This is a genomic window from uncultured Roseibium sp. (genome assembly GCF_947494555.1).
In the GTDB taxonomy this organism is placed as follows: domain Bacteria; phylum Pseudomonadota; class Alphaproteobacteria; order Rhizobiales; family Stappiaceae; genus Roseibium.
Window position 1 is genome coordinate 1 of record NZ_CANLVF010000001.1, and the last position, 57,543, is coordinate 57,543.

Here is a 57,543-nt window from a genome sequence, read left to right on the forward strand (position 1 = left end):
GCATGGCTCACAAGAACAAAACGTTCCCCTTCAGCCAAAACTGGCCCAGACAAACCCGTAAACGCAATGGCAGCTGCCGCCATCGCAAATAACGTCCTCTTCATTCGTTCCTCCCAATTTTCAGGCACGTGCTTGCGTTTCCTTCAAAAAGAAACGTGCCTTATCTCAAACAACCACACTCTCGATAATTTTGCAACCGGTTGCAAAAAAATTGACGGGGTGAAGCTTTTGTGTAGTTTCAATGAGAGCGATGGCTGAAACAGGCAGGCAAGGGATTTGGCGGTAACACTGAAGGAAGTTGCGGAATTGGCAGGCGTTTCCCGCTCGGCGGTTTCGCGGACCTTTACAGACGGTGCCAGTGTCTCCGCACGAACCCGGGAGAAAGTCGAAAAGGCGGCAAAGGCTCTCGGATACAGACCGTCTCTGATTGCCAGGAGCCTTGCGACAAACCGGACGAAACTGATCGGTCTCGTCGCCAACAATTTTCAGAACCCGGCCTTTCTGGACGTCTTCGACCTGTTCACCAGTGAATTGCAGAAGCGGGAACTGCGGCCGCTTCTAGTCAATCTTTCCGGCGAAACGTCACCGAAGAAAATCGTCGAACTGCTGCGCCAATACAGTGTCGACGGTGTCATTGTCGCCACGTCCACGCTGCCCACGAGTTTTGCGACCGCCTTCCAGACCGCAGGTATTCCCGTCATACATACCTTTGGAAAGTTTCAGGCGAACGCCAATGTTCATGTGGTCGGGATCGACAATGAATTCTGCGGTGCCATGGCGGCGCGAACTTTCTCGGACCGTTCCTACAAAACCGTCGCATTGCTCGGCGGCCCCGAAACGGCAACGTCCACGCAGGACCGGTCCGCCGGCTTCCGGCGAGCTGCAAAGGAACTGGGGCTACGCGTTGCGAAAGTGTGTTACGCGGAGAATTATACTTACCAGGCCGGGCGCGACGCGATGCGCGATGTCCTGGAGGATGACGCTGTCGAGGCGGTCTTCTGCGGCGACGACCTGATCTGCATGGGGGCGATGGACGCAGCGCGTGATGCTGGAAAGGCGATCCCGGAAGATATCGGTTTTCTGGGCTTTAATGATATCGGGATGGCAAGCTGGGATGCCTATTCCCTGACGACCATCCGTCAGCCGATACGCGACATCATCATGAGCTCCGTGGAGCTGGTTGTCGGCATGGTGGAAAATCCGGGCCGAAGCCCGGAAATTCGTCTCTTTCCCTGTTCAGTCATAGAACGCGGTTCGTTGAGGCCGGTCACGGAACTCTAGGTGCTTGAAGAGGACAGGCCGTCCTTGTCTGCTTCAAAGATCGACCCATTCTCCACGGGACTTTGCGGACCGTGCTGCGGCCTCGATCGCCCGCATGGACCACAGACCGTCCATTGCCGTTGGGAAGTCCTGTGCAAGCGGATCGGCGGCAAGGCCGTCGCGTTCCGCTTTCAGAACATCAGCCAGATCATGATAGATATTGGCAAAGGCAACCGGCATGCCTTCCGCGTGTCCGATCGGAATTCTGGATGCACGAACAGCCTGAGGCGAGAGCGCTGCGTCACCGCGTTCAAGAACCTGGGTCCTGCCGTTGAGCGGTGTCCAGTGCAGTTGCTCGGGATGCTGCTGCTGCCAGGAAAGCCCGCCTTTTTCACCGAAAACCTGCAGGGTCAGGCCGTGCATGCGGCCGACGGCGATGGCGCTGGTCCAGAGCCTGCAAAGGGCGCCGTCCGACAGCCGGATGTTGATCATGGCATCATCTTCAAGCTGGCGATCTCCAACCATGGATGCAAAATCGGCGGATAGTTCAGCCGGTGTCTGTCCGGAAACGAAGCAGGCCATGTGAAAGGCGTGAATGCCCGCATCGGCAAAGACGGCGGACGTACCGGCCTGATCGGGGTCATACCTCCAGCGGATCCTCGGATTGTCCGCTTCCTCGGCATCGGCATGGAACCCATGCGCGAATTCCGCCTTGATCAGACGGACTTTTCCGAGCTCTCCACCGGCCACCATGGCCCGCATCTGACGCACGAGCGGATATCCGCTATAGCCATAATTGACCGCACAAATCCTGCCGGTTTCTTCGGCGAGCGCAACGATATGCTCGGCTTCTTCGGCAGTCATCGTCAGCGGTTTTTCGCACAGAACATGAAAACCTGCTTCCAGGAAAGCGCGGGAAATCTCGTAGTGCGTGGCGTTCGGCGTGGCGACTGTCACCAGGTCCAGCCGATCGTCCCGCGTACGCTCTCCCTCAAGCATTTCCTTCCAGTTGCCATAGGCGCGGTCCTCGGCAATGCCAAGCCGCATAGCATAGTCCTTGCCCTTGGCCGGATCGATATCGAGCGCGCCGGCTGTCAGATGAAAATGTCCGTCCAGAGACGCGCTGATGCGATGTGCCGGCCCGATCTGCGACCCTTCGCCGCCGCCGATCATGCCCCATTTGAGTTTGGTCATGCTGCAACCTCAAAACCGATGGAGTGCAAGAAGGTGCGGTTCTCGCGGGCGTCGTCCAGCGGTGACTGCGCTTTTGAAGGGTCGCAGTCCTGCTCCACCGTGCACCAACCGGTGAAGCCGGAGCTTTCCAGTTTGGCCTTTACGGCGGGAAAGTCGACAGATCCCTTGCCGAGATTGCAAAAAATGCCATCGCCGCACGCGTCATAGAAATCGGCGCGATTTGCTACGGTCCGGCTGCGGACCTCCGGATCTATATCCTTGAAATGCATATAGGAAATCCGATCCATGTGACGATCCATGAAAGCGACCGGGTCAAAATCCGCATAGTGGCTGTGACCGGTATCCAGGCAGATCTTCAAGAGGCTGTCATCGATTTCCTCAAGCAGGCGTTCGACCTCGTTTTCGAAGTCCATGAAGCCACCGGCATGCGGATGGATTGCGGTTATCAGGCCGTATTCTTCCGTCCCCATCTTGGCGATGTCCCGGATTTTGTCCCGGTAGGCGGACCATTCGGATGCTGACATCTGCTCTGCCTCGCCCGGCCGCCCGGCGGTCGGGGCGCGGCGCGGAGAGATGGAATCGATCAGAACCAGATGGCGGGCGCCATGCGCTTTCAAGGCCTCACAAGTACGCACCGAACCGTCCTTGACATCGTCCCATTTTGCCGCGTCGTGGAACGGGCGGAACACGACGCCGCCGATCAGTTCCAGATCCCGTTCGGCGAGCGCGTCGCCCAGTTCTGACGGGTCTTCGGGCATGAAGCCGACGGGACCGAGTTCAATGCCGCGATATCCGGCGTCGCGGCATTGATCAAGGACCGTCTGCCAGGAAGGATTGCGCGGGTCATCCGCGAATTCAACACCCCAGGAACAGGGTGCATTTCCGATCTTGATTGTCATTTGATTCATCCAAAAATGACGGTCAGGGAGCGCTTTCGCCTAGACCGCGTCGAGATTGATCCAGCTCTTGGATTCGTGCGATTGCCAGGCCGCCTCGATGACCTGGTTTACGTAAAGGCCGTCCTCGAATGACGGCCAGATGTTCTGTCCTGTCTCGATTGCCGTCAGGAAATCCTTGGCCTCGATAATGATCTGGTCCTGATATCCCGTGCCATGACCGGCGCCAAGGCAGAAATTCACGTAGTCAGGGTGGTGCGGGCCGGTCAGTATTTTCCGGAAACCCTCCCGCGACGGGTTCTGACCCCCTTCGTAAAGCCAGAGGGCGTTCTGATCTTCCTGGTCGAAACGGATTGTTCCGTTGGTTCCGAAGATCTCATAGGCATAGCCCATCTTGCGGCCCCACGCCGTACGGCTGATGTAGAGTGCGCCCAGAGCGCCTGAAGAGAACCGGCACATGATTTGCGCCTGATCGTCATTGGTAACGGGCACCATGCCGTTGTCGGAGGGACGTTCCTTCACCACAGTGTCTATTTCGGCAAGTACGCGATCAATCGGGCCGGCCAGGGCCTGTGTCCCGTTGATGATATGGGGTGCCAGATCTCCCATGTTGCCGTTGGAGCGGCCCTGTGCGCGCCAGGTTCCGGGGAGGTTGGGATCTGCAAAAAAGTCTTCGGTATGTTCGCCGCGCAGATAGGTGATCTCGCCGATCTCGCCTGCTTCGATGATTTCGCGTGCGAGCTGCGAGGCAGGCGTGCGGATATAGTTGAAGCCGACCATGTTGATACAGCCGGACACCTTGGCAGCCGCCGTCATGTCCCGGCTCTGTCTGAGATCCTGTCCGAGCGGTTTTTCGCAGAAGACCGGCTTTCCAAGCTCGAATGCCGCGGTCGCGATTTCAAGGTGGGTTTTTTGCGGTGACGCGATCACGATCGCCTCGACTTTGGGATCGTTGACCAGTTCCCGCCAATCCGCCGTCGAGCGCTTGAACCCAAGCTCGCGTGCCTTGCGGGCCGCGCCTTCCGCTGTCGTTGTGCAGACCATTTCCAGAACTGGCCGCAACGTCGTGTCAAAGACCGCCCCGACTGAATGCATGGCAACAGCATGGGCCTTCCCCATATAGCCACCACCGATTATGCCGATGCCAATCTCGCGCGTTTCCATCTATTTTTGATCCATTTTTGCAACCGCTTGCAAAACAGCTAAACACCCATTAGCTTTCACAGTCAAGGGTCCCTGGGACCACACAAGAAATTTCCATTCCGGGAGGTGTTGAGGCCTATGGTCCAGAAGACGGTACGCCTGACGATGGCGCAAGCGCTTGTGCGCTATCTAGCTGCGCAGTTTGTTGAAATCGACGGTCAACGCGTGCGGTTCTGCGCCGGCGGGTTCGGTATTTTCGGGCATGGAAACGTGACCTGCCTGGGTGAAGCCCTCTTTGAACACAAGGATGAGCTACCGCTCTGGCGCGGTCAGAACGAACAATCGATGGCAATGGCAGCAGTCGGATACGCAAAGCAACAGCTTCGCCAACGCTTCATGTTTGCAACCTCTTCGGCGGGGCCGGGCACGACCAACCTGTTAACGTCTGCCGGGATTGCGCACACCAACCGATTGCCGCTTTTGATGCTTGCCGGGGATGCTTTCGTAACACGCCTGCCGGATCCGGTCCTGCAGCAGGTCGAGCATCCCGGCAATCCGAGCCTTTCGGTAAACGATGCCTTCAAGAGCGTGACGCGGTACTGGGATCGCATCACACATCCGGCGCAACTGCTGCAGTCACTTCCCGCAGCCATCAACACGCTGATCGACCCGGCCGATAGCGGACCGGTTTTCCTCGGACTGCCACAGGATGTGCAGGGCTGGGCCTATGACTACCCTGAAAAATTCTTCGAACCGAAAACGCATTATCTCAGACGGCAGATGCCGGACGTTCGGGAACTTGAAACGGCAGCGCAGATCCTCAAGACAGCGGAACGACCGTTGATCATCACCGGAGGCGGTGTCCAGTATTCGCTGGCGACGGCGGAAATGCGCGACTTTGCGCACAAGCACCAGATCCCGGTGGTCGAGACCATTGCAGGACGCGCCAATCTCATCTTCTCCGATGAGTTGAATTGCGGGCCACTTGGTGTCACCGGTTCGAATTCAGCCAACAATCTTGCAAAGGAGGCCGACGTCATTCTGGCTGTCGGGACGCGGCTGCAGGACTTTACGACAGGTTCCTGGACAGCTTTTGCCGCAGACGCGCAGATCGTGACGATCAATGTAGGGCGCCACGATGCCGCGAAGCATATGTCTGTCCCGGTTGTCGGCGATGCCAAGCTGACGCTTCCGGCGTTGTCGAAGGCGATGGGCTCATTCAGCGCAGCAGGCGGTTGGCTGGAGCGCTCCGCGAAAGAGCGGGCGGACTGGTCAGCCTATCTCGACGAAAACACCTCGCCGACGGGCAAGGACGGCAGCAATCGGCCAATGTCCTACGCGCAGGTGATCGGTGCGATCAACGAGGTCTGCGACGCGGAAGACCGCGTGGTCGCAGCGGCAGGTGGACTGCCTGCGGAGGTCACCGCGAACTGGCGCACGAAATCCATCGGCAGCGTCGACGTTGAGTTCGGCTTTTCCTGTATGGGTTATGAAATTTCCGGCGGCTGGGGCGCGCGTCTCGGCCACATGGAAAAGCATCCGGACAAGGAAACCATCATCTTTGTTGGCGACGGGTCTTACCTGCTTCTCAATTCGGACATCTATTCCTCGGTTCTTTCCGGAGCGAAGATGATTGTCGTCGTTTGCGACAACGGCGGATTTGCGGTCATCAACAAGTTGCAGAACAACACGGGCAACGAGTCGTACAACAATCTGATTTCCGACTGTAAATTAGCTGTCGAACCTTTTTCCGTCGACTTCGAGGCACATGCCCGGTCAATGGGAGCAAATGCCGAAACGATTCATTCCATCGAAGAACTGAAAGCGGCATTTGAGCGGGCAAAACAGTCCGAGCGAACCTATGTCATCTCGATGAAGGTTGATGCGTTCGAAGGCTGGACGCAGGAAGGGCACACCTGGTGGGAAGTCGGAACGCCGGAGGTTTCGAACAGCGAGCGCGTGCGCAAGGCGCATGAAGACTGGGAAGCCGGTCGCGCTCCGCAAAGAAAAGGCGTCTGACCTTGCCTGCGTATCTGACCCCAAAGTCGAAATTTCTGGTTCTCGGCCGTGCCGGGATGGATTTTTATGCTGATCCTCCCGGAGCCGAAGCGGAACATGCCACAAGGTTCACCACCGCTCTCGGCGGATCGTCCGGCAATATCGCGGCCGGACTTGCGCGGCATGGTCTTTCGGTCAGTCTTTTGACATGTGTCTCCGATGACTCCGTTGGCCGTTTCGTGCTGAATCAGCTCAAGGCATACGGCGTTGCAACCGACCATGTGCGTGTGCTCAGCGGAGAATCGCGGACATCGCTCGCGGTTACGGAAACCCGGATCGAAAACACCCAGAACACGCTCTACCGGAACAATGCGTCTGATCTCCTGATGAGCGAAGACCAGGTGCTCGCCGTTCCCTATGCTGACTTTGAAGCGTTGATCGTGACGGGAACTGCTCTGGCGGCCAACCCCTCACGGGAAGCAGCACTAAGGGCGATGGAACACGCGCGCCGCGTTGGCGCCCTTGTCGTGATCGACCTTGACTACAGACCCTATTCCTGGCCAAGCGCACACGAAGCAGCCGAGGTTTACCGCGCGGCCATTGAAAGTTCCGATTTTGTCGTCGGCAATGATGACGAGTTCGCAGTCGTTGCCAATGGCGCGCACGAAGACGGGCGGAACCTGGCCGCTTCGCTCGGGTCTTCCGAGAAAACGATAATCTACAAGCTCGGGGAGCGCGGCTCGGTCGTGTTCTCCGGTGACGAACCGTTCGAGACCGGCATTTTCAAGGTCGAGGCCATAAAGCCCATGGGCGCGGGTGATGCCTTCATGGCGTCACTCATGGCGTCACTTGCCGCGGAATTCTCGTTAAAAGAGGCGGTTCTTAGAGGCTCGGCGGCTGCCGCAATGGTGGTTTCGAAATTCGGATGCGCGCCTGCGATGCCGACGCCAGCCGAGCTGGACGCCTTTCTTTCCAATCACTCAGCCCCCCAGTCCTGAGGAGACACACAAGATGCACTTTCCTCCCTATGACAATGCGAACAAGGCGATTATCGATGTCGAGGACAGCAGGGTTCCGCTGAACTACTTCAATATCGTCAAGCTGACCCGCGGCCAGGCGTTTGAATACGCGGTGCCGGGTTATGAAACCGCGATTGTTCCGGCGACCGGCACCGTCGATGTCGACGTTGAAGGTGTTGCCTTCTCGGCCCTTGGCAACCGGGGCGAAGATGTCTGGGACGGGGAACCAGAAGGAGCCTATGTTCCAAGCGGCGCAAAAGCGCAGCTCGTCTGTGTTAGCGACACAGCTGAAGTCTTCATTGCCGGCGCAAAATACGACAAGGTGCTGGAGCCCTTTGACGTGCGGACTGCGGATATTGATCTTGTCCAGTACGGATCGGACGACACCAAGACCCACCGCAAGATCAAGCATATTTTGGGCACCAAATATCACGACAAAGTCGGTCGCCTGCTTGTCTCCGAGCTCTTCACGGTCGGGCAGGGCGGATGGTCCGGCTTTCCGCCCCACAAACACGACACGGACCGGATTCCGGAAGAGAGCCGGCACGACGAGACCTACAATTTCCGCTTCCGCCCGAAAAAGGGGTTTGGGATGCAGCTTGTGCAGCGCGAGGACGGAGAAGTCGGCGATGCTTATCACATTGTCGACGGCTCGACGATCGTGCTCGACAAGGGATATCACCCCTGCGTTGTCGCTCCAGGCTACGAGATGTACTACTTCACGATCCTTGGCGGCCTGTCGCAGCGTTCGCTGGTGCAGTTCTTCCAACCGGATCACGCCTGGCAGATTGAAACCATCCCCGGCATCAAGGACATGATCGCGAAGTTCAAATGACCGCTGCGACGCTTGCTGAGGTCCTCGAACCTGCGCTCAGCGAAAACTATGCGCTTGCCGGGCTCGTTGTGCTCGGATGGGAAGACGCGGTCGCGTTTGTGGAGGCTGCCGAAGAGGCCGGGTGTCCGGTCATTCTTCAGGCGGGGCCCGGATGCCGGGCGCACACCCCGGTTTCGGTGATCGGCAAGATGATGCGTCATCTGGCGGACCAGGCCAGCGTGCCGGTGGTCTGCCATCTCGATCATGGCTACACGGTTGACGAATGCCGGGCCGGGATCGATCACGGCTTTACGTCGGTCATGTTTGACGGCTCCAAGCTCCCGGTGTCCGAAAATATCGATCTGACGGCGGGGCTCGCCGAAGAGGCCCATGCTGCCAATGTCTCCGTCGAAGGGGAAGTCGGTTATGTCGGCTACGCCGAAGGTGCCGCCTCTGCCTTCACCGATCCGGGAGAAGCGGAGCGTTTCGACAAGGAAAGCGGGGCGGATGCAATCGCGATTTCGGTCGGAAACGTCCATTTGCAGACGGAAAAGACGGATGGCATCGACTTCGAGGCGTTGTTGGCGATCGAGCGCGTCACGTCGAAGCCTCTCGTCCTTCATGGGGGCAGCGGCATTCCGCCTGCCGTGCGCAGGCGTCTCGCGAAGGATACCAAAGTGTGCAAATTCAATCTGGGCACCGAGCTGCGTCAGACCTTTGGAGCGTCCCTGCGGCAGACGCTTGAAGACAACCCGCAAATGTTCGACCGTCTTTCCATTTTGAAATCGACGATGCCGGCGATGCGCCAAAGCGTTTCGGATATCCTGAAGACGATTACTCTGGTCTAGCTGGTGAGGCCAGCTTTCAATCGAGTTGAGCGGTCGCCTCGATTTCGATCAGGGCTTCGTCCTCAATCAATCCAGCAACAACGACAACAGACATCGCCGGAAAGTGCCGGCCAAAAACGCGCCTGTAGGCCTGGCCGACCTCCTTCTGACGGGCGAGGTATTCGCGTTTGTCGGTGATGAACCATGTAAGGCGGACGATGTCGGAGACTTCGCCGCCGGCCTCCCGAACGATTTCCGCGATATTTGTCAGCGTTTGCTCCATCTGGCCGACAAAGTCGTGAGTCTCGAAAACCTGGTCCTTGGTCCAGCCGATCTGCCCGCCGACATGCAGGGTCTGACCTTTTGTCAGCATCCCGTTCGCATATCCCTTTGCTGGTGCCCAACCGTCGGGTTGAATGTGTTTCGATGGCATGGCTTCAGACTTTCCTTGGATGTTTCAAACGCCGATATATGTTGTTGTGATGTCGTCGGTGAGGTCTGCGATTTTTCCCGTCCAGACCGTTCTGCCGCGCTCCAGAATGGTTGCGCTGTCGCACACGTCCCGGAGTTCCTTGATCGACTTGTCGATCACAAGGATGGCGAGCCCTGTCTCGGCCTTGAGCGAGCGGATGACAGACCAGATCTCCTGGCGAATGATCGGGGCAAGGCCTTCGGTTGCCTCGTCCAGAATGAGCAGTTTCGGGTTGGTCATCAGGGCTCGTCCGATGGCGAGCATCTGCTGTTCCCCGCCTGAAAGCGATGAGGCGTTCTGATTGCGCCGCTCGCCCAGTCTTGGGAACATGTCGACAACGCGCTCAAAGGTCCAGTCACCGCTGCGCGCTGCCGCGATCAGGTTTTCATGAACCGTCAGATTGCCGAAGCAGCGGCGGCCTTCCGGGACGAGGCCCAGTCCAAGTCTTGCTGCGCGATGGCTCGGAAGCCTGCTAAGATCACTGCCGTCAAAGGTCAGTGTGCCACCCGATGGAAGCATGCGACAGATGCATTTTACCGTCGTGCTCTTGCCCATGCCATTGCGCCCCATGAGAGCGAGAACTTCACCCGCACCGATGGACAGATCGACGCCGAAGAGGGCCTGGCTGGCGCCATAGGCGGCGGTGATGTTCGAGGCCGTCAGAAGCGTCATGCATCTTCTCCGAGGTAAGCTTCGCGCACGGCGGCATCGGAGCGGATTTCATCGACGGTTCCGGTGGCAATGACTTCGCCGTAAACGAGCACGCTGATCCTGTCCGCGAGTGCAAAAACCGCATCCATGTCATGTTCGACCAACAGGATCGGCGCTTGCTCACGCAGTTCGTCGAGGAACTCCGTCAGACGCTTGGACCCTTCCGATCCCATTCCAGCCATCGGTTCGTCCATGACAAAGGCCTTGGGTTCTTTTGTGAGCGCAACGGCCACTTCAAGCTGCCTTCGCTGGCCGTGGCTGAGTTCCGCGGTTCGCGACAGTGCGTGATCCTGCAACCCGACACGGTGGAGCGCTTCTTCGGCCTTCGTCCGTAGATCCGTGTCTTTCAGAACGTCTTTCCAGAACCGCCATGGATTTGCAGTTGCGCCAAGCGCGCCGAGCACAGCGTTCTGAAGAACGGTGTCTTCCATGGCGAGCGAAGAAATCTGAAACGTGCGGCCGAGGCCACGTTGAGCACGGTCTCTGGTGGCAAGGCCCGTCACGTCCTGGCCCAGAAGACGGACAGAGCCTGAATCCGGCTTGAGCGTTCCGCAGATCTGGCCAATAAGCGTCGTCTTGCCAGCCCCGTTCGGACCGATGATGGCGTGGATTTCGCCCGCATTCAGGTCAAGCGAAATGTTCCTGCTGGCGCGTAAGGCACCGAAGCTCTTGCAGACATCGCGCGTTTCGAGAACCGGATCAGTCATGAACGGCCGCCTTTCCGGATGCGAGGCCTATCAGACCGCCCCGGCCGAAGAGCACGATGAGCAGAAGCAGGATGCCGAGATAAATATGCCAGTAGTCGCTGAGGCCGCCGAGCCAGTGTTCCAGCGCGACAAAGGCAAGAGCTCCGACGACCGGCCCGTAGAGACGACCGACACCGCCCAGGATCAGGAAGATCATGATTTCGCCGCTGGTCTGCCAGCTGAACATGGTCGGGCTCACGAAGCGGTTGAGATCGGCGAACAAGGCTCCGGCAAGTCCAGTGATGGCGCCGGAAATCACAAAGGCGACGAGCTTCAGACGGGTCGGATCGAGACCGACCGTCTCGACGCGGACAGGCGCCTGCCGTGCGGCATTGAGGGCTAATCCGAAGGAGGATTTCGACAGTCGCCAGGTGAACAGCAGGACAAGGCACAGAATGACGAAGCAAAGGCCATAGAACTGGATGGGGGCGAGCGTGTTCAAGCCCGGGAAACCGTTGCGCACGTAGATCGACAATCCGTCTTCGCCGCCATATTCGGCCCAGGAAATGGTGAAGAAGAAGAACATCTGCCCGAAGGCCAGCGTGATCATGATGAAGTAGACACCGGTGGTCCTGAGGGAGAGTGTCCCGATCACGAATGCCGCGAGTGCGGATACCACGACGGCAACGAGCCAGATAAGAGGCATCGACTTGGTGCCGTCGATCAGGAATGGCCATTCCGCCAGGGGTGTGTAGGTTTGCGCGTGATAGGCGAGAATGCCCATCGCGTAGCCTCCGATACCGAAGAAAACGGCATGACCAAGGCTGACGAGACCGCCGATCCCGAGGGCGATGTTGAGGCCGATTGCGGCGATCGCGAAGATTGCGGCGCGGGTCATCAGCGTGATGGTGAAGGGTTCGTCCGCAATAAGAGCCCAGGCCGGAATGACGACAAAGAGCCCGAGCGTCAGGGCGTTGAGATAGGTTTCCCGGATCATGCGCGCGCTCCGAACAGGCCCGCAGGACGCAGGATCAAAACCGCGGCCATGAGGATGTAGATCGCCATGGAGGCAAGCGAGGAGCCGACGGATGTTGCCGTTGAAGGATCGAGAAAGAGTTTCAGCGCCTCGGGCAGAAAGATGCCGCCGAGCGTATCCGTCAATCCAACGAGGATGGCGCCGACCAGCGCGCCCTTAATCGAACCGATGCCGCCGATGACGATGACGACGAAGGCCAGAATGAGCACCGGTTCGCCCATGCCGACCTGCACCGACTGGATCGCTCCGACCAACGCGCCAGCGAGACCGGCCAGTGCCGCACCAAGCGCGAAGACGATGGTGTAGAGCTTGGCGATATCGATACCGAGCGCGGCGATCATTTCCCGGTCGTTTTCACCAGCCCTGATCTGGATGCCGAGCCTTGTCCGGGAAATCAGCATGTAAAGACCGAGGGCAACGAGAAGGCCGATGACGATCAGCGTCAGCCGGTAGAGCGGATACTCGATGCCGCCCGGCAGCGTTATGGGTCCGGAGAGGAAATCCGGGACATTGAGAAACAGGGGGAACGATCCGAAGATCCAGCGCGTGCCTTCGGAGAAGATCAGGATCAGGGCGAAAGTCGCGAGCACCTGGTCGAGGTGGTCCTTGTCGTACAGTCGCCGAATGACGACGAGTTCCACCAGCGCACCGGCGGCGGCAGCACCAGCAAGAGCGGCAACGAGACCCAGCAGAAACGATCCGGTTGCTGCGGCGACGGCAGCCGCGCAAAAGGCACCGATCATGTAGAGCGAGCCATGCGCAAGGTTGATGAGACCCATGACACCGAAGATCAACGTCAGGCCGGCCGCCATCAAAAAGAGCATGATGCCGAATTGCAGGCCGTTCAGAACCTGCTCTATGAGCAACAGAAATGACATGAAAATTCAGCCCCATGCCGTCCCGGCTCAAGGCCGGGACGGCTCTGTTGGAGAGTGCTTACATGCTGCAATCGCCGGCATAGGCGTCAGCATGATCCGTCAGTGCGGCCGCAAGGATCTTGTTGGTGAAGACGTCACCTTCCTTGATGACCTCGCGGACATAGATGTCCTGGACCGGGTGGTGGTTGGACCCGAACTTGAAGTCGCCGCGCGTGGAATCGAAGTCGGCTTCCTTCAAAGCTGCGCGGAAGGCATCCGCGTCCTTTACGTCAGCTTTGGCCATCGCCGAAAGCAGGAGGTTTGCCGTGTCGAACCCTTGAGAAGCATAGAGGGACGGCAGGCGGCCGTATTCGGCCTGGAACGCTTCGACAAAGGCCTTGTTGGTCGGGTTGTCGATGTCCTTGTTCCACTGGCTGGTGTTCTTCACGCCAAGCGCGGCGTCACCAACGGCCTGCAGGATGCCCTGGTCGAACGAGAACGCCGGGCCGACAACAGGAAGGTCGATGCCGCTATCCGCATATTGCTTCAGGAAGGAAATACCCATGCCGCCGGGCAGGAAGAAGAAGACGCTGTCTGCGCCGGAAGCGCGGATCTGGGCGAGCTCGGCAGCATAGTCGGTCTGGCCGAGCTTGGTGTAGAGTTCACCGGCAAGCTCACCATCGTAGAAGCGCTTGTAGCCGGTCAGTGCATCTTTTCCCGCCGGATAGTTGGGCGCCAGAATGAAGCTGTTCTTATAGCCTGTATCCTTGGCGTACGCGCCAGCAGCCTCATGCAGATTGTCGTTCTGCCAGGCAACGTTGAAATAATTCGGATGGCATCCCTTACCGGCCAGGGCCGACGGTCCGGCATTCGGTGACAGATAAAATTTGCCCTGCGCGGTCACGGACGGCACGACAGCCATTGCCAGGTTCGACCAGATGATACCGGTCAAAACGTCGACCTTTTCCGACTGAACCATTTTGTCGGCGAGCTGTACGGCGATGTCCGGCTTGCGCTGGTCGTCTTCCACGATGACTTCAAGGTCTTCATTGCCGGCCTGTTTCACGGCCAGCAGGAAACCGTCACGGACGTCAATTCCAAGTCCGGCGCCACCCCCGGACAGTGTGGTGATCATGCCGACCTTGACCGGTTCGGCCTGTACGCTTGACAGGCTCATCGCCAGCGCGGCCGCTGCCGCCATTGTCAAAAACTTCATTGCTTGCTCCTGTTGATCAAAAAAGTCTGTTCCCGTTTATTGGTTTTCCGGCGGCTTCAATTGGCAGCCGGTCGGGGCTTTTGTTTGTGACATCTCTCGCGCACCCCTTTGCGAGTGAATTCTGAAAGTTACTGGTCCTGCCGCAATCGGAACCGCTGGATCTTTCCGGTCTCCGTTTTCGGAAGTGTGTCCGTGAAGATGATAGAGCGCGGATATTTGTAAGGCGCAATAGTCGATTTCACGTGATCCTGCAGTTGTTTGCGCATTGCGTCGTCGGCGCTTGCATCCGCGACCAGGACTACATGAGCCTCGACGATGGCACCTCTTTCCGTGTCCGGAACCCCGATGACCGCGCACTCCTGGACACAGGCATGTGCGAGGAGTGCGGCCTCAACCTCAGGACCCGCGATGTTGTAGCCGGAGGAGATGATCATGTCGTCGTTGCGGGCTGCGAAATGCAGATGACCGTCCTCGCTCATGGAAAAACTGTCGCCGGTAATGTTCCAGCCGCCGACCACATAGTCGCTCTGCCGGTCATCGGCCAGATATCGGCACCCGGTCGGCCCGCGTACAGCCAGACGGCCAACTTCTCCCGGTTCAACCTCTTTGCCGTTAGCGCCCAGAACGCGGACTTCATAGCCGGTCACCGGTTTGCCGGTGCAGGCGGGTTTATGATCGTCAAAGCGATTGGAGACGAAGATGTGCAGCATTTCCGTTGCACCGATTCCGTCCAGCATCGGCTTGCCGGTCTTTTCCATCCAGGCGTCGTAGACCGGGGCGGGCAAGGTTTCGCCTGCAGAGACCGCTGCGCGAAGCGATGACAGGTCCGCGCCTTCCTCCATCGCCTGAAGCATGACGCGGTAAGCCGTCGGTGCAGTGAAACAGACGGTTGCCTTATATTTCTGGATGATCTCGATCATGTTGGGCGGTGTTGCGCTTTCCAGCAGCGTGGCAGCAGCACCGAACCTGAGCGGAAAGACCGCAAGACCGCCAAGGCCGAACGTGAAGGCAAGCGGCGGCGATCCGACAAAGACGTCGTCGGGAGTGACGCCCAGAACTTCCTTTGCATAACCATCGGCGATAATCAGAATATCGCGGTGGAAGTGCATCGTCGCCTTGGGCGTTCCGGTCGATCCGGACGTGAAACCAAGAAGCGCGACATCATCACGCCCGGTCGCAACTGCATCGTAAAGAACGGATTTTTCGAGCGCGAGGCGATCAAGTTCGGCATCGTGGTTGGAGGTGCCGTCGAAACCGATGACCTTCTTAAGGAAGGTCGACGTCTTGGCGCAAGCGACGAGCTCGTCCATCAGACGGGTATCGCACAACGCGAATTCCACTTCCGCCTTGTCGACGATCTTGGTGAGTTCCCCCGCGCGCAACATAGGCATCGTGTTGACGACAACGGCACCGGCCTTCGTTGCCGCCAACCAGCAAGCCACCATGGCCGGATTGTTTGCGGAGCGGATTAGGACCCTGTTGCCGGGCTTGACGCCCAGATCTTCGGTGAGCGCATAGGCCAGGCGGTTAGTCCAGTCGGAAAGTTCCTTGTAGGTCCGGCGTCTACCGTTGCCGATCAGCGCCGTGCGGTCGCCAAGTCCCTGTTCAACCATTTTGTCCGTCAGTTCGACGGCTACATTGAGTCGATCCGGATAGTCGAAACCATCAAGCAGGAAGTCCGGCCATTGCTCCGTCGGCGGAAGATTGTCGCGTGCAAAGGTGTCCACATGCGCGGAGGGCGAGAGTGTACCGGCCATGATCGACATCTTCCCCTTTTGTTAAACGGACCGCAGAGCATTCCGACGTCTGTATGCTACAGTCAAGTTGCCCTAACGCTTTCGAAAAAATCAGTTATTTGCCTTCTAGGCTACTCGTTGGCTTCGGGCGGCAGGAAGTCGACATCGTGTTCTGCCGAGACGCGCACAACCGCTTCCACATCCGTCATCTCGTGCAGTTCGTCGAAGAGGTCTTTGAGTTTTCCGGCTGGCGACACCCAGAAGAGGGCACGACAGGGACTGTCTGATTTGTTGAAGTAGCCGTGAGGAACGCCCATGGGCATGCGCACCAGGTCGCCAGCGCGGGCCTTGACCCATTCGCCGTCCAATTTGAGGTCGAGCTCGCCTTCCTGAACCAGAATGAATTCGTCCTGGGTGGGATGAACGTGGACGGGAACAAACTGCCCGGGCTCAGAATTGGTCTCAAATGCAAATGTCGATTCGCACCAGGCCTTCGGATAGTAGGTCTGCCCCAGAATGTTGAGAGTCACCCCTTCGAAACCTTCGCCATTCGGAGTGATGCCGCCGTCAAGTCCCTTGGTCATGGTCTTTCCTTCCCTTCCAGTTGGCCGTCAGAGGCTTTGCAGCGCCTGACGTGCGATGATGATCTTCTGAACGTCGGATGCCCCTTCATAGATACGCAGAGCTCGGATTTCGCGGTAGAGTTTTTCGACGGTCGTGCCGCTGCGGACACCGTCACCGCCGTGAAGCTGAACCGCCTTGTCGATTACCTGTTGCGCCTGGTCGGTCGAAAACAACTTCGCCATTGCCGCCTCACGCGTGACGCGGGGGGCTCCGCTGTCCTTCGCCCAGGCGGCGCGGTAAATAAGGAGAGCGGCTGCGTCAATGTCGAGGGCCATGTCAGCAATATGCCCTTGCACAAGTTGCAGATCGAAAAGCGGTGCACCCTGGATCTTGCGGCTCGTGACCCGTTGCAGGGCCTCGTCGAGCGCGCACCTTGCAAATCCAAGTGCAGCTGCTGCGACCGTTGAGCGGAAGATATCGAGCACCGACATGGCGACCTTGAAGCCCGCACCCGGAGCGCCGATCAAACTTGACTTGGGTATGCGGCAATCGGTAAAGCGCAACGTTGCCAGCGGATGTGGTGCAATCGTTTCAAGACGTTCAACGACTTCAAATCCGGTGGCGTCCGGCGTCACGACAAAGGCCGACAGACCCTTTGCGCCCGGTGCTTCGCCCGTCCGGGCAAAAAGCGTATAGACGTCAGCAATCCCGCCGTTGGAAATCCAGGTTTTTTCGCCGTTGAGCACATATGTGTTGCCGTCTTCCGTCGCCGTCATGGTTGAGTTGGCAACGTCAGACCCCGACTGCGGTTCGGTCAGTGCGAAGGCGGAAATTGCCTTGCCGCCACGCGTGAGCGGCAGCCAGGCTTCCTTTTGGGCGTCTGTGCCGAAGAGGGAAATCGCGCCTGTCCCGAGACCCTGCATGGCAAAGGAAAAATCGGCGAGGCCGTCATAGCGGGCCAGCGTTTCGCGGATCAGGCAGAGGCTGCGGACGTCAAGCTCACCATCTGCCGATCCGGTCAGTTGCAGAAATCCGGCGTCGCCAAGATCAGCCACCATCTGTTTGCAGGCAGCGTCAGTGTCGCCGTGATCAACGTGGCCGAGGTTGGCCTTAGCCCAGGTCTCAAGTTCTTCGGCCAGTGCGCGATGCCGGTCTTCGAAAAACGGCCAGGTCAGAAAGGTTTTATCGGCCATCAGTCGCCCTCAAACACCGGTTTTTCCTTGGCCGCAAAAGCTTCATAGGCACGGCGGAAATCGTTGCCCTGCATGCAGATCGCCTGAGCCTGGGCTTCTGCCTCGATTGCCTGTTCAAGGCTCATTGACCATTCCTGGGCCAGCATCGTCTTGGTCATGGAATTGGCGAAGGTCGGACCGGCCGCGATCCGTGCGGCAAGATCCATGGCGGCGCCTTCCAGTTCAGCCGCCTCGACAACCGAATTGAAGAACCCCCACGCGTGGCCCTCATCTGCCTTCATGGAACGTCCGAGATAAAGAAGCTCCGCGGCCCGGCCCTGACCGATGATCCTTGGCAACATGGCGCATGCGCCCATATCGCAGCCCGCAAGGCCGACGCGATTGAACAGGAAGGCAACCTTTGCCTCCGGGGTTGCGATGCGCAGATCAGAGGCCATTGCCATGATCGCGCCTGCTCCAGCGCAGATACCATCCACCGCCGCAATGACCGGCTTGCCGCATCCGAGCATGGCCTTGACCAGATCGCCGGTCATGCGCGTGAACGCCAGCAGCTCCTTCATATTCATGCGAGTTAGTGGTCCGATGATGTCATGGACGTCGCCACCAGAGCTGAAATTGCCGCCATTCGGGAGAATGACGACCGCGTGGACATCGTCCGCGTAGTGTAGATCCCGGAACCAGTCGCGCAGTTCGGCGTAGCTATCGAATGTGAGCGGGTTTTTCCGTTCGGGCCGGTCCAGCGCGATCTGCGCGATGCCGTCTTCGATCCGGCAACGAAAGTGTTCGACGTTGCTACGCATCCGCGCGCTCCTTCTCGGTGCTTTGGGCCAGGACACGCTCAAGAGTATCTGAGAGTGCCTCAAGGTCTTCGAATGAAAGACCGTCGAGCAAGGTATCAATCCAGCTTTCGTGATGGTTCGCCAGGCTTTCAAACTCTGACTTGCCTTTTTCAGTCAAACGCGCGACCTGAGCCCGCTTGTCACCGGGCACGGCAACTCGCTGCGCGAGGCCTTCTTCGGTGAGCTTGTCGACGATACCTGTGACGTTTCCGTTGGAAACGCGCAGGAAGCTGGAGAGGTCGCTCATCTTCAGCCCCTCCGGAAACCGCGCCAGGGCCGACATTACATCGAAGCGCGGCAGTGTCGTGTTGTGGCGGTCACGCAGGTTGCGGCGAATTTCAGCTTCAATGCCGTTCGACGTTTTCAGGAGTTTGAGCCAGACGCGAAGACGTGTCTTGGAAATAGGTTCTATCGCAGAGGTCATAACTCGCCTCCCGACAGGCTTATCGCCTGGCCGTTGATCGATCTCGCACCATGTGAACACAGCCACAGCGCGGATTCGGCAACTTCCTCTGCCTGGATGAAACGTCCCTGTGGATTGTCCGCCTTGAGTGTGTTTGCCGCGTCCTCACGGCTCATGCCGGTCTTCGACATGATATTCTCGATCGATCTTTCGAGCATCGGCGTTTCAACGAAACCCGGGCAGATCGCATTGACGGTCACCCCGGTTTTGGCAAGTTCCCTGCCGAGCGCCCGGGTCAGGCCAACGACCGCATGCTTGGCGGCGCAATAAGCGCTGACATAGGGATAGCCGCGCAGACCCGCCGTTGACGCGATTGCGATCAGCCTGCCCCAACCCGACGCCTTCATGTCCGGCAAGGCCGCTTGCCAGACGTTGGAAACGCCATAGAGGTTGACGGCCATCATGGCTTCCAGCATCTGCGGTTTCATTTTGGAGAAAGGCGTGCTTTCCGCAGCCCCGGCATTTGCGATCACGATATCGACAGGGCCTGATGACTCACGTGCCGCTTGAAAGGCGGTCTCAACGGCTCCTGCATCTGTCACATCGCAAAGCTGGTAGGGCAGCGACTGCTCGGCCAAAGGCTTTTCCGTTCGGCCGAAAATCGTCACCTTCGCTCCGTTTCGCGCAAGCAGCTGTGCGCAGGCTGCTCCCACGCCGCTGCCGCCGCCGGTCACGACGATATGTCGATCCGACAGGCTCATGCGCGAACGATCTCCGCATCGCGGTCGCTGAGACGCCAGGCCTGATCTCTGCCGGCAAGATAGGGCAGGGGCCAGTCGGTCGCATGCCTGTCTCCGATCCGGCAGGCTTCATGGAGCGTCCAGTACGGGTCGGCTAGATGCGGGCGTCCAACAGCGACAAGGTCGGCGCGCCCGGCCATCAGGATCGAGTTGGCGTGGTCGGCCTCGTAGATGTTGCCAACGGCCATTGTCTGGAGCCCGCCCTCGTTCCTGATCTGGTCAGAAAAGGGCGTCTGGAACATGCGGCCATAGACCGGCTTTGCATCCGGCGTCGTCTGGCCGGCGGAAACGTCGATCAGGTCAGCTCCGGCAGCGCGGAACATCTTCGCGATTTCGACAGCATCTTCGGGCGTTATGCCTTCGCTTCCGACCCAGTCATTCGCCGAGATGCGAACCGACATGGGTTTTTCCGGTGGCCATACCTCCCGCATGGCCCTGAAGACCTCCAGCGGCCAACGCATCCGGTTTTCAAGGGAACCACCGTATTCGTCCGCGCGGACATTCGAAACGGGCGAGATGAACGAGGAAAGCAGGTAGCCATGCGCCGCATGAAGCTCGATCATGTCGAACCCTGCGCGCTCCGCCATCTCGGCCGAGCGGACGAACTGTTCCTTGATATCCGCCATTTCGGCTTGCGTGATCTCGCGCGGCGTCGCGTTGTTTGCCGACCACGGGATCGCCGATGCGGAGACCAGTTCCCAGTTGCCATCGGCAAGCGGCGCATCCATTTCCTGCCAGCCAATCTGGGTCGACCCCTTGCGCCCGGAGTGCCCGATCTGGCAGCAGATCTTTGCGTCCGTCTCGGTATGAACGAAGTCGGTCAGGCGCTTCCAGGCGGTCTCGTGTTCGGGAGCGTAAAGTCCGGGACAGCCTGGGGTGATCCGGCCTTCGGCACTGACGCAGGTCATCTCCACATAGACAAGACCAGCGCCGCCTTTGGCCCGTTCTCCGTAGTGGATCATGTGCCAATCGGTCGGGGCACCGTCAACCGCCTTGTACTGAGCCATCGGCGAGACCACGACCCGGTTCTTGAGCGGCATCTCGCGAAGCTTGAAGGGAGCGAACATAGGTGCGCGCACCGGTGCATTCGGTGACGCGCCGGATCGGTCCATGAACCACCTTTCCGCCGTTTCAAGCCATTTGGGATCGCGCAGTCGAAGATTCTCATGACTGATCCGTTGCGAACGGGTCAGTAGATTGTAGTTGAACTGGACTGGATCCTGGTCAAGGTAGCGTTCCACGTTCTCGAACCATTCGAGCGAGTTGCGTGCGGCCGATTGGAGCCTGAGCACTTCCAGGCGACGTTCTTCCTGATACCTTTCGAATGCGGTTTCCATGTCCGGTTCGCTGTGGAGATAGTCGGCGAGCGCAATGGCGCTGTCGAACGCCAGGCGTGACCCGGATCCGATAGAAAAATGACCGGTGGCCGCGGCATCACCCATCAGGACCACGTTCTCGTGGTACCATTTTTCGCAAATCACGCGCGGGAAGTTCATCCAGACCGCAGACCCGCGAAGATGGGCTGCATTGGACATGAGGTCGTGGCCACCGAGATACTTTTCGAAAATCCTTCGGCAGGTCTCGACGGTCTCTTCCTTCGACATGTCGGCAAAGCCCCAACCGTCCCAGGTGGGCTGAAGGCACTCGACAATGAAAGTCGCGGTGTTGTCGTCGAACTGGTAGACGTGCGCCCAGACCCAGCCATGCTCCGTCTTCTCGAAGATGAACGTGAAGGCGTCGTCAAATTTCTGATGGGTTCCGAGCCAGATGAATTTGCAAAGCCGTGTGTCGATATCCGGCTTGAAGACAGTCTCGTATTCGGTGCGGACCCTGGAATTGATGCCGTCTGAGGCAACGACGAGGTCGTAGTCCTTGCGAAATGTTTCGGCATCCTGGAATTCGGTTTCGAACCGCATTTCTACGCCGAGTTCACGGGCACGTTCCTGCAGCAGGATCAGCATCTGCTTGCGGCCAATGCCTGCAAACCCGTGCCCGCCCGAGACCGTGCGCACACCGTTGTGTTCGACGGCAATATCGTCCCAATAGGCGAAGTGGTCGCGGATTGACTGGGTGCTGACCGGATCGTTGCCTTCCATCCGGCTGAGGGCGTCATCCGAAAGAACGACACCCCATCCGAATGTATCGTTTGCGCGATTGCGCTCGACAACCACAATCTCGTGCGAGGGGTCGCGCAGCTTCATGGATATCGCGAAATAGAGGCCGGCCGGCCCACCGCCCAAACAGGCAATCTTCATCAGATCCTCCACATGATGCGAGCCCCATCATTTCGATCAGCGAACCACGTTTCGAAATTTACTTCAAGTCTAAAATTTCAAACTTAAAATAAATTCATTGACGCCGCTCCCCACTCACTCGTTCGGGTGAGCATCTGGGTGTTAGTCTTTCGGAACCTTGCGTGTGACCTGGCCGCGGATCCATGTCAGGAACTCGGCAACGGGCGGGGTCAGGTCTCCGGGCGGTGTTGCGAGATAGTAGTTGTGACCCGAACCGTCCTCGACACCCGACAGCGCAACGAGGCTGCCGGACGTGAGTTCGGTTTCGATAAGGTAGGTTGGCAGGATGGCCGCGCCCATACCGCTGCAAGCTGCTGCGATCACAAGTGAAAACTGATCAAAATAGCTGCCGACCTGCACCTGGCCGGCTGCCTCTGGGACGGACTTTTGAAAGGCTTTCCACAGGTGCGGGCGCGAGGCCATGTGAAGCATGGGCATTTGCAAAATGTCCGCTTTTCTGTCGACCGGATACGCCTCTAGCAGATCCGGTGAGGCGACGGCGATCAGGTCCTCGGGGCAGAGGGGCGTCAGTTTTGCGCCAGGCCAGTCATTCGCGCCGAAGTGGATGGCGACATCAATGCCCTGTTCGACCAGGTCAAAAGGTTCCGTTCGGCTGTAGATCATGAGATCGAGGTTTGGCCGGCCTGATTTGAAACCGTTCAACCTCGGCACGAGCCAGCGGGCCGCAAATGTCGGCAGAGCCGCAATCGTCAGAAGTTCCTGGGTTTCTCCTGCCGCAACAGCCTGACTGATGGTTCGGCGCAGTCTCCCAAGATCGGAAAAGACGCTTTTTGCCAGAGCCTTACCTGCCTGGGTCAGCCTGATCCCACGGCCTTCCCGGCGAAAGAGCGCGGCACCTATCTGGTCCTCAAGTTCCTTGACCTGCCTGCTGACACCGCTCTGGGTCAGGCCGAGTTCTTCGGCCGCTGCAGTGAAGCTCTGGTGTTTCGCGGCGGCTTCAAAACAGCGCAGAACGGATATGCTCGGGATTGGAATGTCGCGGTCCATGATAAATCCGATGCATGAGTTTTAGTCATTGAAACAACAATTTTTCAGGTGTTTTTGTGCTGGTCAAGGGCGGGTATTCTTCGCCGGAACAGTCTTTCGAAGGAAGAGCGCGGATGCAGAAGATAGCGGTTCTGGGACTTGGCAAGGTCGGTACACTGGCGGGCGAACTGCTGCATGAAAGCGGCTTTCAGGTAACTGGTTTCGACGACACCGCGTCACACGATCTGCCGTTCGAGACGCGGCAAGTGGATGTCAGTAATTTGGAAAAGCTGAAAGACGTTCTGTCGGGCGTTGAAGCAGTCTTGTCCTGCCTTCCGTATTTTCTCAATGTCGGGGTTGCCAGCACCGCGCATGAACTCGGGCTGCACTATTTCGATCTGACGGAAGACGTGCCGACGACAAAGGCGATCATGGAAATGGCCCAATCGTCAAAGGGCCTGATGGCACCGCAATGCGGCCTTGCTCCGGGGTTCGTCGGTATCGTGGGTGCCAGTCTGATTGAGGAGCTCGACCAATGCAGGTCCTGCCGCATGCGAGTCGGTGCTCTGCCGCAGAACCCGGCCGGGCTGATGGGCTATTCCTTCAACTGGTCGCCGGAAGGCGTCGTCAACGAATACCTCAATGATTGCGAGGTGCTGGAAGACGGCGAGATAAAATGGGTCTCACCAATGGAGTGGATCGAGAAGATCGTCATAGGCGGCATCGAACTGGAAGCGTTCACGACCTCAGGCGGGCTCGGCACGATGTGTGAAACCTACAAGGACCGTGTGCCGAACATGGATTACAAGACCATGCGGTATCCGGGGCATGTGAAGCTGATGAACTTCTTCTTCCACGAACTTCTGATGCGCGACCGGCGCCGGGAGGCCGGCGAAATTCTGGTCAATGCCAAACCGCCGGTCAGTGATGACATCGTCTATATTCATGTAGCTGCCGAAGGCGAAGCAGACGGGCGCATGCAGCGCCGCGAATTCGTAAGAGGCCTGAAACCGATGACAATTGCAGGAAAGGAGCGGACCGCCATTGCCTGGACGACGGCGTCTTCCGTGGTTGCCGTTATCGAAATGGTGCGAGACGGAACACTTCCCGCGAAGGGTTTCCTCAAGCAGGAAGATGTTCCGCTGGACGTCTTTCTCAAGACCTCAAATGGTGCCCGCTACAATATGTAGGACAGGGTGACGCATTCTTTTTGCAAGCGTTTGATGCTCGTCGCGGCTGGCAGTGACTTAGCTTGTAACGTTTTGATCGTAATAAAAAATCACCCTCAAGAAGCCACCGTCGACCCCTTTTTTGTCCGGCGCCAGCTGGACCGTCATTTGAAACTCTTCCTGGATCTTGAAGGGATTCTTGACGGGTGCCCTTCCTGCATAGGCGCCGTCGTCATATTTCAGCTTCACCTTGGTGACCGGTTCGATGTTGCCGGCGAGATTGTCACTCAGGTTGAAGGACTTGACCATGACGTGCTGGCTTTGGCTCACGGTGCAGCCGGGAATGTAAACAAAGCCGATCGCGACAACGCTCATGATGCCTGGGACAAGAGCCGGAGCCTTTATCTCGCTTGCCGATATGTCGTCGATGAGGAACTCCCCAGGCTCATAGGGACCATAATCGTCGAAATTGAATGTTTGCGCCTGTGCCATGTGTTCACCCTTCGGCTTTTGCTGTGCGCGCCGTGCAGACAGTCAGCCTCCAGAGCAACGGAGGCCGCGCAGCGACTGCGATTTGATGCTTTTCAACCACGAACGAGTTGTCAAAGTCAGGAATTCAGGCGTCCTGACCTGTGCGCCATTTGCATGTTGGCGGCATAGGAGTTCGGAGACCTGCGTCCCGGCAGGTTTGCTTCCAGGATCAGCGTTTCCAGCAAGCCGTCCTCGACCGAGATTTCCGTAGTCCGGGTGAGTTTGTTCATGCGCCAGAATTTCATGGGGCGGTCCTTCGGCACATAGTTGCCCGGAAGGTCTTCACCCTCTCCCGAGACGACCATGAGTTTTGGTTTCGCCAGTTCGTAGTGGTTGCCTTCATAAATGTACGACTTGATCAATGCGATCTGCCGGTTGGGGGCGAACACCAGCTGGATGGAAATTCGGCTGAAATCATTGCCGCCGGTGTCGATCTTGACATCCGCGGCGCTGCTGCTCTTGATCCCGGAAATGTTCATGCCGACCAGAATGATCTCGGCAGGATCATAATACGGATCCGGTTGGATCATAGGAAGCTGATCATTCGAGTTCTCATCGGACATTTGTTAGTCCCCCTTCTTTCTTCGTGTCACGCAAGGCTCAGGTTCGAACGACGATCTCTCGCCATTCCAGGTTTTCCATCAGGATATCGCCGGCTTCTTTTTCGCCCATCTCGTCGAACTGATCGGCTATTGCCGACCCGGCAACGGCGTAATTCAATGTGTTCGGATCAAGCGTGCTCCAAGATCGCGCAATCGCCGATCCAAGCAGATCCCGGGCGTTTTCCAGCGTGGATTTTAAAAGAAAAGCGCGTGCTTCAAACGCTTCGGCAAAGCGGGCGTTGATCAACTCTATTTCGTGGTGACCGAGTTCAAAGAGGCGGTCATGGCTTATGTCGTCAGGCAGGTCGACAAGATTTTTTTCCATCGCGCTTCGATGGAAGAGTTCCACCAGCGTGTCGAATATCGCGCCCGTGAAGGGTTTGGACAGGTCGTGAACAGCATCGCTGACCGTGCTCATTTTCCGGTCGTTGCACGCGGTGCGGATCTGACGGTCGCCTGCAAGTTCGGCAATGCGGTTCAACTCGTTCATCGTCAGAAGATTGCCGCGGGTCGATCGCAACAGCCGATCGAGCACACTGTCGAAATGAAGAAGCGAAATGAGCGCGATGAGGTCAGAGACACTCTCGTGGTAACCGAAATACTGCCTGTTCGCCTGCACGGTCGGCGTGCCCATTTCCGCGAAAATGAGCGCGTGACCGAATTCGTGGGCGATCACGTCGAAATTCAACGCATAGGGAAACGCGGCGTCCCGGTCATTCAGCTCTGTGCCGAATTCCATGTAACCGTAGCCGGATTGTGCATTGTTCCAGTTGACCTGCGGGATGATCTCCAGACGTTCGTAAGTCTGCGAAAAGTGCCAGACGATTTCGTGTCCGAGATAGCTCTCCCAGATGTCAAGGATGCGCCTGAGCGAAGCAAACACATGCGCGCTGACAAACTGGCGGCTCGATGGGTCGAGATGGTCGAAGTGCCCGTCCGGCCCAGCCTCGGCGGGTGGAAAAGCTGCGCCGACGAACGGTGGCTGAAAAGGATACTCGTAAACCGGTTTTTCAAATAGCGGATCGATCACGTACATGCGCCGATCGGCCGGACCAGCCTGGATCTCGTCCGGCGGCGTGCTGATCCAGACTGTTTCAGGTTTTTCGTAGCCCTCCAGATGGGGGACCTGGGGGTAGATCAGAAATCGCGTTCCCAGACTTCCGGTCTCAGGTGAAACTGATTGCTGGTCCAGATAGAAACTCAAATCGGCCTCGACAAAGCTGATGTAAAACCATCCGGTTCAAACAAGTCAGAATTAAAGGTGGAGCCTCGTTCAATCTTGGTGCGATACTGGTTTGTATTTCCTAGGTCGAACTTGACTATTTGGAGATCGGATCACCGTATGTATTTGTTACTCTAGGTAATTCTTGGAGGCTACCAATGAACGTCTAGCGTGTCCAATGAAAAACCTGCGTCGGTCAAATCCTTCAAGAACGCATCTGTATAAACGAACTTTTCTGCCGGCTCGGGCTCAGGCCAGCTGCTGGCTTGCTGGCGATCGCGAAGTTCAATTAGGAGGAGACAGGCGTCTTGCGCTTTCTGTGATCGGTTCAAGACGCTGAGAAGATCGGCGAGACCATCGGTTTCCGCAGTCGCCGCAGCAGACAGGATGTTTGCCAGGGTCCGCTTCGTATAGTGAAGATTTTCCGCAATCCGCGACAGCTCGGCAGCCGTTTCACCCGATATGAGTTTGTCTCTTCTGGCCTGTGCGAACCTCCTTCTCAGATCGACGAGCGCTTCGGTCAGTGCGGCTGCGTCCAATTCAGGTGGAGCATGGAGCACGGCAACCGCATCGTCCGGAAGGAGCGGGTAACGGCGCAGCCACCTGTAGATCAACCCGCGCCCATGCATGCCGAAGGATGCGAGTTCCGCCGCTCTCAGGGCACCCATGCTTGATGCGCCGAAGATGACCGCTCCTCGGTCCATTGCCCAGAGAATTTCCTTGTGGCGCACGGCCGGTACGCCCTGGAACAAGCCGTCGATCAGGGCGATAACACATTTGCCGTGCTGACGAACCGCTTCCACAAGGTCACCTTGCGCGGCGGGATGCCGAAGCTCGGCCTCCAACCCGTCCGGAAGTCCGGATGGATCAAGGCTGGGACCCGCGAAAACAATGATGGGGCGCTTCTGGCTCATGTGCTGACTGCCCCCGGTATGCCGAGTGTTACGACACGGGTGATGAAAACGGGAATACCCGTGTCTTCCATCAGCCTGACCGAAACGGCTGTCAGGCCTTCTTCTTTCAATGCAGTGGCAAGGGCGAATGGACTGTCTTCCCTCGGTTCTGCCTCGGGCGACAATCGTCTATCGGTTGCCTTGCTCATTTGTGCGCGTTCAAAGGCAAGGAATTCTGCGTCCGCCCGCCGTGGGTAGTATTCCCACGTGATATCTTCCCGGCTCCCGGCAATAACCGATGCCCTTGTCTGGATTGCTTCCAATATGGCGGCTCGAACCGCGCCGTCGACCGAGCCGCGGCAGGCAAAACCGTCCGCTGGAAAGGGCAGCGAAGTCGCTGAATTCTCCGCATCGAGCAGACGTGCCCAGACCACCGGGAACCCGCCGGCGGACGGACAATCATGGACCGTGCAAAGCAATCCGGTGGCCGCCAGACGTTCAAGCAGTTGGCGTGTTTGCGGTTCAACCATCTGGGTGCAGTCGAAGCGGTGTTTTTCGAAGAAGCCATGAATGTTCATCGCCCGCGACGTGCCCAGTCGCTCCAGAGTCTCGAACAAAGCCTGTGTCAGCGCCTCATCTGCCGTCGCCCCGCCGCCGAGGCCGGTGGTCGTTCTCATAAAGGGTGAAAGCGCATGCTCGGAAGCTGGCGTATAGTCAGTGCTGACAAGTGCGGCGGGCACCAGGACTTGCTCTCCAGACAGAAGTTCCGTTCCACTAACGAAGGAAATCGTGGTCCCGGCCCAATCTGGATTTGCATCCGGAAAAAGGTGATGGCTGAGTCTTTCACGGGCTTGCGTGCCATAGACCGCCGAAGGTGTCGCCCGGGTTTCTGTCTCCGGATCAAGATGCTCGCCAGCATAGGTTTCAAGCGCTTCCATGGTGGACGCGACCGCAGCCTCAGCAAGTGTCAGACCCTTGCCCTGGTTGACGGCGTTTGATCTCGCAAGGGGGCGAATCGCCTGAACAACGGGGATGCCGACCCTGTCGAGACCGGTAACATCAGCGAGCCTTGAAAGGCCGAATGATCCGAGATGCGGCAAAAGCCGCTTCAAATAGGTGTTCGCAGGATAGTGTCGGCCCGGCGGTTGCGTATCTTCCGGAACCGCGATTTGAAACTGGCCGTCCTCTTGCATCATATCAGGCCAGGATCCCGGCCAGTAGGCTGAGGGCGCGTTCCCTCTCACGTCCGTTCTCAAGGTCTTGCAGAATTTCGCCAATCTGATTTCCCAGCTCCGGGCCGGTCATTTTGTCCGGCAATATCCTGGCCTTGTCGACAAGCGTGCGAAGGGTCAGCACCGTGGCACCCTGCTGCGCTGAGATCTCTTCCGCGCGAGCCAAATCTTCAGCAATCCGCTTTTCATCGTAGGCGGTCGTGCTGGTCAGTCTGGCACGCCGCCGGTAAAGCTCGGCAAGCCAGAATGCGTGGCCGGCCTCCTCCGCGCGTTCGATCGCGGAACTGACCAGCCGGAGACCATCTTCCTGTTTCCCGAGTTGGCCATCGAGTTCAGCAGCCATCTCCAGGTAAACCGGAAAATCCTCTTCGGTTCCGATTTCCTGTTGGATAGCCAGTCCTTGCGCCAGCGCTTCTCTGCCGTGCAATGGGTCCCCGGCCATCCCGTTTGCCCATCCGCCGAATATCAGGCTTTTTGCTTCAAGAGACTTGAGGTCATGTTCCTTGGCGGTGTCGCGCATTTGCCGCGCCAGGCGCGCGACCTGATCAATGTCTCCCCTGTAACGATGGAGCATGATCCCGATATCGAGCGCATGGCAGTTGCTGCCGACATGGTCAATATGCCGTGCCCAGTGCTCCGCCTGTTCAAGATGCGTCAGGGCTGTCTCGGTGTGACCCATGAACCACGAGGACAGCGCCCGTTCACCAAGTCCGCACACTCTCGCGTCATGGCCACCGTAGCGGGTCCTGTGGTCGAGTGCCTCGTCCTCGCTATAGAGCTCGAGGCCTTTTGTAATCGCATTCAGGCAATCGGTATGCTGACCCGTGTTGAATGCGGTTGCCCATCTGCAATGGAGCGCCTGCAACTCGACTTCCTGATTGTTGGAGCCGGCGAGGTCGGCAAGCAGCAGTTCTGCTCTTTCACGCTGAACTTTGAAGTTCGGTGCAGTGAACCACCAGCCCCAGTAAAGCGGGAAGCCGGAGGCGCGGTCGCCGTCCCGCTGTTCGTGAAGCAGCTCCACACCTTTTTGGTAAAGCTTCGAAGCAGCGTCCGATCCCGCGCCCTCTGTCATTGCGACGACAGGCCCGAGCAATTTCAGGATTTCGAGATTAAGAGAGCTCGCGGCTGCCTTGTCCTTGAGTTTCGCGGTGAGGAGCTCCGCCCGTTTCAAGAGTGCGCGCGCTTCCTGGAGCGCTGATTGCGAGGATGCAGACCGGGCGGCGTCGAGATAGTGTTTGATCGCCTCGTTTCGCAATTGGGCCTGTTCGGCGTGCAGAGCCAGTTCAGCGCTTGAAAAGGAACTGCCGTGCTCAATGTCCTGTGTTGCGATCTGGTACAGCGCGGAATGCAGTGTCCGCTTGTTAGACCGCAAGAGACCCGAATAGGCTGCCTGCTGCACCAGCATATGTCGAAAACGATAGGATGCTTCCGCATCGCTCGCGTGCTGTTCGATGAAGCCACCGGCAATCAATTCCTGCAAACTTTCTTCTGCAGTTGCGGGAGCTCCCGTTGTTGACAGCAGGGCGACGAGCGTCAGCACATTGAAACTGCGGCCGATAACGCTGGCAGCCTGTGCAACGAATTTCGCCGGGCCAAGGGTGCCGAGACGCGCAGCGAGAAGGTCCTGCAGGCTGGCGGTTTCGTCTGAATCGAACAGTTTTTCCCACATTGCTTCGTCGAGCGCATCGTCCGCGCCACGGTCGATCACAAATCGGGTCAGTTCCTCGGCGAAGAGCGGGACGCCATCACACCGTGTGGCGATCGCCTCAACCAGTTTTTGCGGCAGTCGCGTCGCGCCGGCCATATTCTCGATCAACTCGATGATGCTGGCGGAACCCAGCCGTGTCAGATGCAGCGATGAAAAATGGCCATCACCATGCCAGCGATCGTCGGGAGGGTTCCTTGATGTCACAATCACGAAGACAGGTGCGGATTTGATCCGTTCGAGCAATTGCAAGGCGATTTCCAACGTCTGGCTGTCCGCCCAGTGCAAGTCTTCAATCTTCATGACGCACGGTTTCACGCTCGCAATCGCCATGACCGCATCCGCCAGTGTTTCGACGGCTGAGTGGGTGAAATCGGTGAGGTTGGGACTATCGCCCTGTTGTGATGGTGACAGGGGCGCCAGCAGATAGGCCAGCGCTTCGAAAAATTCGGCCGGATGTGTGCCCGGGAGCGCCAATGCGGCCCGGATCGTTTCAACAGACGGATTTTGGTAGTCGAATTCCGGATCGTGCTGCTGCAGCACGTCGCGAAGACTTCGGATCACGGGGTAATAAGGCGTGTCCTGGCTTGCCGGTTCGCACTGAAAATCCAGTATGTGCGCATCGTCCTTGCCCGCCTGCTCAAGGATCTGATGGCACAGCCGCGATTTGCCGATCCCCGGTTCACCGTGCACATAAAGGGCCTGACCGTTTCCCGATGCCGCCTCCCGCCATTTTGATATGGCCTCGGAAAACTCCTTCTGACGGGCCAGAAACGGCTGCGCGCTGTTGCGAAGGGTTTCGAATCGGTCGTTGGTTCTCCGCCGGCCAAGAGGCTGCCAGAGCGCGTGCGGTTCGTTGAAACCTTTCAGGTGCCGGGCACCCAGGCTTTCGTAGTGAAAAAGCCGCCGCGTCGCCTTGTAGGTCGCGTTTGATACGGCCACGGTGCCGACGCCTGCTTCACCTTGTATTCTCGCCGCGAGTGTCGGTGCTATGCCGACAATTTCATCACGCGTTGCGAGCGCACCACTGCCTGCTTGTCCGGCCACGGCGGTACCTGTTGCGATACCGACGCGGATCATGATGGGCTGGTCGAAATCCTTCTGGACTTCCACACATTCGCGCAATATCGCAAGCCCAGCCAGGACGGCCTGCATAGGCGCATCCTCATTCGCAACCGGGTAACCGAAATAAGCGGACCCGCCGTCGCCCATAAGCAGGTCCAGATGTCCACCGTTCGCCGCGATCGCGCGGTGAGCCGCCTGGTGGACCGCCTGCTGAATTTCCCGGAAGTCCTCGATGTCCATGGTGTTGACCATGGTCGTGGATCCGACCATGTCGTAGAACAAGGCTGTGATCTGGCGGCGTTCACCTTTTTCGATATCAAGATCTATCGGGGTGTCCTGTGCCATTTGCTGCCTTCGATCCGCGCCGTCAGACTGTTATAGGCGTGCCGATATTTTCAAAACCTCGCACATTATTTAGGGGTGAGCAAAACTCACCCCTAAACCGCGAAGTATTATCAACTGCCCTGCCGTACAGTCTAGCAGATCAATTTCCGTAGACCACATAACTATATGTTAATTCTGCATTACTTGACTGACGCGTGCTGCGGCTTGCGCCGGGTTTCGGTGATAGGTGCGGTCGGCACCAGTCCGGCCCGCCCGCTTTGCCAGCGCACCCGCATACCCGATCGGCCTAGCCCAATTCAGGAAATACCGCCGTTTTCTTGACAGTGCCGTAAACGAAACTGGTGTCGATCGAGGCTATGCCGCCGATCGGATGGATGCGGTTGCGGATGAAGTCCTCGTACGTATCGAGACCCGAAACCACCACACGAAGCTGATAGTCCATGGCCCCCGTGAGGACATGACATTCCAGCACCTCAGGAATGGTCTGAACGCGGCTCTCGAAGCGGCGGACATCTTCCTCGTTGTGCCGTTCAAGGCGGATCCTGACAAAAACGGTGATCGGCAGGCCGTAGGCTTCCGGATCGACGTCTACGGAAAAGCCGCGGATCGCGCCCGATGCCTCCAGGTTCCGCAACCTTCTGAGGCATGGCGAAGGAGACAGATTGACTGCTTCGGCGAGGTCCTGGTTTGTCATTCTTCCATCCCTTTGCAGGGCCTGGATGATCTGGCGGTCTTTGGTGTCCATCTCGGCAACTTGTTGGCAGAAACTACTAATTTGAATACTAGATCTGACAGTTTTTGAAATCAATGACCCTTCATCGTGCAGTAAATTGCTCGTGTAGCTGAAGGAGACTGTCATGAGCCAAGTCAAGGGTTTTGCAAGCCGCGCCATCCATCACGCCTATCGACCTCATGAAAATGAGGGGGCCCTGACACCGCCACTGCATTTGACATCGACCTTTGTCTTTGAAACTGCCGAGGCCGGTGGCGAAATGTTTGCGGGTGAACGTGCGGGTCATATCTACAGCCGGATTTCAAATCCGACACTGGATCTCCTTGAAAAACGCATAGCGGAACTGGAAGGGGCAGAAGCGGGGTTCGCGCTGGCGTCCGGAATGGGAGCCGTCACCGCAACGCTCTGGACACTGGTCAGTCCCGGGGATGAAATCATCGTCGACGAAACGCTCTATGGCTGCACGTTCTCGTTCATGCGTCATGGCCTGGCGAAATTCGGTGTGACTGTTTCGCATGTGGACATGACCGATCCGGAGAACCTGCGTTCCGCCATTTCCGATAAGACGCGCGTTGTTTACTTCGAAACGCCGGCGAACCCGAATATGCGCCTGGTGGATATCGCACGGGTATCCGAAATCGCGCATCAAGCAGGTGCTACGGTTGTCGTCGACAATACATACGCGACACCTTACCTGACACGGCCCATCGAATTGGGTGCGGACCTCGTTCTTCATTCCGCGACCAAGTATCTTGGCGGTCACGGCGACGTCGTTGCTGGCCTCGTGGTCGGCAGGGCAGAAATGGTCAGCGAAATCCGGCTTGTCGGCATGAAAGACATGACCGGAGCCGTCATGGCGCCCCTGAACGCCCTTCTGATCCTCCGTGGCCTGAAGACCCTGGCCCTGCGTATGGATCGTCACTGCACAACGGCTTTGAAAGTCGCGGACTGGCTGGAGGCGCATCCCGCCGTTTCAAAGGTGTATTTTCCGGGTCTGCAAAGCTTTGAACAGCACGCCCTGGCAAAGCGGCAGATGAGCCGGCCAGGCGGCATGATCGCGTTTGAGCTGACAGGGGGTCTGCGTGCCGGAACAGAAATGATGAACGCTTTGAATATGATCCAGAGAGCTGTTTCATTGGGAGATGCGGAGACCCTCATTCAGCATCCGGCTTCGATGACCCATTCCACGTATACTGCTGAAGAACGGGCGGCTCATGGGATCAGCGATGGGCTTGTGCGTCTTTCCGTCGGACTGGAAGATCTTGACGACATACTGGAGGACCTGAGCCAGGCATTGCCGCGACATCCGGTACACGTGGCAGCTTGAGGGAATGGGACTGCTAGGGTGTCCGCGCAATACCCGATTTGACGCGGCGCAGCGGAATTGAGCTTTCGATATTGGCAACACCCGGCACCTTGGTGAGCTTGCCGGTAAGAAACGTCTCAAATGCGGCGAGACCGGTCGTTGCCACGCGTAACAGGTAGTCTCGGTTTCCGGTCATCAGCCAGCAATCAACGACTTCGGGAAATGCCTGAATGGCATTTTCGAACTGATCGAGCGTCACGTCGACCTGTTTGTCGAGTTGAACCGATACGAAGACGGAGACTTCGAAGCCGAGCGCGACCTCATCGATCAGGGCGCAATAGCCTGTGATGATCTGTTTCTCTTCAAGGTGTCTCAGGCGCCGTGCGACGGGTGTCGCGCTGAGACCGACCCGTTCGGAGAGTTCCTGCAACGAGATTCGTCCATCCTGTTGGAGTTCGCGCAGGATCTGAATATCAAATGTATCGATGTTGGTGAAGGAGGACACGAAATCAGCGCTTTCTAGTGAAAATCTCCAACATTTAGCCAAAATGGGTAGGAAATAGCAAGAAACCTACCCGATAGGCTCACTAAATTGTTGGGGAGCATCGAACCGATAGGATCTTCGCAATGAGCACCGAGCACCTCAAGACGATCGAAAAAAGACTGCTATGGCTGTCGCACTGGATGATCCATCACGCCAATCACATCCGGCCGAAAGTCGATGGCATCAAGGTTGGCGGACATCAGGCGAGTTCCGCCTCGATGGTTTCGATCATGACGGCGCTCTATTTTTCCGCACTCAGACCGGAAGACCGTGTCGCGGTGAAACCACATGCTTCACCTGTTTTCCATGCGATCCAGTACCTGATGGGTAACCAGACCCGCGAGAAAATGGAAAACTTCCGAGGATTTGGAGGCGTGCAATCCTACCCGTCGAGGACCAAGGACATCGACGACGTTGATTTTTCCACCGGCTCGGTCGGTCTCGGAGTTGCGATCACGTCTTTCGCGTCTTTGGTGCAAGACTATATCGATGCCAAAAACTGGTCGCCTGACCGGCCGCTCGGACGCATGATTGCGCTTGTCGGAGATGCCGAACTCGATGAGGGCAATGTCTATGAGGCTTTGCAGGAGGGGTGGAAGAACGATCTGCGAAACTGCTGGTGGATTATCGACTACAACCGGCAATCGCTGGATGGGATCGTGCGCGAAGGGTTGTTCGACAGGGTCGAGAAGATTTTCGATGCTTTCGGCTGGGACGTTGTCCGGGTGAAATATGGCGCGCTCCAGCGCGCTGCTTTTGATGAACCGGGCGGTGACAATCTGCGGCGCTGGATCGATGCCTGCTCCAACCAGGAATATGCCGCGCTGACTTTCATGGGGGGCAAGGTCTGGCGCCAGCGCTTGATGGATGATCTTGGAGATCAGGGCGATGTAACAGCGCTCATCGACCGGCGCAGCGACGCCGAGCTGGCGGAACTCATGGAAAATCTGGGCGGCAATTGCACCGAGACGATGCGCGACGTCTTTGCCTCGATAGATCATGACCGTCCGACCTGCTTCCTGGCCTACACCATCAAGGGTTGGGGAACACCGATTGCCGGCCACAAGGACAATCACGGTGGTCTGATGAACAAGTCCCAGATGGCTGCGTGGCAGGAGCACATGGGTGTCGCGGAAGGACAGGAATGGGAGCCGTTTGCGACGGTTGCAGATGTTGCGGCGCTCAGGACTTTTCTGCGCAAAGTGCCCTTTTTCTCCAAAGGCACGCGGCGCTATTCCGACAATACGATTGACGTTCCGGCGATCGAGTTGCAAACGGATCGGGACCTCTCGACCCAGATGGCCTTCGGCAAGGTGCTCGACGATCTGTCCAAGGGTGACAGCAAACTTGCAGAGCGGATCGTTACGACGTCACCGGACGTGACTGGAACAACAAATCTCGGCCCCTGGGTTAATCGCCGCAAGCTGTTTGCCCGCCACGCCCTGTCGGACGCGTTTATCGAGCACCGCATCCCATCGACCGCAAAGTGGGAATTCACGCCGGATGGGCAGCATATTGAGCTCGGTATCGCGGAGATGAACCTGTTTCTGCTGCTGGGGGCAGCAGGTCTTTCGCACACGCTTTTCGGCGAGCGCCTGATCCCGATCGGGACAGTTTATGACCCGTTTGTGTGCCGCGGCCTCGATGCCCTGAATTATGCCTGCTACCAGGATGCACGTTTCATGATTGTCGGAACGCCCTCCGGTGCGACGCTCGCTCCGGAGGGCGGAGCTCACCAGTCTGTCGGCACACCGCTGATCGGCATGAGCCAGGATGGACTTGCCACATTCGAACCAGCCTTTGCCGATGAACTTGCCGTCATCATGGAGTGGGCTTTCGACTATCTTCAGCGCGATGGGGAAGGGGACCCGGACGAACGGACCTGGCTCCGCGACGAGACCGGCGGATCGGTATACTTGCGTTTGTCCACCAACCCGATCGAACAACCCGTCAAACGCGCCGACGACGATTTCCGGCAAGGTGCGATTGACGGGGGCTACTGGCTGCGCAAACCCGGACCCAATTGTGAAGTCGTCATCGCCTATCAAGGTGTCGTCGCTCCGGAAGCGATCCGCGCCGCGGGCCAACTCTCCGGAAACCGGCGTGATATCGGAGTGCTCGCGGTCACGTCCGCCGATCGCCTGAACGCCGGCTGGACTGCAGCGCAAAGAGCACGTGCGCGCGGTAACACAGTGGCCTTGTCTCATGTCGAGCGGCTGTTGGTCGATCTGCCTGCTCACTGCCAACTGATCACCGTCATTGACGGCCATCCGGCCACGCTGGCATGGCTGGGCGGTGTCGCCGGGCATCGCACAATCCCTCTGGGCGTTGAGCATTTCGGGCAGACCGGAACGATTGGAGACCTTTATCGTCACTTCGGCATTGATGCATGTTCGATCATCGACAAGGTCAATGGTCTTACTCCGGGAAGGCGTATCCAATTGGTGCAGGGATAAACCTGCTCAAAGTATCGAACCGGTCCATTCGGTCATTGAGCCGAAGCGGCACGGTTAAATGGTGATCGCACCATCATTCGGGGACAGCCATCGACAACGCCGTTGGCCTACATACCATCGGCCGACCGGAAAAGGTGCGGGCCAGTTGGTCGGGAGCCATCGTGCCAATGCGTTCGCAATTGTTGTCGTTCTACCCTGAAGCCATCCAGCGGTTGCCTACATTAACGCCTGCAGGCATGTGGACAGGCATTCTTCGTTGCCGTGATCGAGCATAGGCATGTGCGTATGACCCGACCGAACGTCATGAGCGGAGCGGACGAGAGTGGCTTTGCCGCCGTGTTTCCTCGCCGTCGTGACCCAATCGGTCCAGTTCTGTAACCTTTCCCGCCATCGGTGGTCGATATCCAGAAAGTCTCCGGCAAACAGGACTGTTGGAACTGATGCAATCAGCCCGGGATCGCTCAAGCGTGTCGATGGTTCAATCCCGATGAAGCCGGCAAATAGGTCAGGAACCTCCGCCATTGCATCCATAGCAATCTCACCGCCTTGACTGTGACAGATGACAATCGCCGGGCCGAGACGTTTCAGTACCGCGACCAGCGCAGCAATATGCAAGGGAGTTGTTGTAAGCCAGCGTGGCACCTGCATGCGTGAGAAGGTATCGAATGCTTGCGCCGGGAATTGTCCGTTTTCGAAAGGTGTGCGGGTCGAAAAACCTTCAATTGGGCCAATCCTGAAAAGCGTCCAGGCTTCCTGTTGTGATCGGCTGATCGGGTCTCCCTCCCAGATCCCGGTCGCAAAGCCAGAACGGCCACGTTCGACATTGTCTATGACGTGGGTTTCGTAGCCGGAGCGGACCAGATGATTGATCCAACCCGGCCGGCCATCCGGTGTGGTTTCCCAGGTGCTGCCGTGCATACCGCCGCCATGGACCAGCACGATCGGAGGCGCATTATTCCGGTGTGCCGGTACGAAATACTGAACGTATGCATGCTCGACTGCGAAGCGACCCTTGGGGTCGTAGTTGTAACTGGCGGAGCGGGTGAACTGGATATTCCGAGGTTCTCCCTCTGTCACCTCGTGGAGACGACCGGCAACTGTGTAACTGCCGAAATCTGAGAGGTTGTAGGTCAATGCTAGCGCTCCCCTGAAATCCGGCGCAATCATGGGAATTGCGCCGGATGTCCCCGCACAGCTGAAGCAGGGGCGTCCGGCGCGGCCGCGGTCAGTTCAAATTCGAAAGGCTTTGGTATTCGTTATAGTGCGCGGCAAATGCGCGATAGCTGTCGATGACCCTCTTGAACATTTCGTTTTCTGCAGATTTCTCAGCATAGACCTCATCAGCGGCTTCACGAAGAGCATCCATGACGCTGTTCGGGAAGCGTTTTATCTCAACACCGTTGGCCCGGAATTCCTGCAGGATTGGACTTTGTGCACCTGCAGCTACTCCCATCGCAAAGAGATTTGCATCAGCGCAGGAGACCTCGATTGCAGTGCGTTGGGCATCCGTCAGTCCATCCCATTTGTCCTTGTTCATGTAAAACTCGATGAAACCGGCCGGCTGGTGCCAGCCGGGAAAATAGTAATGCTTTGCGACCTTATCGAAGCCGAGCAGCTTGTCGACCAGCGGAAAGCTGAGTTCAGTGGCATCCAGGCGCCCGGTTTCAAGCGACGTGGAGATTTCCCCCACAGGCAGCGACATCGCGTTGGCACCAAGCTTGGCAAGGATTGCGCCGCCCAAACCGCCGATCCGGATATTCAGACCCTGAAGGTCCTCAGGGCTGTCAATCGATTTGGTGTACCAGCCACCGGCCTCCGAAAGGATCACGCCGCAAGCCATCGGGACGAGGTTATAAGGCTCGTAAAGTTCCCGCCAGAGTTCCAGTCCGCCGCCGTGATGCAGCCAACTGACGTAGGACAGCGGATCGCCGCCGAACGGCACGGAGCCGAAGAGTGCGGCAGCGGGTTCCTTTCCCGATGCGTAGGCGGCATAGGACCATGCGGCATCGATTGCTCCTGCACTGACATTGTCGAATATTTCAAAAGGGGGCGACAGTTCTCCTGCGAGCAAATAATCGAACTCGACTTCGCCGCCGGTCAGGGTGCTGACATTGCCGACGAAACGCTCGGCCGCCGGATTGAGGACGGGCAACGCACCGAATGCGCTTTGCAGCGTGAATTTTTCCGCTTGCGATCCAGATGCGGTAAGCACAAGCAGCGCTGCGGCAATAAGTATCTGTTTCATCTTTATTCCTCCCTTGGTCAAATCAGCCCGGTGATCAGTCCGGGAAACAGGATCAGCAGCGCCAGCACCAGAAGCTGCAATGCGATGAACGGAACGACGCCGCCATAGATGTCTGGCGTCGACAATCGATCACCGACAGCGCCTCGCAGATAGAACAGCGAAAAGCCGAATGGGGGTGTCAGAAAGGATGTTTGCAAATTGACGGCAACCAGGATCCCGAACCAGATAAGGAGCGCATCGCCCGCAAGCCCGTTTCCAAAGTCCAGCCCGGAAACGATCGGTGCAAAGATCGGCATAAGGATCAGAGTAATTTCGAGCCAGTCGAGCACGAAGCCGAGCAGAAAAATCGAGATCATCACGACTGCCAGCACGGTGTAGGGGCCATCGCCGAATGCAAGAATGCCGGCCTCGACCAGGTCGTCGCCACCGACTCCCTTGAAAACAGCCGAAAAACACGTTGCCCCGATCATCAGAAAGAGAACCGTCGAGGTGGTGATCACCGTCTTCCGGGCTGCCTCCATCACCATTGTCAGACTGAACTGGCGATAGAGTATTGTCATCAAGATCGCGCCGAATGCACCGAGGCCGCTTGCTTCCGTAGGTGTTGCCACACCCGCGATAATGGACCCCAGAACTGCAATTACCAGCCCCAGGAGCGGACCGAGATCCAAAACGACTTGAAACGGCGAAGCCCGGTCATTGCTGGCAATCCGAGGCAGGCCTCGCGATCGCCAGATCACGAACGAAGCGTACACCAGCACCAGTAGAAGGCCGGGGCCGATCGCGCCCGCGAACATTGACGGCACGGGTGTTTGCAACTGGTCGCCCAGAATAATCAGCATTACCGATGGCGGGATCAGGATTGCAAGCGTGCCTGAAGCCGTCACCAGGCCCGCCGTGGTCTGTTTGTCATATCCGGCCTCAAGAAGACGGGGCAGGGCCAGCAAAGCGAGCAACACGACGGATGCCCCGACGATTCCGGACGATGCTGCAAGCAGCACCCCGACGATCAGGACGGAAATCCCCATGCCTGCAGCGCTGCCGCCAAGGGCTTTTTGCGCCGCGCGTAGCGAGCGTTCTGCAACGCCGGAGACTTCCAGGATCAATCCCATGAATATGAACATCGGGATCGCGACCAGAAGCCAGTTGGACAGGACATTGGCATAGATGCGGCTGGTCAGAAGGTTGAAAAATGCTATCGGCAAATCCGAGATCAAAATAAACAGGGCAGCCGAACCGGCCAGAACCATGCCGACCCGATAGCCCAGCAGGATCGCGCCGAGCGTGAGACCGGCCATCGCAAGAGGCAGCAGCGTCTCGCTCATCGGACAGCCCGCAGGAGGCGCAGGGTTTCAACCATAACGGCGAGTGCCAGCAGCAGAAGCCCGAATGGCAGTACGGACTTTATCAGCCACAGGTCGTTGAGCCCGCCATTGCGCGAGGCTTCATCAGACGTCCATGCGCGCTGAAAGAACTTTATCGATGCCGGAAGCATGAGACAGAAAAACGGCGCAGCGAACAACAGATTGCCCGCCAGATCTATGCGCGCCTTCCAGCGCGGCAACATTGGATTGTAAAGAAAATCCACGCGGACATGGTTTCCATGGAGCCAGACCAAGCCAGCGGGCATCAGTCCGACAATCACCAGAATATGCCATTGAAAGTCCAGCAACGAGTTCAGCGTAATCGCCTTGCCCAACAAAGGTGTATCCGTCTGGAAAATGGCCAGCGGGTTAATATCCAGCGCGCTGCAAACCACCTGGAGAACAATTGCCGACATCAGCACGACAACTCCAACGGCAAGAATCTTGAGGCTGACTTCCTGAAACGCTTTCACAAGCCCCTCCTTTTAGCTCCATATGGAACTATATATTTCCATCTGGAGCAATCTTTATTTTTCCATTATCGTGATGCTCATGAAACTGCTTGGTATTCTCGATGCGACGCCGTTCCCGATCGGCTATCGAATTTCATTCCTCACCAATTTCTGGCGCGAGCCGCTTCTGAGGTGGATGGAGCGGGACACAGGACTGATCCGTCCGGAACTGACCGTGCTCATGTGCCTGAGCTTCCAGAAGGACCTCAATGCGCGCGATATCTGCGAAATCACCGAGCAGCCGTCAAACACGGTCAGCCGGGCTGTCACATCGTTGAGCGAAAAAGGCCTGATCTCGCGTATTCCGGACAAGGTGGACACACGAAGACGCGTGTTGAACATCACGGAAGAAGGCCAAGCAATCCACGACCGACTGATGGCCCGGTTCGCCGACGCGGAAAGGGTGATGCTGGAAACGCTGTCAAAGCAGGAAATCGAAACGCTTGAACACCTGCTCGACAAGCTCGCCCGTGACGTGCCGCGCTGGCGTCAACCCTGATTGTCGTACTTAGTCTTTTTATGCCGTGTCGCCAGAAGAGCTAAGCGCTGATTAGGGCGCGATGTAACCAGCACACTCCGTCAGGAAACGGCGTGCGTTTCTTTCTGTCCCAGCTTTTTCAGAAGAAAGTCCGCTGAGAGCGAAACATGGGCTTCGGCTGTGTTGGATTGATGCACGGAAATCACGACTTCCGGAAGCGGCGGTAAACCGGCCGCTCCTTCCACGATCCTGAGGCCGGAAGGTATGACCGATACCTCCATGGCGGATACCGCCGACCCGTCCTGCAATGCCTTCTCCATCAAGCCGATGCTGCGGGTTGAATAGGTAATGCGCCAGGACCGGTCGACGCTCTTCAACGCATCAAGGGCAATCTCTCTGCATACGCATCCAACGGGAAACAACACCAGCGACAGCGGTTCCTCGGGATCATCCATGAAATCGGGCGCGGCAACCCAATGCAGAGGTTCATACCTTGCGATCTGACCCGCAACCGCGTCCGGACGGTGGGTGGCGACGACCAGATCAAGCTGACCCTGCTTGAGTTGCGGCAGCAGATCGCAGGCATTGTCGCAAGTCACCTCGAACTGCAATCGGGGATGTTCCCTTGCAAGCGCGGACAGGAGAGGGGGGATCATGAAAGTCGCGTAGTCATCGGGCGCACCGATCCTGACCAGCCCTTCCACTTCGGGACGCTGGAGGTGAGACAGCGCGGCGTCGTTTGCTGCCAGAATGCGATTGGCATAAACCAGCAGGGCTTCTCCTGTTTGCGTGATGGAGACAGACTGACGGGTCCGTTCGAAAAGGCGTTTTTCGACAATCTCTTCAAGCCGCTTGATTTGCAGGCTGACCGCCGATTGGGTCCTCCCGACAGCCTCTGCGGCGCGCGTGAAATTGCGATGCGCGGCAACGGCAACGAATGATCGGAGCAGGTCCATTTCGAGATCACGCTTCATGGCTTATCATTTCCAGATCTCATCACGATAAGCAATATAATTCGTTTCTGTGATAATGATTCCAGATCTAGAGTTGCTGCAGGAGGACCAGGCAATGCTAGATTTGTTCGCTCAATCCATGTTCCTTGCAACCCGGGTCACGCCTCTCGCGCGCGCCACCGGGCGTCTCGGCCAGCACACAGCGTTGCAGTCGAAAGCGGAAGAAAAAAGCCTGGAAAAATCGTCGCAGAACGCCGGGCACGCACCAAGAGGGACATCGGCGACGCGTCCGTCACATGGAGTGAGCGAGGCAGATTGCTTTGCGGGCGATGCCTGAGGTCTGTCCGAAGGCGATCGACCATGCCGGTGGCCGTCAGACGATCTCCTCTCGGAACTGGATCTGGAGAGCTGTCATCAGTTCAGCCCATATGCCCGCAAGGCATTCAGGCCCAGCACGGCGTTTTTCTCCTCGGAGCTGAGTCCGTCCAGAAGCTGCTCGGTCGTTTCAACCCAGCGTTCGTAGCTGCTTGCCAAAAGGCAGACCGGCCAGTCGCTTCCCCATATGAGCCGGTCCGGGCCGAATGTTGCCAGAAGATGGTCCACGTAAGGGCGCAGGTGATCCACGGTCCAGTCGCCACGGGCCTCGGTGACAAGCCCTGAAAGTTTGCAAAACGCGTTCGTGTCTTTCGCGAGGATGGCCATGTCGGCAGCCCATGCATCAATGCGGGCATCCCGGATATGGGGTTTGGAGCCGTGGTCGATCACGACGCACATTTCTTCGTGCCGTCCGATCAAGGTGACCAGGTTGTCCAGATGCTGCGGCAAGGTGAGGGCATCGAATGTCAACAGGTTGTCGATCAGGGCTTCGAAGGCCGGTGTAAGGTCGTCGCGTAGCATCCAGTCATCATCTGCAATGTCCTGTATCATCGGACGCAGACCGACCATGGCCGGATGCGAGGCAAGCTCTGCAATCGTTTCCGGTGCGTCCGGTTGCTCAAAATCCACCCAGCCGACAACCCCTTTAACCGAGGGCGTGTTCTCGGCGATCTCGAGCATGAACCGCGTTTCGGCGAGCGTCGGCGCGGCTTGCACCAGGATCGTGCCGGCTATGTCGTTATCGCCGAGATGTGGCGCAAGATCGTTGGGCAGGAAGTTCCGGTAGATCGGCTTGAGATCCGGCGTCAGCCATCCATAGTCACCGCGTTCGAGATTCCAGAAATGCTGATGTGCATCGATCCGTGTCATCCGATCACGCCCTTTTTCAGAATGATGTTGCCGTATAACCGCCGCTCTCCCGTTTGCACGACGGCAAATGCCTGCGCCGCCCGCTCATAGAAAGCAAATCGTTCCAGGGTCTGGATTATGGCCGGATTGTCCGCGGTTGCGTTTATGATCTTTTGGAAGTCGGCAACAGCCTCCGGTACGGCGTCCGGATCTCCGACAACCTGCATGGTGAGCGCAGGATCTGGGACGAAGCTGTCCAGCGGCATGACTGAGAGAATTGCTTCCAGCATCTCGCTTGCCGTCGAGCCATCGGCCCGGATGCAGTCCGGTCCCAGGCTTTCTCCGGGAAAATTGGCGTCAGAGATGACGATCTCGTCGCCATGGCCCATGGCGCGCAGGGCGTAAAGCAGCTCAGGAGACAGGATCGGGCTGATGTCACGCAGCATGGCTGGTCTCTGAAGGCAGTGGCGCATCAGGACGGATAAGCCCTTCACCGCGAAGGTCGGACCAGAGTGCTGCCGGTATCGGCGTTTCCAGAACCTCGACGTTGGCGCTCACCTCGCGCGCATTGACCGCACCGGGGATGACGGTCTTGACGCTTGGGTGGCCCAGGACAAATTGCAGCGCGGCAGCGATCAGCGGCGTGTTGTGAGCTTTGCAGACAGCTTCAATTTTGCCAACGCGCTCCAGAACTTCAGGCGGTGCATCGGTGTAGTTGTATTTCGCGCCCGGGACCGGGCCGGTTGCCAATATGCCGGAATTGTAGGGTCCTCCCAAAATGATGCCGACGTCACGCTTCTCGCAAAGCGGAAGGAAGCTCTCGAGTGCCTCCTGTTCGAGCAACGTGTAACGCCCGGCAAGCAGAAAGCCGTCGAAGTCACCCAGCCCGAGCAGTTTTTCGCAGACCTGCCATTCGTTCACACCCGCACCGATCGCTGCCACGTCACCGGCATCTTTCAGTTCGCGCAAGGCGCGATATCCGCCACCGTCAAAGAGTTCCCGGACTTTGGCATCGCTTGCTTCCTGCGAACCTTGTGAGAACACACAGACATCGTGCACCAGAAGAATATCGGCATTTGAAACATCCATGCGCTTCCGGCTGGCTTCGTAACTTCGCATGACCCCATCATAGGTATAGTCGAAGACGATGCGCTTCTGCGGTACGTCGATAAACGCTTCCGGTGTGACGTCTTCCGGCTCGCAGTCCACGAGCAGGCGGCCGATCTTTGTCGACAATTGAACGTTGGATCTGCCGAACCGCTTCAGGGCGACACCGAACCTTTCCTCCGACACTCCGAGCCCGTATTGCGGCGCCGTGTCGAAATAGCGGATGCCGGCGTCAAAGGCCGCCTGAAGCGCGGCCTGTGCGTCCTCTTCGGACACCTTGCGATAAAGGTTTCCGAGTGGCGCGCCGCCGAAGCCCATGCGGGTCAGGGGAACGGGTCGCTTCGTTCGGGAGTTCAAGAGAATGGTTTCGGTGACCTTCATGCCTGGTTCCTGTTTCAACGGGATTGGAAAAGTTCGGGACGTGTTTCTGCGAGGGCTTCAATGCGCGGCATCAGCTGGCCGAGGTGAAGGCGCATTGCACGCTGTGCGGCGTCAGGATCCCTGATACGGATGGCATCGACCACGGCCCGGTGTTCGTCGAGCGTTTCCGTCGTGCGGCCTGGGGTCGGCAGGAGCAGCATGCGGGCGCGTGTTACCTGGAGCGACACCATGCGCGCGACCGTCTTGAGGCGCGGATATCCGGTGAACGCCATCAAAAGCGCGTGGAACTCCTCGTCTGCCTGATAAAAGCCCGGAAAATCGCCGTCTTCGACGAGAAGATCCTGAAGCCGCATGTTCCGGTTAATCTGGGCGAACTGGTCTTCCGTCCGGTCTTCGGCGACCTTGGCGACGCTGGCAAGTTCAAGTGCCTGACGCAGGAACGTTCCTTCCCGGATGTCTTCCATCGACAAGTGGGCGATCCGTGTTCCTGACTGAGGGATCACATCGACAAGACCTTCATTGGCGAGGCGGGCGATCGCCTCTGATACGGGGGATCTCGATACGCCAAGCTTTTCGCAGACAGGTCCTTTGCGGACGACTTGCCCGGGCAGAAATTTCAGTGACAGGATGGCGTCCTGAAGTGCGAGATAAACCCGGTGGGCGAGAGATCCTTCGAAAGATCCGATGTCCTGCAGCCTGGTTGCGTCGATGTCTGTATTTGTCATTTATGCACCATGGAGACTAACATGTTAGTTGACATAGTTAGCAAGTCAAGCTAGTTCGTAGCATCGAATGCGATCAAAAATCGCGGAAAATTTTGAAGCGGGGAAAGAGGGAATGACCGGAAGCGGTTTCATTAAGCTCAGAGGCGACGACAACGTCATAATCGCTCTGCGCGCGCTTCCCTCCGGAACCCTGTTGGACGGTGTTCCCGCATCGCTTTCAGCGCCGGTTCACCCCGGTCACAAGATCGCTTGCGAGCCTATTCCGGCGGGTGAGAATGTCATTCGCTATGGTCAGATCATCGGCCAGGCCAAGTCTGCCATTCAGCCTGGTGATCACGTACATTCGCATAATCTGGGCATGGAAGGTCATAGTCTTCAGGACCATGAATTTGCTTCTCAAAACAGACCGCTTGCTCCCATTGATGCCGGAAGAACCTTTCAAGGGTACAAGCGCGCGGACGGGCGGACGGGAACGCGTAACTATATTGGCATCCTGACATCGGTGAACTGTTCGGGATCGGTTGCCCAGTTCATTGCCGAAGCCGCCGAAAAGAACGGTTTGCTGGACCGTTTCCCGAATGTCGACGGTGTCGTGCCAATCGTTCACGGCACCGGCTGCGGAATGTCGGGTGAGAATGAGGGCTACGCAGCGCTTTTCCGCACGCTTTCCGGGTATGCGCAACATCCCAATTTCGGTGGCATTCTCCTCATCGGCCTTGGATGCGAAGTCATGCAGATTTCCGATCTCGTTGGCGGCCGGCCGATCCGATCCGACGGTGCCTTGCGCTACATGACCATCCAGCAACAGGGAGGAACCCGCAGAACTATCGAGAAAGGATTGGAAGAGCTGGAAGGCATCGCGCGCCTTGCCGACAGTGTCAGCCGGAGCCCGGCTCCGATCAGCGAGATCACTGTTGGAATGCAGTGCGGTGGGTCGGATGGCTATTCGGGGATCACGGCAAATCCGGCGCTCGGGTATGCGTCAGACCTTCTGGTGCGTCACGGTGGAACGACGATCCTTTCCGAAACGCCGGAAATATACGGTGCCGAACATCTGTTGACGAGCAGGGCCGAGACAACAGGCGTTGGCGAAAAACTTCTCGAGCGCGTTCGCTGGTGGGAGGACTATGCCGCCCGCAACGGCGGTGAAATGGACAATAATCCAAGCCCCGGCAACAAGCGTGGCGGGTTGACGACTATCCTGGAGAAATCCCTGGGCGCAGTTGCCAAGGGAGGTACCGCTCCGCTTTCCGGGGTCTATGAGTTTGCAGAGCAGGTCGACCGGAAGGGATTTGTCTTTATGGACAGTCCCGGTTTTGATCCGTGCTCTGTCACGGGACAGGTTGCGTCGGGCGCCAACATTGTCGTTTTCACGACGGGCCGCGGATCGGTCTCCGGATACAAGCCGACACCCTGCATCAAGCTCGCCACGAATTCCGAAATGTACGGCCGCATGTCTGAAGACATGGACCTTAATTGCGGTGATATCGTCACCGACGGCGTGAGCATTGAGGAAAAAGGGGAAGAACTACTGGAACTGATGATCCGGGTTGCCTCCGGTGAACACACCAAAAGCGAACAACTCGGGTTCGGCGGTGTGGAGTTCGTCCCGTGGCAAATTGGAGCTGTGATGTGATGCGCCTGCGAGGAAAAACCATTCTCATCACGGCAGCAGGACAGGGCATGGGACGGGCCTGCGCCCTTGCCTGTTCCGCAGAGGGGGCTCATGTCATTGCGACCGACAAGGATCAGGCCTTGTTAGCGGGCTTTGAGGGCATCGAGACCCGCGTCCTTGACGTTACCGACGGGACGGCAATTACGCAGCTCGCAGCTGGCCTTCCCGACCTCGACGGCTTGTTCAATGTTGCAGGTTTCGTTCATCACGGCACCATCCTCGATATCTCGGATGATGACTGGGCCTTCAGTTTCGAGCTCAACGTCACATCGATGATGAAGCTGACCCGCGCGTGCCTGCCCGGCATGTTGCGCCGGGCGGACGCGACCGGATCCGCGTCAATCGTCAACATGGCCTCCATGGCCAGTTCGGTAAAGGGCTTTCCCTTCCGGACAGCCTATGGTGCTACCAAGGCGGCCGTGATCGGTCTGACAAAGGGTATTGCGTCGGACTTTGTTGCAAATGGTATCCGGTGCAACGCGATTTGCCCGGGGACGGTCGACACGCCTTCGCTGCGTGGCCGGATCGATGCTGCACCCGACCCGGTGCAAGCCGAAAAGGATTTTATCGCCAGGCAGCCGATGGGCCGTTTGGCGGTGGTTGGAGATATTACCCCGCTGGCCGTTTATCTCCTGTCGGATGAAAGCCAGTTTGTCACTGGCCAGGCGCTGCTGGTCGACGGTGGTGTGACGGTTTAGGCATGGGCGGCGCGGAGTGCGCCGCAGCATACGTGTAACCGTTTGGGCAGAACTGACCGGCTTTACCGTTTCCAGGCCGCGGCACGTACCGAATCCGAGCGATGCGGGCTTCTTCGATCACTGCGTATCCAATATGAATAAAGCCGAAAATCTGCTGAGCATTGCAGCTTGAGGCCCGTGAACCATGCCGATCAGCCGGTGACACCCGGCAAGACGACTGCTGAAACGAGGAACATGAACCATGAAACTGCTGAGATACGGCCCCGTTGGGAAAGAGAAACCCGGGTTGCTGGATGATGAAGGGCGTGTACGTGATCTCACAGCACATGTATCCGACATTTCCGGCGACGCGTTACTGCCGGATGCGATAGCAAAATTGCAGGCGCTCAATACCTCGGATCTGCCGCTTGTCGATGGGCAGCCTCAGCAGGATCTGCGTCTGGGACCTTGCGTCGGCAATGTCGGGAAATTCATCTGCATCGGACTGAACTACGCAGACCATGCAGCCGAATCCGGACTGGACGTTCCGCCGGAACCCGTCGTCTTCGGCAAATGGACGTCTGCAATCGTCGGTCCCGACGATGACGTGGAAATTCCGCGCGGCTCGGAAAAAACCGATTGGGAGGTCGAGCTTGGTGTCGTGATCGGCAAAGGCGGAAAATACATCGAAGAAGCGGACGCGCTTTCGCATATTGCCGGATTCTGCGTGATCAACGATGTTTCCGAGCGAGACTTTCAGCTGAACCGTGCCGGCACCTGGGACAAGGGCAAGGGCAGCGACACGTTTGGCCCGCTCGGCCCGTGGCTGGTGACGCCGGACGAAGTCGGAGACTTCGACCAGCTCGCCATGTGGCTCGAGGTGGACGGACACCGGTATCAGAACGGCTCGACGGCGACCATGGTCTACAAAGTGCCCCATCTCGTCAGCTATTGCAGCCGGTTCATGAGCCTGCAGCCCGGTGATGTGATCTCGACAGGAACGCCTCCAGGGGTTGGAATGGGACAGAAACCGCCGGTCTACCTCAAGGGTGGCGAAGTCATGCGACTGGGGATCGACAAGCTCGGGGTTCAGACGCAGAACGTCAAGAACGGCTGACGCAGCCAACTGTCTTTACTTGGTTTCGGCAACGAAAACGCCGTCCCACTCAGCTGGGGGCGGCGTTTTCTTGAAGGCTTCGATCCTCAGCCGGAACGTTTCGGCGAGGCGTGAAAGCTCGTTTTCCCTGTCCTTTTGCACGTCGTCGCAGTGTGACAAGGCCGTGTCCCAATTCTGCGCGCGGTAGTTCTGGAGCATTTTTTCGAAACTTGCTTTTTGGATCGCGAAGGAGTTCTTGAGCGCAAGGTCCATATCGCCCAAAAGGCAGTAGATCCGCTCCGGCTCCTTTTTGCCCTTGACCCGTATCAGGTCGGCTTCCACGAGGGCGAAGAGATCCATGACCTTATGGGCGGTGTTGTTGCCGATCAGGATCGTAACGCCATAGGTCTTGGTCTGTCCTTCCAATCTTGCGGCAAGGTTGACCGAGTCACCAAGCACCGAATAGTCGAAGCGGAACTCCGACCCCATGTTTCCGACGACACAGTCGCCGGTGTTGATGCCGACGCCAACGTTCAACGGAAAGAAAGTGTGTCCTTCAGTGTCCGCTTCCTGTTTGCGCTCCACGTTGATGGCGCGCATGCGCCGGACCATCAAAAGGGCTGCCTCGCATGCGTGGATTTCCTGGCTGTCATCGTCAAGGGGCGCGTTCCAGAACGCCATGATGGCGTCGCCCATGTATTTGTCGATCGTGCCGCGTTTTTCCATGATGCCGTTGGAAAGCGGGGTCAGGAACCGGTTCATCAACGCTGTAAGGCCCTGCGGATTGTCTGCAAAACTCTCCGAAATGTTGGTGAAATTTCGAACATCGGAAAACAGGATCGTCATTTTGCGCCGCTCGCCGCCAAGAGCGAGATTCTCTGGATTTTTTGCGATCTGTTCAACGTAGTCCGGTGCCAGATACTGCGCGAAGGCGGACCGGATTTCCTGGCGCTGAATCTCTTCGCGGCGGTAGTTGATGAAGACCAGAAGAAAAAACACGCTCAGGCTGGTGAAAAGCGGATAGATGGCATCAAGCAGCAGCTTTTCACTGGAAAAAAGATACCAGCTGCCCCCCACCCAGCTCGCTGCCAGGACAAATCCAAACGCCATTACCGGGAGTGCGCCGAGAATGGGAACCAGAATGATCGTCAGCAGTGACAGGACCGCCGCGGCTACGAGTTCTGCACCGAGAGCGTAATTGGGACGTTTCAGAAAAGACCCGCTCAGGATGTTTTCCAGAATTTGTGCATGGACTTCGACGCCCGGCATAGTGGGATTGAGGGGCGTTGCCTTCAGGTCGAGCAATCCGGTGGCCGATGGGCCGACCAGAACGAGATGGTCTCGAATGCGCGCGGGGTCAAATGTGCCATTTGCAATGTCGGAAGCAGAGACAAAGCGCAGCGGATTGGAAGGCGTATAGTGGACCCAGATTCGTCCGTTTCGATCCGTGGGGACCTCCGCACCGCCGACGACAACGGATGAAATACCCGCTTCGTCGCTTTTGACCGCAAATGCGTCTTGTCCGGTCGCAACGCGCAGAAGCTCCACGCTTAGGGCAGGTTGGATCTTTCCGTCCGCAATGACGGTCAGCGCAGCCCGCCGAACAATCCCGTCCGGGTCAGGGTAGATGGAAAAAAGTCCCTTGCCGGCAGCGGCATCTTCAAGAAGTTCGATATTCCTGAGGAGCTGCGGATACTCGAACATGTATTTTTTGGGGTCCGGACCGAGAAGCGCAACGGGGGTTTGAACCTGTTCGTTTCGGTCGGTCTCGACAAAATCGACCCCGCCGGCCTGGCCGACAACGACACGCATCCGGCGCATGGTGTCGCTCATGATCCTGTCGGTGCTGGGCAAGGCGGCCAACTCCTGCCGCAGCGCTTCGCTCAGTCCGCCGACGGACTTGCTATATTGGTCTGGCGACAATCGATCCGGCTCGGGGAAGACAATATCAAAAGCCACCGCGACACCGCCGGCTTGTGCAATATTCTGCAGGATTGTCGCCAATGTGGAGCGGGCCCAGGGCCACTGCCCGAGTTCGGCAAGGCTCTTCTCGTCGATGTCGACGATCGCGACCGGAAGTTTTTGAAAATCGCGCGGCTTGAGAACCTGATAGTAGTCGAAGGTTTTCAGGCGGATGAGTTCGACGACGTAGGGGTCGATGACACGCACAGCAAGCAGGAAAAGAAGCAGCAAAAGGGCGGACAGGCGCGCGCCGCCGAAAACCGAGTTCAGTTTTCCAATCAATCGTCTCATTCAGCAGAAGGACAGGTCAGAGGCGAATACCAAAAAGCGGCCGTGCGTGGGTCATGCCGCGACGCTGTCGGTCGCCTGAACCCCGTTATCTGAAAAGACAAAGTCAATGATCCCCCCCGCTTGGACCGATTGAAGTACTGCGACGTCCCTGAAGTCGGACGTTCCGCCAGTACCATCTTTATCGACGCTCAAAACCGCGTCGTCGCCATTTCGCTCCACCTGAACATAGTCGCCGACGTCGGCGGTATTGAAGTTGGCTTCCAAGAGTGACGACAGATCAAGCCGGTCTTCGCCAACTTCAAAATCGGCGATGATGTCCGCAAAGTCGTCATGGGACAGAACGAAGGTATCGGCACCACCACCGCCGACCAGAGTATCAAGTCCAGCGCCACCATCGAGCGTTTCGCCAAGATCGGTGCCAATCAGGAGATCATTGCCCGCGCCTCCGATAGCCTTTTCGATTGTTGTGCCATACGCGATGCCGATGTTGTTGGTCATGCCGTTGACCGATGAATATGCACCCGGGTTCAGATCAATGATCGCGGGCGCATCCCAGCCGGAGAAATCAAGAACGTCGACACCATCCGCATCGTAGATGGTCAAAACGGGGTCTTCGTTCGCTGCAAAATCATAAATCGATCCGGTCTCGGTGCTGTTGAAGCCGTAGACGGTATCGCCGGAGCGGGTTTGAGGATTGATCCCGTAGGCCTGCTGAACTGGCGCAATATCCTCCACCATTGGGCTTTGGGCATAGATCCAGACACCGTTTTCGTTCCACCAGCTGATGCCGATGGAGTCTGGCGTCACCGATGACATGACACTTTGGGTCTGGGTGATTGAAGCGGGGGCGTTTTCCAGGCCGAGGGCATGGCCGGTCTCATGCAGAAGCGCTTGAAATCCGTAGGTGCCGGCGTCGGGCGACAGGGTTTCGGCGACATCGGGGTTCGTAATGATCGTGCTTCCGGCAGCGGTGTCAAATGTCTCCGCAAAGGCAACGTCTGTCGAGTTCACGAACCTGACCGTGGCGGGTTCGGAGGCACTTGCCTCAGAGATCGTCAGTCCGGAGACGTCGGCCCAAAGAGACAGTGCGGCAACCGCCGCCATCTGTTGGGCGGGCGTGTAACTTGTCAGGTTATTGCCCGTTTGCGAGACGGAGGGAAAGGAATAGCTGACCGCGTTCGACGGAAGAACATCGTTAAGTGCAATGCCGTTTGCGGGTGCGCTCAAAACGACCGGCGTCAGGGATTGAGGTGCAGCTGCGCTCCGGTCGGACACAGGCGCGTAGGCCAGCGCTGCGCTACCTGCCCGAAATCCTGCACCGACGACATCGACCGAGGCCGTTGCCGTATCAAACCCGCCATTGCCATCGCTTACCGTATATTGAAAAGTGTCGGTGACCGTTTGGCCGGGCGTGAGAAAGTCAAATGCATTGCCGGTGTTATAGACAACCGTACCGTTTTCTATTGAAACGGCGGCGCCAAAGGTGCTCGTGGCAGAGACACTCTCCAGAGTGATCGGGTCTCCATCCGAGTCGGACGCATTTTGAAGAAAACGGCCTTGCGAAAAGGACTGTGTTCCACCCGCCAACACGTCGGTGCCCACGATACCGGCTGTTCCAATTGCCAGCCGCGCACCAAGAGAACCACCGTCGCTTGCATCAAAGCTGCCGACCTTGAATTCGATGCGATAGGTGCCGGAGATTTCGATCGGCACCTCAATGGACTTTGCATCCTCAAATGTGCCGACCGGGGTCTGTTCAAGAAAGACCTGGTTGCGCACGCCGGTGTCGATATTGATCAATTCGGCGGTGTGGTAGGCATCATCGACCGAGAAAAAGGATCTGTATTCGAAACTGACGACCTCTCCTTCAAATGCGCTGAAGTCATCACTGATGAGAGAAGGGCCGAAGACAGTACCCCGCCCGGGTCCATCGCCCCAACTGTCCAGCCAGCCGGAGAACTGGACAACGGCCACGTTGTCGTCGCCGGGAATGAAAAAGCCAGACTGGTCGACGTCGAACGAGTAGTCGTAATTGTTGGCGATAAACTCACCGTTTGGACCTGGCTGTGGGCCGGCAACCTGCTGCCAGCCGCTAAAGCCGTCGTCGAAACCACTGTTGCCGCTGCCCGGAGACGTCAGGGCGAAATCGGATGCCACCGGTGCGTCGTTCATGCCGGTGACCGTGATCGTGACCGTTGCCGGAATTTCCGAAACGAGGCCTGTATTGTCGACGGCTGCGTATTGGAACGTGATTTCTTGTGTTGTGTTGGCCGTCAGATTGTCGAAATCACCGTTCGTGTCGAACGTGAATGTGCCGTCGGGCGAGACCTCGAGCTTGCCAAGCGACGGGGGCGAAAGCGCATAGAGCGTGAGTGTGTCGCCCTGGTCCGGATCGCTCCCAAGAAAGGGTGCGGTGACGCTGCCGTTTTCGTCGACGTTCAGGGCAATGTCATAGACAATCGGAGGATCTTCCACCGGCTGGATTGTGATCGGCAGATCCGCACTCAGCGTCGTCTCGCCATCGAAGACGGTGAGCGAAAGACCGCCGGTCTCGCTGTTCGGTGACGGCGTGTAAGTGATGCTTGCCAAAGCCGCGTTGATATCGGCTTCGGAGCCGCTGAAAGCGACTTCCTTGTCGTCAATTCCATCACCGACAAGAAAGGTCAGTCCGGAAACCTGTGCCAGCGTGACGGTCGATCTTGCGACGATTGTAACGGTACCCTGGCCGTCACCCGGAATTTCGACATTCAATCCGCTGAAGTTGATCGACTGGTCTTCCTGGGTGACCAGATTAGGTGGCAGAAAGACAAGGAGATCATCGCTGCTCGAGGGCGGCAGGCCGCTGTCGTCGATTGTGTCCGGCGAGTTCGTGCTGCCGGGCTGCTGACGGCCGTTCGATGGCGGGGGAGCACCGGGGTCCAGCGGAGACGATCCGCCGCCGCCGCTCGAACCTGCAGGCCCGTCGGTGGACAGTCCACCACCACCGTTGCCAAGTGGTGACAGATCCGGCGTTCTGAGATCAGGAACGGGGCCACCCTCAATCTGGTTCTGGCCTGCATCTGTCTGTCCCGGTCCGGTGTCGTCCTGCAGCCCGTCATTGTCATTGGTATTCTGCTGTCCGAGCCCTGCCGCGCCATATGCGGCATAGGCTTGTTGCAGCTGACCTTCCACAGCTGCGAATTCAGATGGTGTTCGCGGTGTGATGATCGGTGCCGTGCCGGGGGAGGGAACGAAGAACGTGCTGTCGGTTGTGTTTACCGTGCCGATCAGCTGACCGGTCACCCGGTCGAACAGTTGATAAGACCCCAGTTGCCCACCCGGATCGAAGGCAAGCGCAAAACGGGTTGCACCATCCAGGGAACTGATCTGCACTATTGGCGTCGTGCCCCGGATCCCCATGGTGGCCGTCGGCGTTTCGACGCGCATGTCGCCTGTCGGCGCGACTTGCCCGGTAACGAAAACGAAACTCCCCTGAACCAGGTTCATCACCATGGAATTGTCAGAGCCGCCCGGCGAGTAGATCAGTTCATCGAGAACCATCCTGGCATCAGCGGAGAGCGTAAACAGGGTTTCGTCAACGAAAACGATAACCAGTGAAGACCCGTCGCCGGTTTGAACGACGTCTCCCTGAAAGACGGGATCGCCGGCAGTGAGTGTTGCCGTCGAGCCATCCGCTCGCTGTGCGGTAACCGTTCCTTCCGAGGATTGAACATTGCCGATGGGCGCCGCAGCAAGGCCCGTTCCTGCCTGCGCGAATTGTGCAGGCGCAAGCGGACCTGCCAGTCTTGCAACGGTTTCGCCGTCAAGAATGGGACCGTCCGTGGTGACAAGATCCGGTGGCTGCGTCTGCCTGAAATAGTTCAGGATCATCAGGGAGCCGTGTTCGGGATGCGCGATCAGAAGATCTGGCCCCGCTCGCGTAAAGTCGCCCTGAAAAACAAGGGATGTATTCGCGATTGGCGCAAGGGTTTCTGAGGCATCCACAACCGCTGTTTTTGCAGTTGCTGGCAGATTAATCCCGATATCCGGAATTTTAGACACGTTCCACGCTCACCGGTATGGTTAAGAACTACAGCAAATCGAAAGTTAAAACGCTATCAGGGGCCTTAGCACTTTTTTAACAAAAAATCTTTGCTGCGTCCAAATAAACTGCGTTATGGTTATTGAGTGGGTTGAATAATATACGCTTTCAGCTGTGGCAGGTCGAAAGCGTGCCGTTGGGTAAGGTTGTTTCTGTTGGAAATTCTTTTCCGATAGACTTAGTTGGCGGGTGTTGGGCAGGGTAGAATGTCGCACAAAACTCAACTTGAGTTTGTATTGAATAAAGTGTCCGGCAAATATTCGCTTCCGTTTCACTGCGGTCGTCGACTGGTTTTTCTTTTCTCGCTTCTGATTGCCTTTACGGTTGCTGTTTCACCACGCGTATCGGCCATGACTCTAGACGAAGCCATTGCCAGAGCAGTTACCACAAATCCCCAGGTTCTGGCCGCCGCGGCCAATCGACGTTCCGTCGATCACGAATACGATCAGGCGAAAGGTGCCTATCTTCCCAAAGTGGACCTCGACGCCTCGTTCGGCGCGCAATACATCGACCGGCCCAATTCACTCGAAGTTACCGATAATCGCGAATGGCGGAACGCAAGAGATGCGACATTGACCGCAAGGCAGGTCTTTTTCGACGGGTTCTCGAGGGCGAACGAGATTTACCGTCAAGCTGCACGGGTCGATGGCTCGGCGGCCCGCGTCATGGAACGTGCCGAACTGATCGGACTGGATGCTGCCGAAGCGTTTCTGGATGTGTACCGGCATCACCGTATCCTGGCGGCTGCCGAAGAGAATATCCGGCAGCATGTTCGGCTGCTCGGGATTGTGCGCGCGAAAGTCCAGGGCGGATCTGCGACTGAAAGCGAATTGAGGCAGGCGGAAGAACGTGTTGCAGCCGTACACGCTGTGCGAGCGGATGTCTTAAGAGAGCTGGGAGCCGCAAATGCCCGGTTTGAAAGCGTGATCGGTCTTGCGCCGCCCATGCTTAAAACGCCTCGCAGACCCAAGTCGATGCCGGGATCACAGGCCAATGCAATCGCGACGGCGCGGGGCAATCATCCTTCTCTGCGAGCCGGGTCTGCTGATGTCGATGCAGCAACAGCCGACTACGATAAGTCGCAATCTTTGTTCCTGCCCAATCTGGGTGTGGAGGGTGTTGCATCCGTGGGCGAAGACCTGGATGGAACGCCGGGCAGAAACAATGAATTTGCTGTTCGCATGACCATGTCCTGGAATCTGTTCAACGGGACGATAGATACCAGCCGGCGGCGTCAGCTTGGTGAAAAGGTGACCGAAAGCAAGCTGCAACTGGATCACCTGCGCCGTACCGTGGACGAAAGTGTGCGCCGATCCTGGAGTGACATCGTTACCAATGACATCCGTCTCAAGGCATTGGGGGAGCAGACGGTAGCCGCTGAGGCGGTTATCGTGAGCTATGAAAAGGAATATGAAGCAGGACTGCGTGATCTGCTGGATCTTCTGATCGCACAGAATTCCGCCTTTACGTCCCGCGTTCAACTGATCAGCTCGCAGACGATTGCCATATTTTCACGCTATCGGCTTCTGGCCTCGACCGGCAGCCTTCTGTCTTCGGTGGGCGTGAGCGCACCACCTGAGAGCCAGGCAGGGCCGGCTGAAGTTCCCTGGTTCGTCGGGTCGAGAGGTTTGATTGAACCGCTGCGAAAGTGGTGAGGCAATCGCCGTGGATGGAGGAGAGCAGACAATCCGCCTGGAACAGCGCCGAGACGGTTCTTCTGCAGCCGAAGAGGGTTCAAAACCCACCAATGCGAATGAGCAGACCGGCAACGGCCTACTGGAAGCCCTGAACTGGATCGTCCGGTACCACGGACGCGTCGCCAATTCAGCTGAACTGCTGCGCGGCCTGCCGGTCGATGCCACGGGACTTCCTGTCAGTTGTCTTCCAGAGGCTGCAGACCGGCTCGGACTTGAGGTGCGGATCGAGCAGCGTGACGTTGCGACCGTTCCGATTGTTACCCTTCCGATCATCGTGTTGCAGGAAGGTGAGCCGGCTGTTGTCGTGGAAAAAATAGACCGTGTGGA

General features: G+C 57.8%; 51 protein-coding genes (1 of these 51 only partly in view). 15 read left to right on the forward strand and 36 right to left on the reverse strand.

Annotated elements, in window-relative coordinates; translation table 11 throughout:
- The first annotated feature begins 276 nt into the window (after positions 1–276).
- Positions 277–1,281 (forward strand): LacI family DNA-binding transcriptional regulator, encoded by a 1,005-nt coding sequence (locus Q0915_RS00005; protein WP_299472338.1) that lies wholly within the window; start codon positions 277–279, stop codon positions 1,279–1,281.
- 33 nt (positions 1,282–1,314) lie between these two features.
- Here the strand turns inward: Q0915_RS00005 and Q0915_RS00010 are convergent, their stop codons facing one another.
- From Q0915_RS00010 to Q0915_RS00020, 3 genes are read right to left on the reverse strand one after another with little or no spacing between them, the layout of a single operon-like run.
- The gene (locus tag Q0915_RS00010; protein ID WP_299472339.1) at positions 1,315–2,454 is read right to left on the reverse strand and encodes a Gfo/Idh/MocA family oxidoreductase; all 1,140 of its coding nucleotides are present in this window, start codon (positions 2,452–2,454) and stop codon (positions 1,315–1,317) included.
- Positions 2,451–3,353, reverse strand: a complete 903-nt coding sequence (locus Q0915_RS00015; protein ID WP_299472340.1) for a TIM barrel protein — start codon at positions 3,351–3,353, stop codon at positions 2,451–2,453. The genes Q0915_RS00010 and Q0915_RS00015 overlap by 4 nt, the downstream gene beginning before the upstream one ends.
- Before the next feature lie 39 nt (positions 3,354–3,392).
- A complete protein-coding gene (locus Q0915_RS00020; protein WP_299472341.1) occupies positions 3,393–4,514 on the reverse strand; it encodes a Gfo/Idh/MocA family oxidoreductase in 1,122 nt (373 codons plus the stop codon).
- Between the two features lie 117 nt (positions 4,515–4,631).
- On the opposite strand from Q0915_RS00020, the gene iolD reads away from it, so the two are divergent.
- The 4 genes from iolD to Q0915_RS00040 are packed head-to-tail and all read left to right on the forward strand — an operon-like array spanning position 4,632 to position 9,172.
- A complete protein-coding gene (gene iolD / locus Q0915_RS00025; RefSeq protein WP_299472342.1) occupies positions 4,632–6,512 on the forward strand; it encodes a 3D-(3,5/4)-trihydroxycyclohexane-1,2-dione acylhydrolase (decyclizing) in 1,881 nt (626 codons plus the stop codon).
- 2 nt (positions 6,513–6,514) lie between these two features.
- Entirely contained in the window at positions 6,515–7,489 is a 975-nt protein-coding gene (gene iolC / locus Q0915_RS00030) for a 5-dehydro-2-deoxygluconokinase (protein WP_299472343.1), read from the forward strand.
- 13 nt (positions 7,490–7,502) lie between these two features.
- A complete protein-coding gene (locus Q0915_RS00035) occupies positions 7,503–8,345 on the forward strand; it encodes a 5-deoxy-glucuronate isomerase (RefSeq protein ID WP_299472344.1) in 843 nt (280 codons plus the stop codon).
- Positions 8,342–9,172, forward strand: coding sequence for a class II fructose-bisphosphate aldolase (locus Q0915_RS00040; RefSeq protein WP_299472345.1), 831 nt, complete (start codon positions 8,342–8,344; stop codon positions 9,170–9,172). The genes Q0915_RS00035 and Q0915_RS00040 overlap by 4 nt, the downstream gene beginning before the upstream one ends.
- Positions 9,173–9,188: 16 nt before the next feature.
- Here Q0915_RS00040 and Q0915_RS00045 read toward each other — a convergent pair whose 3' ends face one another.
- From Q0915_RS00045 to Q0915_RS00110, 14 genes are all read right to left on the reverse strand, one after another.
- Positions 9,189–9,584 (reverse strand): RidA family protein, encoded by a 396-nt coding sequence (locus Q0915_RS00045; protein WP_299472346.1) that lies wholly within the window; start codon positions 9,582–9,584, stop codon positions 9,189–9,191.
- 24 nt (positions 9,585–9,608) lie between these two features.
- On the reverse strand, positions 9,609–10,295 hold the full coding sequence (locus Q0915_RS00050; protein ID WP_299472347.1) for an ABC transporter ATP-binding protein: 687 nt from the start codon (positions 10,293–10,295) through the stop codon (positions 9,609–9,611).
- On the reverse strand, positions 10,292–11,041 hold the full coding sequence (locus tag Q0915_RS00055) for an ABC transporter ATP-binding protein (RefSeq protein ID WP_299472348.1): 750 nt from the start codon (positions 11,039–11,041) through the stop codon (positions 10,292–10,294). The genes Q0915_RS00050 and Q0915_RS00055 overlap by 4 nt, the downstream gene beginning before the upstream one ends.
- Entirely contained in the window at positions 11,034–12,017 is a 984-nt protein-coding gene (locus tag Q0915_RS00060; protein ID WP_299472349.1) for a branched-chain amino acid ABC transporter permease, read from the reverse strand. Before Q0915_RS00060 ends, Q0915_RS00055 begins: the two co-directional genes overlap by 8 nt.
- Positions 12,014–12,934: a branched-chain amino acid ABC transporter permease gene (locus Q0915_RS00065; RefSeq protein WP_299472350.1), complete on the reverse strand. Its 921-nt coding sequence runs from the start codon at positions 12,932–12,934 to the stop codon at positions 12,014–12,016. The genes Q0915_RS00060 and Q0915_RS00065 overlap by 4 nt, the downstream gene beginning before the upstream one ends.
- Before the next feature lie 58 nt (positions 12,935–12,992).
- Positions 12,993–14,129: an ABC transporter substrate-binding protein gene (locus tag Q0915_RS00070; RefSeq protein ID WP_299472351.1), complete on the reverse strand. Its 1,137-nt coding sequence runs from the start codon at positions 14,127–14,129 to the stop codon at positions 12,993–12,995.
- Between the two features lie 128 nt (positions 14,130–14,257).
- Positions 14,258–15,886: an AMP-binding protein gene (locus Q0915_RS00075; protein WP_299472352.1), complete on the reverse strand. Its 1,629-nt coding sequence runs from the start codon at positions 15,884–15,886 to the stop codon at positions 14,258–14,260.
- A 110-nt stretch (positions 15,887–15,996) separates the two neighbouring features.
- Entirely contained in the window at positions 15,997–16,449 is a 453-nt protein-coding gene (locus Q0915_RS00080) for a cupin domain-containing protein (protein ID WP_299472353.1), read from the reverse strand.
- 27 nt (positions 16,450–16,476) lie between these two features.
- Positions 16,477–17,622: an acyl-CoA dehydrogenase family protein gene (locus Q0915_RS00085; RefSeq protein ID WP_299472354.1), complete on the reverse strand. Its 1,146-nt coding sequence runs from the start codon at positions 17,620–17,622 to the stop codon at positions 16,477–16,479.
- On the reverse strand, positions 17,622–18,422 hold the full coding sequence (locus tag Q0915_RS00090) for an enoyl-CoA hydratase family protein (RefSeq protein ID WP_299472355.1): 801 nt from the start codon (positions 18,420–18,422) through the stop codon (positions 17,622–17,624). Before Q0915_RS00090 ends, Q0915_RS00085 begins: the two co-directional genes overlap by 1 nt.
- Entirely contained in the window at positions 18,415–18,885 is a 471-nt protein-coding gene (locus Q0915_RS00095; RefSeq protein WP_299472356.1) for a MarR family transcriptional regulator, read from the reverse strand. The genes Q0915_RS00090 and Q0915_RS00095 overlap by 8 nt, the downstream gene beginning before the upstream one ends.
- Positions 18,882–19,625 carry an SDR family oxidoreductase gene (locus Q0915_RS00100; protein WP_299472357.1) on the reverse strand — a complete coding sequence of 248 codons (744 nt, stop codon included), beginning with the start codon at positions 19,623–19,625 and terminating at the stop codon, positions 18,882–18,884. Before Q0915_RS00100 ends, Q0915_RS00095 begins: the two co-directional genes overlap by 4 nt.
- Complete coding sequence (locus tag Q0915_RS00105) at positions 19,622–21,919, reverse strand: bifunctional salicylyl-CoA 5-hydroxylase/oxidoreductase (RefSeq protein WP_299472358.1); 2,298 nt, start codon at positions 21,917–21,919, stop codon at positions 19,622–19,624. The genes Q0915_RS00100 and Q0915_RS00105 overlap by 4 nt, the downstream gene beginning before the upstream one ends.
- 141 nt (positions 21,920–22,060) lie before the next feature.
- Positions 22,061–22,966: a LysR substrate-binding domain-containing protein gene (locus tag Q0915_RS00110; RefSeq protein WP_299472359.1), complete on the reverse strand. Its 906-nt coding sequence runs from the start codon at positions 22,964–22,966 to the stop codon at positions 22,061–22,063.
- A gap of 113 nt (positions 22,967–23,079) precedes the next feature.
- Between Q0915_RS00110 and Q0915_RS00115 the strand changes: the two genes are divergently transcribed.
- Positions 23,080–24,135 carry a saccharopine dehydrogenase C-terminal domain-containing protein gene (locus tag Q0915_RS00115; protein ID WP_299472360.1) on the forward strand — a complete coding sequence of 352 codons (1,056 nt, stop codon included), beginning with the start codon at positions 23,080–23,082 and terminating at the stop codon, positions 24,133–24,135.
- 57 nt (positions 24,136–24,192) lie between these two features.
- On the opposite strand, the gene Q0915_RS00120 is transcribed toward Q0915_RS00115, so the two are convergent.
- The 7 genes from Q0915_RS00120 to Q0915_RS00150 all read right to left on the reverse strand — a co-directional run bounded on the left by Q0915_RS00120 (position 24,193) and on the right by Q0915_RS00150 (position 32,454).
- Positions 24,193–24,606: a hypothetical protein gene (locus tag Q0915_RS00120; RefSeq protein ID WP_299472361.1), complete on the reverse strand. Its 414-nt coding sequence runs from the start codon at positions 24,604–24,606 to the stop codon at positions 24,193–24,195.
- A 116-nt stretch (positions 24,607–24,722) separates the two neighbouring features.
- Complete coding sequence (locus Q0915_RS00125) at positions 24,723–25,208, reverse strand: hypothetical protein (protein WP_299472362.1); 486 nt, start codon at positions 25,206–25,208, stop codon at positions 24,723–24,725.
- Positions 25,209–25,245: 37 nt separating this feature from the next.
- The gene (locus tag Q0915_RS00130) at positions 25,246–26,451 is read right to left on the reverse strand and encodes a hypothetical protein (RefSeq protein ID WP_299472363.1); all 1,206 of its coding nucleotides are present in this window, start codon (positions 26,449–26,451) and stop codon (positions 25,246–25,248) included.
- 170 nt (positions 26,452–26,621) lie between these two features.
- Positions 26,622–27,383 (reverse strand): TfuA-like protein, encoded by a 762-nt coding sequence (locus Q0915_RS00135; protein ID WP_299472364.1) that lies wholly within the window; start codon positions 27,381–27,383, stop codon positions 26,622–26,624.
- Positions 27,380–28,558, reverse strand: a complete 1,179-nt coding sequence (locus Q0915_RS00140; RefSeq protein WP_299472365.1) for a YcaO-like family protein — start codon at positions 28,556–28,558, stop codon at positions 27,380–27,382. The genes Q0915_RS00135 and Q0915_RS00140 overlap by 4 nt, the downstream gene beginning before the upstream one ends.
- A 1-nt stretch (position 28,559) precedes the next feature.
- Positions 28,560–31,709: an AAA family ATPase gene (locus Q0915_RS00145; RefSeq protein ID WP_299472366.1), complete on the reverse strand. Its 3,150-nt coding sequence runs from the start codon at positions 31,707–31,709 to the stop codon at positions 28,560–28,562.
- Positions 31,710–31,995: 286 nt separating this feature from the next.
- The gene (locus tag Q0915_RS00150) at positions 31,996–32,454 is read right to left on the reverse strand and encodes an Lrp/AsnC family transcriptional regulator (RefSeq protein WP_299472367.1); all 459 of its coding nucleotides are present in this window, start codon (positions 32,452–32,454) and stop codon (positions 31,996–31,998) included.
- A gap of 112 nt (positions 32,455–32,566) precedes the next feature.
- Here Q0915_RS00150 and Q0915_RS00155 point away from each other — a divergent pair, with 112 nt between their 5' ends.
- Entirely contained in the window at positions 32,567–33,769 is a 1,203-nt protein-coding gene (locus Q0915_RS00155; RefSeq protein WP_299472368.1) for a methionine gamma-lyase, read from the forward strand.
- A 13-nt stretch (positions 33,770–33,782) separates the two neighbouring features.
- Here the strand turns inward: Q0915_RS00155 and Q0915_RS00160 are convergent, their stop codons facing one another.
- Complete coding sequence (locus Q0915_RS00160; protein WP_299472369.1) at positions 33,783–34,253, reverse strand: Lrp/AsnC family transcriptional regulator; 471 nt, start codon at positions 34,251–34,253, stop codon at positions 33,783–33,785.
- 122 nt (positions 34,254–34,375) lie between these two features.
- On the opposite strand from Q0915_RS00160, the gene Q0915_RS00165 reads away from it, so the two are divergent.
- The gene (locus tag Q0915_RS00165) at positions 34,376–36,748 is read left to right on the forward strand and encodes a 1-deoxy-D-xylulose-5-phosphate synthase N-terminal domain-containing protein (protein ID WP_299472370.1); all 2,373 of its coding nucleotides are present in this window, start codon (positions 34,376–34,378) and stop codon (positions 36,746–36,748) included.
- A 216-nt stretch (positions 36,749–36,964) separates the two neighbouring features.
- Here Q0915_RS00165 and Q0915_RS00170 read toward each other — a convergent pair whose 3' ends face one another.
- The 4 genes from Q0915_RS00170 to Q0915_RS00185 form a co-directional block, all read right to left on the reverse strand.
- Positions 36,965–37,882, reverse strand: a complete 918-nt coding sequence (locus tag Q0915_RS00170) for an alpha/beta fold hydrolase (RefSeq protein WP_299472371.1) — start codon at positions 37,880–37,882, stop codon at positions 36,965–36,967.
- A 91-nt stretch (positions 37,883–37,973) separates the two neighbouring features.
- Positions 37,974–38,993 carry a TRAP transporter substrate-binding protein gene (locus Q0915_RS00175; RefSeq protein ID WP_299472372.1) on the reverse strand — a complete coding sequence of 340 codons (1,020 nt, stop codon included), beginning with the start codon at positions 38,991–38,993 and terminating at the stop codon, positions 37,974–37,976.
- Positions 38,994–39,010: 17 nt separating this feature from the next.
- Positions 39,011–40,318 carry a TRAP transporter large permease subunit gene (locus tag Q0915_RS00180; protein WP_299472373.1) on the reverse strand — a complete coding sequence of 436 codons (1,308 nt, stop codon included), beginning with the start codon at positions 40,316–40,318 and terminating at the stop codon, positions 39,011–39,013.
- A complete protein-coding gene (locus tag Q0915_RS00185) occupies positions 40,315–40,830 on the reverse strand; it encodes a TRAP transporter small permease subunit (RefSeq protein WP_299472374.1) in 516 nt (171 codons plus the stop codon). The genes Q0915_RS00180 and Q0915_RS00185 overlap by 4 nt, the downstream gene beginning before the upstream one ends.
- Before the next feature lie 22 nt (positions 40,831–40,852).
- Between Q0915_RS00185 and Q0915_RS00190 the strand changes: the two genes are divergently transcribed.
- Positions 40,853–41,368, forward strand: coding sequence for a MarR family winged helix-turn-helix transcriptional regulator (locus Q0915_RS00190; RefSeq protein WP_299472375.1), 516 nt, complete (start codon positions 40,853–40,855; stop codon positions 41,366–41,368).
- A gap of 80 nt (positions 41,369–41,448) precedes the next feature.
- Here Q0915_RS00190 and Q0915_RS00195 read toward each other — a convergent pair whose 3' ends face one another.
- Positions 41,449–42,321 (reverse strand): LysR substrate-binding domain-containing protein, encoded by an 873-nt coding sequence (locus Q0915_RS00195; protein WP_299472376.1) that lies wholly within the window; start codon positions 42,319–42,321, stop codon positions 41,449–41,451.
- Between the two features lie 94 nt (positions 42,322–42,415).
- Here Q0915_RS00195 and Q0915_RS00200 point away from each other — a divergent pair, with 94 nt between their 5' ends.
- Positions 42,416–42,637 (forward strand): hypothetical protein, encoded by a 222-nt coding sequence (locus Q0915_RS00200; protein ID WP_299472377.1) that lies wholly within the window; start codon positions 42,416–42,418, stop codon positions 42,635–42,637.
- A gap of 77 nt (positions 42,638–42,714) precedes the next feature.
- Here Q0915_RS00200 and Q0915_RS00205 read toward each other — a convergent pair whose 3' ends face one another.
- The 4 genes from Q0915_RS00205 to Q0915_RS00220 are packed head-to-tail and all read right to left on the reverse strand — an operon-like array spanning position 42,715 to position 45,737.
- Positions 42,715–43,545, reverse strand: a complete 831-nt coding sequence (locus Q0915_RS00205) for an amidohydrolase family protein (RefSeq protein WP_299472378.1) — start codon at positions 43,543–43,545, stop codon at positions 42,715–42,717.
- Positions 43,542–43,970 (reverse strand): L-fucose mutarotase, encoded by a 429-nt coding sequence (gene fucU / locus Q0915_RS00210; RefSeq protein ID WP_299472379.1) that lies wholly within the window; start codon positions 43,968–43,970, stop codon positions 43,542–43,544. The genes Q0915_RS00205 and fucU overlap by 4 nt, the downstream gene beginning before the upstream one ends.
- On the reverse strand, positions 43,960–45,012 hold the full coding sequence (locus Q0915_RS00215) for an aldo/keto reductase (protein WP_299472380.1): 1,053 nt from the start codon (positions 45,010–45,012) through the stop codon (positions 43,960–43,962). The genes fucU and Q0915_RS00215 overlap by 11 nt, the downstream gene beginning before the upstream one ends.
- Positions 45,013–45,026: 14 nt before the next feature.
- Positions 45,027–45,737, reverse strand: a complete 711-nt coding sequence (locus Q0915_RS00220; protein ID WP_299472381.1) for a GntR family transcriptional regulator — start codon at positions 45,735–45,737, stop codon at positions 45,027–45,029.
- 112 nt (positions 45,738–45,849) lie between these two features.
- Between Q0915_RS00220 and Q0915_RS00225 the strand changes: the two genes are divergently transcribed.
- The 3 genes from Q0915_RS00225 to Q0915_RS00235 all read left to right on the forward strand — a co-directional run bounded on the left by Q0915_RS00225 (position 45,850) and on the right by Q0915_RS00235 (position 49,206).
- On the forward strand, positions 45,850–47,373 hold the full coding sequence (locus tag Q0915_RS00225; RefSeq protein ID WP_299472382.1) for an altronate dehydratase family protein: 1,524 nt from the start codon (positions 45,850–45,852) through the stop codon (positions 47,371–47,373).
- Positions 47,373–48,110: an SDR family oxidoreductase gene (locus Q0915_RS00230; RefSeq protein WP_299474621.1), complete on the forward strand. Its 738-nt coding sequence runs from the start codon at positions 47,373–47,375 to the stop codon at positions 48,108–48,110. The genes Q0915_RS00225 and Q0915_RS00230 overlap by 1 nt, the downstream gene beginning before the upstream one ends.
- Before the next feature lie 241 nt (positions 48,111–48,351).
- Positions 48,352–49,206 (forward strand): fumarylacetoacetate hydrolase family protein, encoded by an 855-nt coding sequence (locus tag Q0915_RS00235; protein WP_299472383.1) that lies wholly within the window; start codon positions 48,352–48,354, stop codon positions 49,204–49,206.
- Between the two features lie 15 nt (positions 49,207–49,221).
- On the opposite strand, the gene Q0915_RS00240 is transcribed toward Q0915_RS00235, so the two are convergent.
- Both Q0915_RS00240 and Q0915_RS00245 read right to left on the reverse strand, forming a co-directional pair.
- On the reverse strand, positions 49,222–51,438 hold the full coding sequence (locus Q0915_RS00240; protein ID WP_299472384.1) for an adenylate/guanylate cyclase domain-containing protein: 2,217 nt from the start codon (positions 51,436–51,438) through the stop codon (positions 49,222–49,224).
- A gap of 51 nt (positions 51,439–51,489) precedes the next feature.
- Positions 51,490–55,479, reverse strand: a complete 3,990-nt coding sequence (locus tag Q0915_RS00245) for a M10 family metallopeptidase C-terminal domain-containing protein (RefSeq protein ID WP_299472385.1) — start codon at positions 55,477–55,479, stop codon at positions 51,490–51,492.
- A gap of 390 nt (positions 55,480–55,869) precedes the next feature.
- On the opposite strand from Q0915_RS00245, the gene Q0915_RS00250 reads away from it, so the two are divergent.
- Positions 55,870–57,174 (forward strand): TolC family outer membrane protein, encoded by a 1,305-nt coding sequence (locus Q0915_RS00250; RefSeq protein WP_299472386.1) that lies wholly within the window; start codon positions 55,870–55,872, stop codon positions 57,172–57,174.
- On the forward strand, positions 57,152–57,543 hold the beginning of the coding sequence (locus tag Q0915_RS00255) for a type I secretion system permease/ATPase (protein ID WP_299472387.1). Its footprint extends 1,885 nt past the window's final position; the window shows 392 of its 2,277 coding nt (coding positions 1–392); its start codon is at positions 57,152–57,154; its stop codon lies off the right edge, out of view. The genes Q0915_RS00250 and Q0915_RS00255 overlap by 23 nt, the downstream gene beginning before the upstream one ends.

Excerpts from the sequence above, each read along its gene's own strand:
- Q0915_RS00250 (WP_299472386.1), top strand. The coding sequence starts at position 55,870 with ATGACTCTAGACGAAGCCATTGCCAGAGCAGTTACCACAAATCCCCAG.
- Q0915_RS00060 (WP_299472349.1), bottom strand. The coding sequence starts at position 12,017 with ATGATCCGGGAAACCTATCTCAACGCCCTGACGCTCGGGCTCTTTGTC.
- Q0915_RS00065 (WP_299472350.1), bottom strand. The coding sequence starts at position 12,934 with ATGTCATTTCTGTTGCTCATAGAGCAGGTTCTGAACGGCCTGCAATTC.
- Q0915_RS00100 (WP_299472357.1), bottom strand. The coding sequence starts at position 19,625 with ATGAGCCTGTCGGATCGACATATCGTCGTGACCGGCGGCGGCAGCGGC.
- Q0915_RS00235 (WP_299472383.1), top strand. The coding sequence starts at position 48,352 with ATGAAACTGCTGAGATACGGCCCCGTTGGGAAAGAGAAACCCGGGTTG.
- Q0915_RS00165 (WP_299472370.1), top strand. The coding sequence starts at position 34,376 with ATGAGCACCGAGCACCTCAAGACGATCGAAAAAAGACTGCTATGGCTG.
- Q0915_RS00230 (WP_299474621.1), top strand. The coding sequence starts at position 47,373 with ATGCGCCTGCGAGGAAAAACCATTCTCATCACGGCAGCAGGACAGGGC.
- Q0915_RS00040 (WP_299472345.1), top strand. The coding sequence starts at position 8,342 with ATGACCGCTGCGACGCTTGCTGAGGTCCTCGAACCTGCGCTCAGCGAA.
- Q0915_RS00075 (WP_299472352.1), bottom strand. The coding sequence starts at position 15,886 with ATGGCCGGTACACTCTCGCCCTCCGCGCATGTGGACACCTTTGCACGC.
- Q0915_RS00045 (WP_299472346.1), bottom strand. The coding sequence starts at position 9,584 with ATGCCATCGAAACACATTCAACCCGACGGTTGGGCACCAGCAAAGGGA.
- Q0915_RS00055 (WP_299472348.1), bottom strand. The coding sequence starts at position 11,041 with ATGACTGATCCGGTTCTCGAAACGCGCGATGTCTGCAAGAGCTTCGGT.
- Q0915_RS00155 (WP_299472368.1), top strand. The coding sequence starts at position 32,567 with ATGAGCCAAGTCAAGGGTTTTGCAAGCCGCGCCATCCATCACGCCTAT.
- Q0915_RS00115 (WP_299472360.1), top strand. The coding sequence starts at position 23,080 with ATGCAGAAGATAGCGGTTCTGGGACTTGGCAAGGTCGGTACACTGGCG.
- Q0915_RS00105 (WP_299472358.1), bottom strand. The coding sequence starts at position 21,919 with ATGAAGATTGCCTGTTTGGGCGGTGGGCCGGCCGGCCTCTATTTCGCG.
- Q0915_RS00085 (WP_299472354.1), bottom strand. The coding sequence starts at position 17,622 with ATGGCCGATAAAACCTTTCTGACCTGGCCGTTTTTCGAAGACCGGCAT.
- Q0915_RS00200 (WP_299472377.1), top strand. The coding sequence starts at position 42,416 with ATGCTAGATTTGTTCGCTCAATCCATGTTCCTTGCAACCCGGGTCACG.
- Q0915_RS00150 (WP_299472367.1), bottom strand. The coding sequence starts at position 32,454 with ATGGACACCAAAGACCGCCAGATCATCCAGGCCCTGCAAAGGGATGGA.
- Q0915_RS00175 (WP_299472372.1), bottom strand. The coding sequence starts at position 38,993 with ATGAAACAGATACTTATTGCCGCAGCGCTGCTTGTGCTTACCGCATCT.
- fucU (WP_299472379.1), bottom strand. The coding sequence starts at position 43,970 with ATGCTGCGTGACATCAGCCCGATCCTGTCTCCTGAGCTGCTTTACGCC.
- Q0915_RS00225 (WP_299472382.1), top strand. The coding sequence starts at position 45,850 with ATGACCGGAAGCGGTTTCATTAAGCTCAGAGGCGACGACAACGTCATA.
- Q0915_RS00020 (WP_299472341.1), bottom strand. The coding sequence starts at position 4,514 with ATGGAAACGCGCGAGATTGGCATCGGCATAATCGGTGGTGGCTATATG.
- Q0915_RS00120 (WP_299472361.1), bottom strand. The coding sequence starts at position 24,606 with ATGGCACAGGCGCAAACATTCAATTTCGACGATTATGGTCCCTATGAG.
- Q0915_RS00135 (WP_299472364.1), bottom strand. The coding sequence starts at position 27,383 with ATGAGCCAGAAGCGCCCCATCATTGTTTTCGCGGGTCCCAGCCTTGAT.
- Q0915_RS00125 (WP_299472362.1), bottom strand. The coding sequence starts at position 25,208 with ATGTCCGATGAGAACTCGAATGATCAGCTTCCTATGATCCAACCGGAT.
- iolD (WP_299472342.1), top strand. The coding sequence starts at position 4,632 with ATGGTCCAGAAGACGGTACGCCTGACGATGGCGCAAGCGCTTGTGCGC.
- Q0915_RS00205 (WP_299472378.1), bottom strand. The coding sequence starts at position 43,545 with ATGACACGGATCGATGCACATCAGCATTTCTGGAATCTCGAACGCGGT.
- Q0915_RS00080 (WP_299472353.1), bottom strand. The coding sequence starts at position 16,449 with ATGACCAAGGGACTTGACGGCGGCATCACTCCGAATGGCGAAGGTTTC.
- Q0915_RS00145 (WP_299472366.1), bottom strand. The coding sequence starts at position 31,709 with ATGGCACAGGACACCCCGATAGATCTTGATATCGAAAAAGGTGAACGC.
- Q0915_RS00050 (WP_299472347.1), bottom strand. The coding sequence starts at position 10,295 with ATGACGCTTCTGACGGCCTCGAACATCACCGCCGCCTATGGCGCCAGC.
- Q0915_RS00010 (WP_299472339.1), bottom strand. The coding sequence starts at position 2,454 with ATGACCAAACTCAAATGGGGCATGATCGGCGGCGGCGAAGGGTCGCAG.
- Q0915_RS00090 (WP_299472355.1), bottom strand. The coding sequence starts at position 18,422 with ATGCGTAGCAACGTCGAACACTTTCGTTGCCGGATCGAAGACGGCATC.
- Q0915_RS00095 (WP_299472356.1), bottom strand. The coding sequence starts at position 18,885 with ATGACCTCTGCGATAGAACCTATTTCCAAGACACGTCTTCGCGTCTGG.
- Q0915_RS00140 (WP_299472365.1), bottom strand. The coding sequence starts at position 28,558 with ATGATGCAAGAGGACGGCCAGTTTCAAATCGCGGTTCCGGAAGATACG.
- Q0915_RS00220 (WP_299472381.1), bottom strand. The coding sequence starts at position 45,737 with ATGACAAATACAGACATCGACGCAACCAGGCTGCAGGACATCGGATCT.
- Q0915_RS00015 (WP_299472340.1), bottom strand. The coding sequence starts at position 3,353 with ATGACAATCAAGATCGGAAATGCACCCTGTTCCTGGGGTGTTGAATTC.
- Q0915_RS00070 (WP_299472351.1), bottom strand. The coding sequence starts at position 14,129 with ATGAAGTTTTTGACAATGGCGGCAGCGGCCGCGCTGGCGATGAGCCTG.
- Q0915_RS00195 (WP_299472376.1), bottom strand. The coding sequence starts at position 42,321 with ATGAAGCGTGATCTCGAAATGGACCTGCTCCGATCATTCGTTGCCGTT.
- Q0915_RS00215 (WP_299472380.1), bottom strand. The coding sequence starts at position 45,012 with ATGAAGGTCACCGAAACCATTCTCTTGAACTCCCGAACGAAGCGACCC.
- Q0915_RS00190 (WP_299472375.1), top strand. The coding sequence starts at position 40,853 with ATGGAACTATATATTTCCATCTGGAGCAATCTTTATTTTTCCATTATC.
- Q0915_RS00035 (WP_299472344.1), top strand. The coding sequence starts at position 7,503 with ATGCACTTTCCTCCCTATGACAATGCGAACAAGGCGATTATCGATGTC.
- Q0915_RS00180 (WP_299472373.1), bottom strand. The coding sequence starts at position 40,318 with ATGAGCGAGACGCTGCTGCCTCTTGCGATGGCCGGTCTCACGCTCGGC.
- Q0915_RS00240 (WP_299472384.1), bottom strand. The coding sequence starts at position 51,438 with ATGAGACGATTGATTGGAAAACTGAACTCGGTTTTCGGCGGCGCGCGC.
- Q0915_RS00110 (WP_299472359.1), bottom strand. The coding sequence starts at position 22,966 with ATGGACCGCGACATTCCAATCCCGAGCATATCCGTTCTGCGCTGTTTT.